Annotated in this window: 50 protein-coding genes (1 of these 50 only partly in view); 26 read left to right on the forward strand and 24 right to left on the reverse strand. The window is 66.8% G+C overall.

Going from position 1 to position 57,490, the window contains the following annotated elements; all coding sequences use genetic code 11:
• Positions 1-36 precede the first annotated feature (36 nt).
• From LH400_RS12540 to LH400_RS12565, 6 genes are all read left to right on the forward strand, one after another.
• Positions 37-1,011, forward strand: coding sequence for a PQQ-dependent catabolism-associated beta-propeller protein (locus LH400_RS12540; RefSeq protein WP_229153057.1), 975 nt, complete (start codon positions 37-39; stop codon positions 1,009-1,011).
• Between the two features lie 56 nt (positions 1,012-1,067).
• A complete protein-coding gene (locus LH400_RS12545) occupies positions 1,068-1,709 on the forward strand; it encodes a cupredoxin domain-containing protein (RefSeq protein ID WP_229153058.1) in 642 nt (213 codons plus the stop codon).
• 124 nt (positions 1,710-1,833) lie between these two features.
• Positions 1,834-2,628, forward strand: a complete 795-nt coding sequence (locus tag LH400_RS12550) for an ABC transporter ATP-binding protein (RefSeq protein ID WP_370638381.1) — start codon at positions 1,834-1,836, stop codon at positions 2,626-2,628.
• The gene (locus tag LH400_RS12555) at positions 2,625-3,473 is read left to right on the forward strand and encodes an ABC transporter permease (RefSeq protein WP_370638382.1); all 849 of its coding nucleotides are present in this window, start codon (positions 2,625-2,627) and stop codon (positions 3,471-3,473) included. The genes LH400_RS12550 and LH400_RS12555 overlap by 4 nt, the downstream gene beginning before the upstream one ends.
• A gap of 51 nt (positions 3,474-3,524) precedes the next feature.
• Positions 3,525-4,355: a hypothetical protein gene (locus LH400_RS12560; RefSeq protein WP_229153060.1), complete on the forward strand. Its 831-nt coding sequence runs from the start codon at positions 3,525-3,527 to the stop codon at positions 4,353-4,355.
• A gap of 89 nt (positions 4,356-4,444) precedes the next feature.
• On the forward strand, positions 4,445-4,705 hold the full coding sequence (locus LH400_RS12565) for a DUF2171 domain-containing protein (RefSeq protein ID WP_229153061.1): 261 nt from the start codon (positions 4,445-4,447) through the stop codon (positions 4,703-4,705).
• A 139-nt stretch (positions 4,706-4,844) separates the two neighbouring features.
• Here the strand turns inward: LH400_RS12565 and LH400_RS12570 are convergent, their stop codons facing one another.
• The 4 genes from LH400_RS12570 to LH400_RS12585 all read right to left on the reverse strand — a co-directional run bounded on the left by LH400_RS12570 (position 4,845) and on the right by LH400_RS12585 (position 9,235).
• Positions 4,845-5,384 carry a PQQ-dependent catabolism-associated CXXCW motif protein gene (locus LH400_RS12570; RefSeq protein WP_255617262.1) on the reverse strand — a complete coding sequence of 180 codons (540 nt, stop codon included), beginning with the start codon at positions 5,382-5,384 and terminating at the stop codon, positions 4,845-4,847.
• A gap of 155 nt (positions 5,385-5,539) precedes the next feature.
• Positions 5,540-6,439: a substrate-binding domain-containing protein gene (locus LH400_RS12575; protein ID WP_370638383.1), complete on the reverse strand. Its 900-nt coding sequence runs from the start codon at positions 6,437-6,439 to the stop codon at positions 5,540-5,542.
• 4 nt (positions 6,440-6,443) lie between these two features.
• Positions 6,444-7,196, reverse strand: a complete 753-nt coding sequence (locus LH400_RS12580; protein ID WP_229153063.1) for a c-type cytochrome — start codon at positions 7,194-7,196, stop codon at positions 6,444-6,446.
• 194 nt (positions 7,197-7,390) lie between these two features.
• A complete protein-coding gene (locus LH400_RS12585; protein ID WP_229153064.1) occupies positions 7,391-9,235 on the reverse strand; it encodes a methanol/ethanol family PQQ-dependent dehydrogenase in 1,845 nt (614 codons plus the stop codon).
• A gap of 659 nt (positions 9,236-9,894) precedes the next feature.
• On the opposite strand from LH400_RS12585, the gene LH400_RS12590 reads away from it, so the two are divergent.
• Both LH400_RS12590 and LH400_RS12595 read left to right on the forward strand, forming a co-directional pair.
• The gene (locus LH400_RS12590; RefSeq protein WP_229153065.1) at positions 9,895-10,854 is read left to right on the forward strand and encodes a quinoprotein relay system zinc metallohydrolase 2; all 960 of its coding nucleotides are present in this window, start codon (positions 9,895-9,897) and stop codon (positions 10,852-10,854) included.
• Positions 10,855-11,016: 162 nt separating this feature from the next.
• Positions 11,017-11,865: a quinoprotein dehydrogenase-associated SoxYZ-like carrier gene (locus LH400_RS12595; RefSeq protein ID WP_229153066.1), complete on the forward strand. Its 849-nt coding sequence runs from the start codon at positions 11,017-11,019 to the stop codon at positions 11,863-11,865.
• A 183-nt stretch (positions 11,866-12,048) separates the two neighbouring features.
• Here LH400_RS12595 and LH400_RS12600 read toward each other — a convergent pair whose 3' ends face one another.
• From LH400_RS12600 to LH400_RS12625, 6 genes are all read right to left on the reverse strand, one after another.
• A complete protein-coding gene (locus tag LH400_RS12600) occupies positions 12,049-12,474 on the reverse strand; it encodes a hypothetical protein (protein WP_229153067.1) in 426 nt (141 codons plus the stop codon).
• Between the two features lie 197 nt (positions 12,475-12,671).
• Entirely contained in the window at positions 12,672-13,628 is a 957-nt protein-coding gene (locus LH400_RS12605; RefSeq protein WP_229153179.1) for a YVTN family beta-propeller repeat protein, read from the reverse strand.
• A gap of 5 nt (positions 13,629-13,633) precedes the next feature.
• Positions 13,634-14,128, reverse strand: coding sequence for an SRPBCC family protein (locus LH400_RS12610; protein ID WP_255617267.1), 495 nt, complete (start codon positions 14,126-14,128; stop codon positions 13,634-13,636).
• Between the two features lie 229 nt (positions 14,129-14,357).
• Entirely contained in the window at positions 14,358-14,996 is a 639-nt protein-coding gene (pncA, locus tag LH400_RS12615; protein WP_229153069.1) for a bifunctional nicotinamidase/pyrazinamidase, read from the reverse strand.
• Positions 14,997-15,088: 92 nt separating this feature from the next.
• Positions 15,089-16,267: an imelysin family protein gene (locus LH400_RS12620; RefSeq protein ID WP_229153070.1), complete on the reverse strand. Its 1,179-nt coding sequence runs from the start codon at positions 16,265-16,267 to the stop codon at positions 15,089-15,091.
• A gap of 120 nt (positions 16,268-16,387) precedes the next feature.
• Positions 16,388-16,861 (reverse strand): YcgN family cysteine cluster protein, encoded by a 474-nt coding sequence (locus LH400_RS12625; protein WP_229153071.1) that lies wholly within the window; start codon positions 16,859-16,861, stop codon positions 16,388-16,390.
• Positions 16,862-17,061: 200 nt separating this feature from the next.
• Between LH400_RS12625 and LH400_RS12630 the strand changes: the two genes are divergently transcribed.
• The 6 genes from LH400_RS12630 (at position 17,062) to LH400_RS12655 (ending at position 23,414) form a co-directional block, all read left to right on the forward strand.
• Positions 17,062-19,164 (forward strand): transglycosylase domain-containing protein, encoded by a 2,103-nt coding sequence (locus tag LH400_RS12630; RefSeq protein ID WP_229153072.1) that lies wholly within the window; start codon positions 17,062-17,064, stop codon positions 19,162-19,164.
• A 33-nt stretch (positions 19,165-19,197) separates the two neighbouring features.
• Complete coding sequence (locus LH400_RS12635; protein ID WP_229153073.1) at positions 19,198-19,782, forward strand: DUF1214 domain-containing protein; 585 nt, start codon at positions 19,198-19,200, stop codon at positions 19,780-19,782.
• On the forward strand, positions 19,775-20,401 hold the full coding sequence (locus tag LH400_RS12640) for a DUF1254 domain-containing protein (protein ID WP_229153074.1): 627 nt from the start codon (positions 19,775-19,777) through the stop codon (positions 20,399-20,401). Before LH400_RS12635 ends, LH400_RS12640 begins: the two co-directional genes overlap by 8 nt.
• Positions 20,402-20,623: 222 nt before the next feature.
• Complete coding sequence (locus tag LH400_RS12645; protein ID WP_229153075.1) at positions 20,624-21,571, forward strand: hypothetical protein; 948 nt, start codon at positions 20,624-20,626, stop codon at positions 21,569-21,571.
• 79 nt (positions 21,572-21,650) lie between these two features.
• A complete protein-coding gene (locus LH400_RS12650) occupies positions 21,651-22,124 on the forward strand; it encodes a tRNA (cytidine(34)-2'-O)-methyltransferase (RefSeq protein ID WP_229153076.1) in 474 nt (157 codons plus the stop codon).
• An 81-nt stretch (positions 22,125-22,205) separates the two neighbouring features.
• A complete protein-coding gene (locus LH400_RS12655) occupies positions 22,206-23,414 on the forward strand; it encodes an MFS transporter (RefSeq protein WP_229153077.1) in 1,209 nt (402 codons plus the stop codon).
• Positions 23,415-23,543: 129 nt separating this feature from the next.
• On the opposite strand, the gene LH400_RS12660 is transcribed toward LH400_RS12655, so the two are convergent.
• Positions 23,544-23,798: a hypothetical protein gene (locus LH400_RS12660; RefSeq protein WP_229153078.1), complete on the reverse strand. Its 255-nt coding sequence runs from the start codon at positions 23,796-23,798 to the stop codon at positions 23,544-23,546.
• Between the two features lie 248 nt (positions 23,799-24,046).
• On the opposite strand from LH400_RS12660, the gene hemF reads away from it, so the two are divergent.
• Positions 24,047-24,955 (forward strand): oxygen-dependent coproporphyrinogen oxidase, encoded by a 909-nt coding sequence (gene hemF / locus LH400_RS12665; RefSeq protein ID WP_229153079.1) that lies wholly within the window; start codon positions 24,047-24,049, stop codon positions 24,953-24,955.
• A 70-nt stretch (positions 24,956-25,025) separates the two neighbouring features.
• Positions 25,026-25,235 (forward strand): DUF1059 domain-containing protein, encoded by a 210-nt coding sequence (locus LH400_RS12670; RefSeq protein ID WP_229153080.1) that lies wholly within the window; start codon positions 25,026-25,028, stop codon positions 25,233-25,235.
• A 304-nt stretch (positions 25,236-25,539) separates the two neighbouring features.
• Here LH400_RS12670 and LH400_RS12675 read toward each other — a convergent pair whose 3' ends face one another.
• Genes LH400_RS12675 through LH400_RS12685 form a run of 3 tightly spaced genes read right to left on the reverse strand, consistent with a single transcriptional unit; the run spans position 25,540 to position 28,012 of the window.
• Positions 25,540-26,790 (reverse strand): CCA tRNA nucleotidyltransferase, encoded by a 1,251-nt coding sequence (locus tag LH400_RS12675; protein ID WP_229153081.1) that lies wholly within the window; start codon positions 26,788-26,790, stop codon positions 25,540-25,542.
• Entirely contained in the window at positions 26,787-27,434 is a 648-nt protein-coding gene (locus LH400_RS12680) for a CoA pyrophosphatase (protein ID WP_229153082.1), read from the reverse strand. The genes LH400_RS12675 and LH400_RS12680 overlap by 4 nt, the downstream gene beginning before the upstream one ends.
• On the reverse strand, positions 27,431-28,012 hold the full coding sequence (locus LH400_RS12685; RefSeq protein WP_370638384.1) for a DUF1285 domain-containing protein: 582 nt from the start codon (positions 28,010-28,012) through the stop codon (positions 27,431-27,433). Before LH400_RS12685 ends, LH400_RS12680 begins: the two co-directional genes overlap by 4 nt.
• Before the next feature lie 195 nt (positions 28,013-28,207).
• On the opposite strand from LH400_RS12685, the gene LH400_RS12690 reads away from it, so the two are divergent.
• The 5 genes from LH400_RS12690 (at position 28,208) to LH400_RS12710 (ending at position 36,442) form a co-directional block, all read left to right on the forward strand.
• Positions 28,208-29,218, forward strand: a complete 1,011-nt coding sequence (locus LH400_RS12690) for an AAA family ATPase (RefSeq protein WP_229153084.1) — start codon at positions 28,208-28,210, stop codon at positions 29,216-29,218.
• Positions 29,219-29,235: 17 nt separating this feature from the next.
• Positions 29,236-30,147 (forward strand): DUF58 domain-containing protein, encoded by a 912-nt coding sequence (locus LH400_RS12695; RefSeq protein WP_229153085.1) that lies wholly within the window; start codon positions 29,236-29,238, stop codon positions 30,145-30,147.
• Positions 30,144-32,996, forward strand: coding sequence for a DUF4159 domain-containing protein (locus LH400_RS12700; RefSeq protein WP_229153086.1), 2,853 nt, complete (start codon positions 30,144-30,146; stop codon positions 32,994-32,996). The genes LH400_RS12695 and LH400_RS12700 overlap by 4 nt, the downstream gene beginning before the upstream one ends.
• Positions 32,993-35,074 carry a hypothetical protein gene (locus tag LH400_RS12705; protein ID WP_229153087.1) on the forward strand — a complete coding sequence of 694 codons (2,082 nt, stop codon included), beginning with the start codon at positions 32,993-32,995 and terminating at the stop codon, positions 35,072-35,074. Before LH400_RS12700 ends, LH400_RS12705 begins: the two co-directional genes overlap by 4 nt.
• 192 nt (positions 35,075-35,266) lie before the next feature.
• Positions 35,267-36,442: an HWE histidine kinase domain-containing protein gene (locus tag LH400_RS12710; RefSeq protein ID WP_229153088.1), complete on the forward strand. Its 1,176-nt coding sequence runs from the start codon at positions 35,267-35,269 to the stop codon at positions 36,440-36,442.
• A 12-nt stretch (positions 36,443-36,454) separates the two neighbouring features.
• Here the strand turns inward: LH400_RS12710 and LH400_RS12715 are convergent, their stop codons facing one another.
• On the reverse strand, positions 36,455-36,973 hold the full coding sequence (locus tag LH400_RS12715; protein WP_229153089.1) for a GNAT family N-acetyltransferase: 519 nt from the start codon (positions 36,971-36,973) through the stop codon (positions 36,455-36,457).
• Between the two features lie 318 nt (positions 36,974-37,291).
• On the opposite strand from LH400_RS12715, the gene LH400_RS12720 reads away from it, so the two are divergent.
• The gene (locus tag LH400_RS12720; RefSeq protein ID WP_229153090.1) at positions 37,292-38,284 is read left to right on the forward strand and encodes a glutathione S-transferase family protein; all 993 of its coding nucleotides are present in this window, start codon (positions 37,292-37,294) and stop codon (positions 38,282-38,284) included.
• Positions 38,285-38,397: 113 nt separating this feature from the next.
• Here LH400_RS12720 and LH400_RS12725 read toward each other — a convergent pair whose 3' ends face one another.
• Entirely contained in the window at positions 38,398-39,492 is a 1,095-nt protein-coding gene (locus LH400_RS12725) for a helix-turn-helix domain-containing protein (RefSeq protein ID WP_229153091.1), read from the reverse strand.
• 149 nt (positions 39,493-39,641) lie between these two features.
• On the opposite strand from LH400_RS12725, the gene LH400_RS12730 reads away from it, so the two are divergent.
• The gene (locus tag LH400_RS12730; protein ID WP_229153092.1) at positions 39,642-40,751 is read left to right on the forward strand and encodes an alpha/beta hydrolase family protein; all 1,110 of its coding nucleotides are present in this window, start codon (positions 39,642-39,644) and stop codon (positions 40,749-40,751) included.
• On the opposite strand, the gene LH400_RS12735 is transcribed toward LH400_RS12730, so the two are convergent.
• A complete protein-coding gene (locus LH400_RS12735) occupies positions 40,742-41,203 on the reverse strand; it encodes an NUDIX domain-containing protein (protein WP_229153093.1) in 462 nt (153 codons plus the stop codon). The genes LH400_RS12730 and LH400_RS12735 overlap by 10 nt on opposite strands.
• 60 nt (positions 41,204-41,263) lie before the next feature.
• Here LH400_RS12735 and LH400_RS12740 point away from each other — a divergent pair, with 60 nt between their 5' ends.
• A complete protein-coding gene (locus LH400_RS12740) occupies positions 41,264-42,226 on the forward strand; it encodes a metallophosphoesterase family protein (protein ID WP_229153094.1) in 963 nt (320 codons plus the stop codon).
• A 102-nt stretch (positions 42,227-42,328) separates the two neighbouring features.
• Here the strand turns inward: LH400_RS12740 and LH400_RS12745 are convergent, their stop codons facing one another.
• The 3 genes from LH400_RS12745 to leuA all read right to left on the reverse strand — a co-directional run bounded on the left by LH400_RS12745 (position 42,329) and on the right by leuA (position 46,425).
• Positions 42,329-42,946, reverse strand: a complete 618-nt coding sequence (locus LH400_RS12745; RefSeq protein ID WP_229153095.1) for a hypothetical protein — start codon at positions 42,944-42,946, stop codon at positions 42,329-42,331.
• Between the two features lie 150 nt (positions 42,947-43,096).
• On the reverse strand, positions 43,097-44,761 hold the full coding sequence (locus LH400_RS12750) for a thiamine pyrophosphate-binding protein (protein WP_229153096.1): 1,665 nt from the start codon (positions 44,759-44,761) through the stop codon (positions 43,097-43,099).
• A complete protein-coding gene (leuA, locus tag LH400_RS12755; RefSeq protein ID WP_229153180.1) occupies positions 44,758-46,425 on the reverse strand; it encodes a 2-isopropylmalate synthase in 1,668 nt (555 codons plus the stop codon). Before leuA ends, LH400_RS12750 begins: the two co-directional genes overlap by 4 nt.
• Before the next feature lie 537 nt (positions 46,426-46,962).
• Between leuA and LH400_RS12760 the strand changes: the two genes are divergently transcribed.
• The gene (locus LH400_RS12760; RefSeq protein ID WP_229153097.1) at positions 46,963-48,504 is read left to right on the forward strand and encodes a tyrosinase family protein; all 1,542 of its coding nucleotides are present in this window, start codon (positions 46,963-46,965) and stop codon (positions 48,502-48,504) included.
• A gap of 384 nt (positions 48,505-48,888) precedes the next feature.
• Positions 48,889-50,940: a diguanylate cyclase domain-containing protein gene (locus LH400_RS12765; protein ID WP_229153098.1), complete on the forward strand. Its 2,052-nt coding sequence runs from the start codon at positions 48,889-48,891 to the stop codon at positions 50,938-50,940.
• 17 nt (positions 50,941-50,957) lie between these two features.
• Here the strand turns inward: LH400_RS12765 and LH400_RS12770 are convergent, their stop codons facing one another.
• The 4 genes from LH400_RS12770 to LH400_RS12785 form a co-directional block, all read right to left on the reverse strand.
• Positions 50,958-51,860, reverse strand: coding sequence for a cation diffusion facilitator family transporter (locus LH400_RS12770; RefSeq protein ID WP_229153099.1), 903 nt, complete (start codon positions 51,858-51,860; stop codon positions 50,958-50,960).
• A gap of 18 nt (positions 51,861-51,878) precedes the next feature.
• A complete protein-coding gene (locus LH400_RS12775; protein WP_229153100.1) occupies positions 51,879-54,068 on the reverse strand; it encodes an anthranilate synthase in 2,190 nt (729 codons plus the stop codon).
• A 244-nt stretch (positions 54,069-54,312) separates the two neighbouring features.
• Positions 54,313-55,920 (reverse strand): EAL domain-containing protein, encoded by a 1,608-nt coding sequence (locus LH400_RS12780; RefSeq protein ID WP_229153101.1) that lies wholly within the window; start codon positions 55,918-55,920, stop codon positions 54,313-54,315.
• 365 nt (positions 55,921-56,285) lie between these two features.
• Positions 56,286-57,490, reverse strand: partial view of a M14 family metallopeptidase gene (locus LH400_RS12785; RefSeq protein WP_229153102.1) — the 3' portion only. Its footprint extends 526 nt past the window's final position; only the last 1,205 of its 1,731 coding nucleotides appear in the window; the start codon falls outside the window, past its right edge; its stop codon occupies positions 56,286-56,288.

A 57,490-nucleotide genomic window follows, 5' to 3' on the forward strand; every position in this document is an offset into this window, starting at 1 on the left:
GCATTCGCAGTCTGCTGCGGCTGATGGGAGGAATGATTGAGACGACTGCCCCTTGCGGCTCTCGCCGCGACGCTCGCGCTGTCGGCAAGCCCGGCCTACGCCTACAAGGTCTTCGTGTCGAACGAGAAGGGGAACGACGTCTCTGTTCTCGACTCCGAACAGGACTTTGCCGTTGTCGACACGTTCGCCGTCGGCCAGAGGCCGCGCGGCATCGCCGTCAGCCCGGACGGCAAGTCGCTCTACGTCTGCACGAGCGACGACGACATCATCAAAGAATTCGACACTAAGACGCATGCGTTCATCCGGACGCTGCCATCTGGCCCCGATCCTGAACTCCTGGTGGTGTCGCCCAGCGGCGACCAGCTCTATGCCGCCAATGAAGACGACAATCTCGTCACCGTCATCGACCTGAACACTGGTGCGCGCCTCGCCGAGATCCCGGTCGGCGTCGAGCCGGAGGGCATGGGTGTATCGCCAGACGGGCAGACCGTCGTCAATACGTCGGAAACGACGAACATGGCGCATTTCATCGACCGCGACAGCCAGCAGATCACCGCCAACGTTCTCGTCGATTCGCGACCCCGCTTCGCCCAGTACAAGCAGGACGGGACCGAGATCTGGGTGTCGGCGGAGATCGGCGGCACCGTATCGGTGATCGACGCCGCGACCAAGGTGGTCAAGCACAAGGTTACCTTCGATATCCCAGGCATCCGCTCCGGGGCGATCCAGCCGGTGGGCGTGCGCATCACCGACGATGGAACCAAGGCCTATATCGCGCTCGGACCGGCCAATCGTGTCGCAGTCGTCGATGCCAACACCTACGAGGTGGAGGACTATATCCTCGTCGGCCAGAGAGTTTGGCAGCTCGCCTTTTCGCCGGACCAGAAATATCTCTTCACCACCAACGGCCTATCAAACGACATCACGATCATCGACGTCGCATCCGACCGCGCCGTGAAGTCGGTTCAGGTCGGCCAGCAGCCATGGGGTCTCGCCGTCACGCCGGAATGATCGCGCGGCAACCGTCGCCCGCGCGAGATCGATGATAACCACCGGGAGAAACTGTAATGAAATCACCATGGCTCGTTCTAATGGCCGCATTGTTCGGTGTGGGCATCGCCTTCGCGCCGGCCGGCCCTGCTTTCGCCCAGCAGGCCGATGACGACGACGCGGCCAGCCCCGCGGCTTCCGCTACCGCACAGGCGGACGACGACGATGATGATGATGATGACGGCGACGCCCAGAGCGCCAGCATGGTGCCGGCCGCCGAAGGACTGAAGATCCCTCCGGGTTCGGAGATGATGCCGGCGGCCGCCCTCAACGGCGACCAGATCGGCCTGCCGAAGAACAGCCTGTCCTCGCAGATCATCACGCCGCTGGTCCTCGGCCAGGGCGGTCAGCCCTTCAAGGTCAGTCACACCGATTTCTATCTGCGCGCCGGCCAAGCCTATCGCTGGGATATCAAGTCCGAGGGCGACATCGAATACAAGTTCAACGCGCCCGACTTCTTCCGCAATGTCTGGATGAACCAGATCGTCATCGACGATCTCGAGGTTCATATGGCCGGCGCGCCGGCCTGGCTCGAATACGACGCCCACGGCACCATCACCGTGCAGTTCCAGACCGTGCGGCCCGGCCGCTACGACTGGCATGTCGGCGGCCTCGACAAAGAGCACGAGATGAAGGGCACGATCACCGTGGTGCCGTGACACCCCTAAACCACAGCGACGACGAGGCCGCGGCTCGTTCCGCGGCCTCGCGTCGTCTGGCCCCTGCCCGATCAAGCCTTTGCCGTGTAGAGAGGACGAAGGCGCCGAAGAGAGCGATGCAAGAATGCAGGACGGGACCGTGAACGATTCGGAAGCCCCCGGCGCCCCGGCCCTCAGCGTCGAGCATGTCAGCCATTCCTATGGCCAGAGGCGGGCGCTCGACGATGTCTCCTTCTGCGTGCCGCAGGGATCGTTCACCGCGCTGCTCGGGCCGAACGGCGCCGGCAAGTCGACGCTCTATTCGCTGATCACGCGTCTCTTCGACACGCGCGCCGGATCGATCCGGATTCTCGGCCATGACCTGCACCGGGAACCGGGGGAGGCGCTGCGCCGCCTCGGTATCGTCTTCCAGGCGCGCACGCTGGATCTCGACCTGTCGATCCGGCAGAATCTGATCTACCACGCCGCGCTGCACGGAATTCCCAGCAAGATGGCCAAGGCGCGGATCGGCGAAATCCTGGCCGGGTCGGACCTGATCGACCGGCTCGGCGAAAAGGCCCGCAACCTCTCCGGCGGCCAGCTGCGCCGGATCGAGATCGTGCGCGCCTTCATGCACCGGCCGCGGCTGATCCTGCTCGACGAGCCGACGGTCGGGCTCGACATCCGCTCGCGCGCCGAGATCGTCGCCGAGGTGCGGCGCCTCGTGAAGGAGGAAGGCGTCTCCGTCCTCTGGGCGACGCATCTGATCGACGAGATCGACGAGAGCGATCGGGTCGTCGTCCTTCACCATGGCAAGGTCCTGGCGGAAGGCCGGGTCCCCGACATCGTCGCGGCCGAGCGCGTCGCGTCGATCCGCGAGGCGTTTTCCGGCCTCACCGGCCTTGCCGGCCGCCAGACAGATCTGGAGATGGCGTCGTGACGATCACCTCCTCGCATCAGGACACTCTGCCGGAGCGGCGCGGCTTTCCGCTCTCCGCCTACCTCATCTGCCTGCAGGGCATCGTTCTCCGCGAATGGCTGCGCTTCCTGCATCAGCGCGAGCGCTTCGTCTCCGCACTGGTGCGCCCGCTCCTGTGGCTGTTCATCTTCGCAGCGGGCTTCCGCCAGGTGTTGGGCGTCTCGATCGTCGCGCCCTATCAGACCTACATCCTCTACGAGGTCTACATCACGCCCGGCCTTGCGGGCATGATCCTGCTCTTCAACGGCATGCAGTCGTCGCTGTCGATGGTCTACGACCGCGAGACCGGGACGATGAAGACGCTGCTCGTCTCGCCGCTGCCGCGCTGGTTCCTCCTCACCTCCAAGCTTCTCGCCGGCGTCGCAGTCGGGGTCCTCCAGGTCTATGTCTTCTTCGCCATCGCCTGGTTCTGGGACGTCAAGCCGGAGTGGACCGGCTATCTCTACGCCCTGCCGGCGATCTTCCTCACCGGGCTGATGCTCGGCTCGCTCGGCATGCTGCTGTCGTCCCTGGTCCAGCAGCTAGAGAACTTCGCGGGGGTCATGAACTTCGTGATCTTCCCGATGTATTTCGCCTCCTCCGCGCTCTATCCGCTCTGGCGCGTCCAGGAATCCTCGCCGCTGCTCTACAAGATCTGCCAGGTGAACCCGTTCACCCACGGCATCGAGCTCATACGCTTTGCGCTCTACGGCCAGTTCAACGGTCAGGCGCTGCTGATCGTGCTCGGCTGCACCATCGTCTTTCTCGGAGGCGCAATCATCGCCTATGATCCGTCGCGGGGCGTCATCAGCCGCAAGCGCCAGTAACCGGCCGGACGGAGATCTCGATGGACGTTCACAACAAGGGAGAAGACCCCCATGTCCGCCCGCAGAAGGCTTCGCTCCTCATTCGTCCCGACCCTGAGCGCCTCGGCGCTCGCGGCGTTCGTTCTGGCCGGGCCGCTTCCGGCCATTGCTCAGGACGGCGCGACGCCCCGCGCGGTCCCGAAGGATTTCGTCCTCCCCGGACCGCCGCCGAAGGGTGCGCCCGAAACGGGCGCGTCGGCGCCGCAATCGGCTGGCGAGACGGCCGAAGGGGATCAGGCCAAGACACAAGGCAGGACGGCCGGCGCAGCGGAGAAACCCATGGCCTTCGCCCATGGTGCCGAAAAAGGCTCCACCGACTGGCCCTGCGTTCAGCGCCGCATCGACACGATCACGCCGGCGACGATCTGGGCAGGGCCGGACCTTGCGCTCGCCGGCGGCGTCGAGCGAAGCCAGGAGATGCGCGCGCTCGTCGATCAGGTCGTTGTGCGTCGCCTGCCGGTCGACGAGGCTGAGGCGAAGGTGAAAGACTTCGTCGCTTCGCTCCCGCAGGAGGAGCGGGACGCCAAGGCCGCGGCCCTGTTTTCCGATATTCTGGCCCGGCTGAACAACGAGCGCAGCCAGGTGATGAGCGGCATCGAGCGCTATGGCGCGAAGCAGCGGGCAATGGCCGCGCGCCTGCGCGAGGAATCCAAGAAGATCAACGCGCTGCAGCGCTCGCCGACGAATTCGCCGACGGATCTCGACGAAGCGCATCAGCAGATCCTTTGGGACACGCGGGTCTTCGACGAGCGTCGGAAGTCGCTGAGCTATGTCTGCGAGGTGCCGACGCTGATCGAGCAGCGCGCCTTCGCGCTCGGCCGCGCGGTGCAGCAGGCGCTGTAGAGGCTGCAGAGGAAATCGACAGCTCGTGCATCCCAAAGTCGCGCGGGCGCGTTACGGGCTGGAACGTCCATCGACAGAAGGAGATCGCAATGGCCGACGCCAGCCGCATCAAGGAACATATGGAAGTCATCGGAGCCGACGGAGTGCATGTCGGCACCGTCGATCACGTCGAGGGCGACCGCATCAAGCTGACCAAGGCCGACAGCGGCGAAGGCTCGCATGAAGGCCACCACCACTTCATCCCGCTCGGCTTCGTCGCCGACGTCGAAGGCGACAAGGTGCGGCTTTCGGCGAATGGCGACGTCGCCGTCTCCTTCGAGGAAGAGGCCGATTCGTCTCCCACGGGGTGAATGCGCAGACGAGCCGAAACGTGAGGCAGGACAAACCTTGCTGGCCGGGGATCAGCGAACGCAGATCCCCGGCCATCGATGTCACCAAGTTCGGTCTGATCGGTTGGAGCTCGGACGATCCATTGAGTCGCCAGCCGCACTATTCGTCCGGACGTGCCTCAGGCTCTTTTGACTGCAGCGGGAAGCCAGCTTCTTCCCAGCCGTCCGTGCCATCCGGATACCAGCGGACGGCCGTATAGCCCGCCGCGATTGCGCGTTTGGCGGCGTTGTAGCTCATCCAGCATTCGCGCTTGCAGTAGACGACGATCGGCTGGCCGAAGTCGCCGCCCGTCGCCCGCCTTAGCCCGTCGAGAAAATAGCGCTCCATCACCGGAGCCAGCGCACCATAGCCGGTGTCGACCAGCCAGAGCGATCCGGGGATGTCCTTGTGCAGCTTCGGCCGCCAGATCGTCCCTTCCGGCAGGCCCGCCGGGCGCGGCGCGCGGGGCAGGACGTCGATGAAGGGAACGCCGGCTTCGTGGAGGTTCTTGGCAGTCGCCGTGTCGATCACCGTGCCGCCGTGAAGCGTCGACGGCGTCGGCGCACGATAGGCGTCCATGCGGTAGCCGTCCGGTTCCGCAACTGTCCCGGCCGGGGCTTCGGGTTCCCCGCTTGCGCCGTCGCCGGAATTTCCGGCCAGTGTCGCTGTGCCCGCTACGACGGCGTGGTCAGCGGGGGCGGCCGCTTGCGCCGCCCCGCCCGAAGCGGACACGACGATCCCAGCGGCCAGCAGGGCAAGAACGAGCAAAGAGCGGCGCATAGATCCGGCTTTGAACGCCATGCCGCGCCCGCGCCTCACCCCTTCGGCCCCGATGCCTCCTGCGGCGTCTTGCCGGTCTTCGACGAGATCGGATTGTCCTGTTCGTCGAGGAGCGGCACGCCATAGGACAGGAGGATCTCGTTGATCGCATCCTGATTGTCCTGGATGACGCGGTTCAGCGTCCGCTTCCATTCCTGGTCCGCCGGTCGCACGCCCATGGTGATGCGGAAGGCCGTCGCGGGACCCTTCCCCTCGTGGGTCAGCGGAACGACCGCGTAATCCTTGTCCGACTCCTTGGCATAATAGCCGGCGAGCGGCCCCCACAGCACGGCCGCGTCGATCGTCCCCTTGTCGAGGTCCTCGATCATCGACTTGGCGGAATTCTCGCGGCGCGTGTCGACCATCAGCTGATAAGGCTTGGCGTCCTTGATCAGGCCGGCCCGCGCGAGATAGGTCGCCGGCGGCGTCCCGGCGACGATGCCGATCCGCTTGCCCTTCAGCTTCGGATCTTCGATCGTCGTCACCCCGGCAAGGTCCCCGCCCTTCGGATAAACCAGCGCATAGGCCGTCCGGTAGTAGGCGTTGGTGTTCTGGACCAGCTCGTCGCCCTGCGGATAGCTCATGATGATGTCGCAGAGATTGGAGCCGAGCGTCATCCGCACGAAGCCAGTCGCCTGGGGGAAGTAGGTGTAGGACACCGACTTCCGCCCGAGCTTGTCCGCGATGAACCGCGCCACCGCCTGTTCGAAGCCCCCCTCCGCCTGGTTGGAATAGGGCATGTTGTTGGGATCGGCGCAGACCCGGAGGACGTCGGGATCGACGAGCTCGATCTCACCGCCGAACTGGCGGTCCACCTGTGCCGATGCCTGGATCGGCATCGCCAGCACCAGCGCGCCAGCGAGCCCGAGGACGAACTTCGAAAAGGCTGTTGTCATTCGATCAGAATCCCAGGCAGGAATATTCCTGGTCCTGAGCCTCCTTGTTCTTGTCGTGCGGCTTGGGCTCGCCGCGCGGGATCACCCCGTCGGCACGGCCGCGCAGATAGACGTAGATCGCATCGAGCGAGCACATGACGTTGGGGTCCTCGCCCCAGGCCGGCATCACCGAATTGCCCGACGGGCTCCACTTGTTCTTCTGGCCGCTGACCACGATGCCGGCGAAGTCGTAATAGCTGAGATTGGTCAGCTGGTCGGTCAGGTTCGGTGCGAAGGAGGAGCCGAGGCCGTCCGGCCCGTGGCACTGCATGCAGTTCGCCATGTACTTCTTGTAGCCGCGCCAAGCGTACCAGTCATAGGTGCCGTCAGCGGAGATATTGTAGACGGGGTTACCGGCCGAGTCCTTGTACTCGCCGAGATCGCCCTTCTCTCCCGAATTGCCCTCGGCAGCGGTATCCTTAGACGGATGGGCGTCCGGCTTCATCTTGTCGTTCGACGCCATCTGCTTGTCGCTGGAGGCCTGCCCGCCGGAATCGGCAGCGGCTGCGGCGTCGGGCGAACCCGCGCCGGCATCGGTCTTCGCGGCAGCCGAAGAACCGTCCGCCTGGGAAGCCGCAGCTGCGCCCGTCTCGCCGGCGCTCGTGGCCGCCCCAGCAGACTGGCCGGCCGGGACGATCGTCGTCCCGCTCTGGGCGATCGCCAGCCCCGACGTCGAGAGCAGGATGGTTGCGGCGAACGCATAGAACTTCTTGGTCATGCAAACCTCTAGGATTGAGACGGTCCTGCCTAGCCCCGCCGGGGTCTGGGGCCCGACATCGTCAGATGCGCGAGAAGGACCAGAAAGCCCTCCCCTCATGACGAGAGCCCGTCGTCCAGCATTTGCCTGACAGCGGGCTCTCGGAAACGCCGCGACCGGCCCCGGCGAAGCTGCCGGGACCGGTCGTTCAGTCCTTACTTGGACGCGGTCTGGTCCGGAACGGTGAAGACCGTGAGCTGGCCGCCGAGCGCGGTGTACTTCGACAGCGCGGCGTAGCCGCCGACGGCGCCGAGACCGGCGTTCGGGTCGGTCAGACCAGCCGCCAGACCGATGCCGGCCCAGCCGCCGACGCCGGACAGGATGCCGACATACTCCTGGCCGTCATGCTCATAGGCCATGACGTTGCCGATGATGCCGGACGGGGTCTTGAACTTGTAGAGTTCCTCGCCCGTCTTGGCGTCGACCGCCTTCAGATAGCCTTCCAGCGTGCCGTAGAACACGACGCCACCCTTGGTGGCGAGAGCGCCCGACCACACCGAGAACTGCTCGGGCAGCGACCATACGATCTCGCCCTTGCCGGCGTCCCAGGCGATGAAGTTGCCCATGCCGCCATGGCTGTTCGGCGCAGGATACATCGACAGGGTCGCACCGACGTAAGGCTGACCGGCCGTGTAGGCGACGCGGAACGGCTCGTAGTCCATGCAGACGTGGTTGGTCGGCACGTAGAACAGCTTGGTGTCCGGCGAATAGGCTGCCGGCTGCTGATCCTTGGTACCCAGCGCCGCCGGACAGATGCCGGTGGAGTTGGTGTCCTCGCCGTTCTGCTCGGTCGAGTACTGCGAGACCACCTGCGGCCGGCCGTACTGGTCCGAGCTCTTGTCCATGACGACTTCCGTCGCCCAGTTCACGGCCGGATCGTACTTCTTGGCGACGAGCAGTTCGCCGCTCTCGCGGTCGAGCGTGTAGGCGAAGCCGTTGCGGTCGAAGTGGACAAGGGCCTTGTGGTCCTGGCCGTCGACGGTGACGTCGGCGAGGATCATCTCGTTGACGCCGTCATAGTCCCACTCGTCGTGCGGGGTCATCTGGTAGACCCACTTCGCCATGCCGGTGTCGGCATCACGCGCCATGATCGTCATCGACCATTTGTTATCGCCCGGGCGCTGCGACGGGTTCCAGGTCGAGGGGTTGCCGGTCCCGTAATAGATCAGGTTGAGGTCCGGATCGTAGGAGTACCAGCCCCAGGTCGTGCCGCCGCCGATCTGCCACTGGTCGCCTTCCCAGGTCTTGAGCGAGGAGTCCTTGCCGACCGGCTTGCCGAGCGACATGGTCTTCTCGGGGTCCATCAGCATCTCGTCGTCCGGACCGGTGGAATAGGCGCGCCAGGCCTTGGAGCCGTCCTTGATGTTGTAGGCCGTAACCGAGCCACGAACGCCGAACTCGCCGCCGGAAATGCCGATCAGCACCTTGTCCTTGAAGACCATCGGCGCAGCGGTACCAGTCTCACCCTTGGACGGATCGCCGTTCTGCACCGACCAGACCTGCTCGCCGGTGTCGGCATTCAGCGCCACCACCGTGGTGTCGGCCTGATGCAGGATGATCAACGGCTGGCCGCCGTCGGCGGCCGGTGCGTAGGCGACGCCGCGGTTGACGGTGTCGCAGCACATCACCGGGATGACGTTCGGATCCTGCTTGGGCTCATACCGCCACTTGATCGAGCCGCCATCGTTGAGGTCGAGCGCGTAGACGGTGTTGGGGAACGGGGTGTGGACATACATCGTGTCCCCGATCACGAGCGGGTTGCCCTCGTGCCCCCGGAGGACGCCGGTCGAGAAGGTCCAGGCCGGGACCATGTTCTTGACGTTATCGCGATTGATCTTGTCGAGCGACGAATAGCGCTGCGACGCGTAGTCGCCCGTCGGCATGACCCACTGCGAGGCGTCCTGCGCCATCTCCTGCAGTTTTTCGTTGGCCGAAGCCGACGCGGCGAAGCCGACGATCATGGTCGTCGCGAGAGCCGCCTTGGTAATCGTTCTGAGCATCAACTGTCCTCCCAAAGAACTGTATGGCCGTGCCTGCCGATCGAAAACCGACGAACATCATGCCAGCGATAATGGGGAAGGTTTCCGGCAGCGTGTCACGACCGCCAATAGGGGTCTTGGTGGGCACCGTTGATAATCGCCCTACCGAGGCCTTCGAAAACCGGGGCGCTCCCAACACCGCCGATCTTGAAGCCGGAAACCATGAAAGGACACTAAATCGGGAAACTTTCCTGCGCAAGCTCCGATTGGCACTTTTTCTGTGTGCACTGCACAATACGACGTGTGCAAGGCAATAACGCCATAGATATCGAATCGATCTCTCACGGATCGCTCAGGAATTTCTTAACAAGATCTACTCCTCCGAAGGTCGAACTTCGGCGACGTCGACAATAGGGCGACAGGAGCGATCTCGGGGTGATTGGCCGTATGCCTTACGCCTCGAAAAGTAAGACTAAGAAACTCTACCCGCACGCGAGGGCAAGGGTACGCGCATTCCGCCCCCATCGCCGCCGTTTTATTGCGATCGACTTCCACACACCGCTTGACAAGCGTCGCATTGCATCGGAGGGCGCTGTTGTCGCAGCGCTTGACGCGTCGACCAGACGGCGGTCCTTTTCGTGAACAGTCCCACGACGAAATTCCTAACGGATCGCCATCCCATGCTCAACTTTGCGCCAGCCTTCAAAGATGCCTTCCGCGCGCTCTGCCTCGCCACGTTCTGCGCGCTCGGATTCGCGCTGCCGCCGGCAGAAGCGGCGTCCGGCGCCTTCGCCTTTTCGCAGGTGGCGCCGGGCGTCTACGTCCATCATGGCGAGGTCGCGGAGACCTCGCCCGCCAACCGCGGCGATATCGCCAATATCGGCTTCGTCGTCGGCGACGAGGCGGTCGCGATGATCGACAGCGGTGGCAGCGCGGCGGTCGGCGAAGCCGCGCTCGAAGGCCTGCGCGCCATCACGAACAAGCCGGTCCGCTATCTCGTGAACACGCACATGCATCCCGATCACATCTTCGGAAACCAGGCGTTCAAGGCCGCCGGAGCAGGCCTGATCGGCCATCGCAGGCTGCCGGCGGCGCTGACCGCGCGCGGCGAGTTCTACAAGCAGTCGATGCGCGACCAGCTGGGTGCCGAACTCGCCGACGCCGTCGTGATCACGCCGCCGGACGAGACGGTCGACAGCGAGAGGATGATCGATCTCGGCGGCCGCGAGCTGACTCTCAAGGCCTGGAGCACCGCGCACACCGACAATGATCTCACCGTCTACGACCAAAGGACGAGGACGCTCTTTGCCGGCGATCTGGTGTTCCTCGACCATCTTCCGGTCATCGACGGGTCGATCAAGGGCTGGCTCGCCCAGATGCCGGAGCTAAAGGCGATCCCGGCCGAGCGGGTCGTGCCCGGTCATGGTCCGGTCAGCACTCCCTGGCCGGAAGCGCTCGAGCCCGAAACCCGTTATCTCGAAGCGCTCGCCTCCGATATCCGCATGGCGATCGCCGACGGCGTTCCGCTTGCCGAGGCTGCCGAAACCGCGGGGCGGAGCGAGGCCGACAAATGGCAGCTCTTCGACACCTACAACGCACGCAATGCCACTGCGGCCTATGCCGAGCTGGAATGGGAGTAGGCTGCGGCGGGTCTTCCGACCGCCCGATCATCGCGGCGTAAATGTCGCAAGGCTTGTCCACCGGCAGCCCAGGCGTCACATTGGGGTAAGCGGTGGGCTTAGCTGAACGGCCATATCTGGCGCGGCGTCAGCCACCCGAACAACCATCTGGGAGGATGCTTCATGTCGGCAAACCGTTTGCGCCCCTTGGCGCGCAGCGCGATGAATTCCGTGACGGCGGCCATCGTCCTTGCGGCTCTCGCCGCAGCTCCGGCTCTCGCCGAGAACAAGACGATGACGGCGGACCAAGCGGCGGCCGCTGCCGATTCGGCGTGGCCGGGCCTCAAGAGCGATCTCTTCGGCGAGCGCCCGTTGGTCGAAGGCAGCGACGCGATCGCCCTGGATGCGCCGCATCGGGCGAGCGACCCGGCCATTGTTCCGATCAAGCTGACGCTCGATCCGAACAAGGACATCCGCAAGGTGACTCTCGTCATCGACGAGAACCCCTCCCCGGTCGCCGCAACCTTCGACATCGCCCCCGGCTCTGGGCTTTCCCAGCTTTCGACGCGCGTCCGCGTCAACGCCTATACCGACATCCACGCCATCGCCGAAGCCGCCGATGGCACGCTCTACATGACCAAGAAATTCGTGAAGGCGGCCGGCGGCTGCGCCGCCCCCGCGGCGAAGGATCCGGAACTTGCCGCCCGCGAGATGGGCCAGATGAAGCTGCGCGAGTTCGATACCGGCAAAGCGGGAAGCCACGAGGCGCAACTGATGATCCGCCATCCCAACAATTCCGGGCTGCAGAAGGACCAGGTGACGCTCCTCTACATCCCCGCGCATTTCATCACCGATCTCGAAGTCGACAAGGGCGGAAAGCTTCTGTTCTCGATGCAGGGCGGCATCTCGATCTCCGAGGATCCTAGCTTCCGCTTCCATTATCAGGGCGACGTCACCGGCCCCTTCCACGCCAAGGCGAGCGACACCGAGGGCAAGGTGTTCGAAAGGACCTTCGACGGCGGGCAGTCCTAATCCACACAGAGCGTGGCCCGCACGGCCGGCGGAGCCTCCGCCGCGACAGGTGAGCCGACATGTCGGGACAAATGCCATCGTCCCGCAGGCCAGACTCTCATGGCGTGCAGGCATGGGCAGACGGGGAGCGAAAGACCTCAGTCCAGGTCCCGGAGGCTGGTACGCGCCGGGAGCGCCTTCAGCTCATTCGAAGCAGCGAATCTCGGCTTCTGCCTGGGCCCGGCGCAGATCCCCGATCGCCGCCTTCGACTCGGCGCCCCCGCGGAACAGCGAGCCCTTCTCGCCGGACAACTGCCCCATCGACATGAAGGTCGAGGCCTCGACGTAGCGCTCGTATGGAAGGAGCGATGCGACAACGTCGAAGGAGCAGGAGCACTGTTCCAGCGCCTTGCGGGTGTTTCCGTTGGCCGCCATGCAGCCGAAGACGTAGTCGGCGGTGACGTCGGTCGGATAGTCCGACGTCACCGAGCTCGCCGTCTTGCCGGGCACGGCCGGCGCCGCCGGAGCGGCCTTGGCCGGCGCAGCAGCGCCTTGCGCATAGCTCGGCGCGGTGAATTGCGCGGCGCCGAGCAGCGCGAGGCCCGCCGCGATCCACTGGAATTTCGTCATGTCCATCCTCCCAAAATCACCCGCGTCGACCAAGCCATGGCGGCGGCAGGGTCATCCGCCCGGACAGGGGCGCGACGATGATCCCCTCCCGCCTGCGAGACAGGCCCCGCTCCGTGAGCCCACGCATCCGCCCTTCGATCCCCCATCCTGTCGCAGGTCATGGCGGAAATGCCGTCAGGCAGTTCCGCAAAACCTGGTCACTGAGCGTGCCGGATGAAGGCCCCGAAGGCTCGCGGTCCGTCGCCGACCGTGACCGTCGCGACCACCTTCAGGGTCTTCGCGTCGATCTTGGCGAGCGTGTTCTCGAACCAGTTCGCCACATAGACATAGCGACCGCCGCTCCCGACGGCGATCCCCTCGGGATAGTCGCCGGTCTCCAGATCGGCGAGATGGGCGTGGGTCTTTTCGTCGAAGACCGAGATTGTACTGTCGTACTGGTCGGTGACGAACACCCTGCCGCGCGTTTCCGCGACGTCGTAGGGGTGCGAGCCGACGGGAACCTCGCCGATCACCTTGTGGGACTTCGCATCGACGATCGAAACGCTGTCCGAGCCCACATTCGTGGCGTAGACGCGCGAGCCGTCCGGGGAGAACGCGACGCCGAACGGACGTTCGCCGACCTTGACCCGCGCGATCGCCTTGCCGGTCGCCGCGTCGATGAAGGACAGCTGGTTGGAATCGCGGTCGGCGGTCACGACCACCTTGCCGTCGTCCGAGACCGTCACGCCGGAGGGGGACTGCCCGGTCTCGAAGCTGCCGACGACCTGCCGCTTCTCGGGATCGACGAGCAGCAGCATATGCGTGTACCAGTCCGCGACATAGACGGGCGAGCCAGACGGATGCACCGCAATGCCGAGCGGCCCGCCACCGGTCTCGACCTCGCCGATGACCTTGCCGCTCGCCGTGTCGACGATGCTGACCGCCTTCGCCTCCGGCCGGGTGACATAGGCGCGGCTCCCGTCACGGCTGACCGCGATCCCGGCCGGCTTGCCGGGAATCTTGATGGTCTTTTCGACGGTCATCGTGTCGAGATCGACGACGGAGAGTTCCTCGCTCTCCTGGTTCGTCACATAGGCAGTGTCGCCCGCCGCCGCGCCGCGGGCGAGCCCCGCGACGAAGAGGCCGAGGAGGACGCCGCGCAGGATCGATCGCACGGGCTTCACGAACCGGATTCGGCGATCTTCTTGAGGTTGTCGAGCCCCTCGCGGATGTAGGCCTTGACGCCCGCCACCGAGGCTTCGTCGTTGAGATTGGCCGGGGGATCGTTGTTCGGATAGCCGCGGTAGAAGGCGGCCCGCCAGGTGACCTGCGACTTCGAGCCGTCGCCCGCCGGCTTCACCGTGATCGTCGAGGAGTAGTTCGTAGCCGGGATGATGTCGATGTTCACATGACCGATGAAGGTCGAGTAGCTCATCTTGTCGGCATCATATTTGGAGAGTTCCTCCTCCATCATGCCGCCCTTCTTGTAGCCCAGCTCTCGGACCGCCCCCTTCTCATTGCCCTTGGACGCGTCGGTCATGGCGACCGCCGGGTGCCAGGACATGTCGCCGAAGTTCTTGATGATGCCCCACACCTTTTCCGGCGCGGCGTTGATCTCGACCGATTCGCTCGCCTTCTGGCGCGTCGGACCATGCGCGAAGGCGAGCCCCGGCATGACGAGGAGCGCGAAGACCAAACCGAGAATGCGTGCTGCCACGATGAAATTCCTCCCTGCTGGCGGCGCCGGGGGCTCAACGGCCAGGCCGGCAAAATGCGTCGCGGACCCTATTGCCATCGGGCGGCGAGGAAAAGCGATTTCGCGGCGAGGTCGACCTTTTGGCAAACCGTTGATGGCTATGAGCTATCGCTGACCCTACGGAAGCTGCGGCGGCCGGCTCTTCGCCTCAGGCTCCGCCAATCGCGGCCGTCTGCGCCCGTTTAACGCCCGCGGCCGCGAGATTCTTCCAGGCCGCTTCCAGCGATCCCTCGAGGTCGATCGCCCGGCAGGCGTCCTCGATGATCGTCACTTCGAAGCCCGCCTTCGCCGCGTCGAGCGCGGTCCATGCGACGCAGAAGTCGGTCGCGAGCCCGGCAACGAAGAGCCGCGTCACGCCGCGTTCGCGCAGGTAGCCGGCGAGCCCCGTCGGCGTCGCGTGATCGGCCTCGACGAACGCGGAATAGCTGTCGATACTGGGATGGAAGCCCTTGCGGACAATCAACTGGGCGTTCGGGACGTCGAGCGCCGGGTGAAACGCCGCACCGTCCGTTCCCATCACGCAATGGTCGGGCCAGAGCACCTGGCACCCATAGGCGAGGTCGATCGTCTCGAAGGGCGAACGGCCATGGGTCGAGGCGAATGACGCATGGCCGGGCGTATGCCAGTCCTGGGTCAGCACGACGATCGGAAAGCGGCGGGCGAGAGCGTTCGCCAACGGCACGACCGCATCGCCGTCAGGCACGGCGAGCGCGCCGCCGGCACAGAAGTCGTTCTGGACATCGACGATGAGGAGGGCGTCGTCGGCGCCCATGGCTGGATCGGTCATCGCAGCACAATGCCATCCTTGCGGCGCGGCCGAAAGCCGTTGCAGTGCAGGAGGCGGGCAAGCCCTCTTGGTTCGCCGGCGCGGCGCAACCGTCAGTCGTCGAGCGCCGACTCCAGCTTGTCGAGGACGCCGGCAAGCGCGTTGAACCCGGCGGACAGCTCGCCGCGATCTTCAAACTCGACCGTGTCGTAGGAGATGAACCGCCCGTTGGCGGCAAGCTTCGCCATCGCCGCCTGCATCTTCGCCGTCTCGGCGTCGACCGCGGCAAGGCGATCCGGCGCGGCCGCCTGAAGACCGGGCCGCAAGGCATCGACGATGGCGGCGATACCATCGAGATTGCCAGAGATATCGGCGATGTCTGTCTTGGCGTAGTGGTTCTGCCCGAGCACGATCTCGCCGGACGCCAGCCGGTCGCACAGGATCGCCGCCGACGCCGTCAGCATCTTCGGATCAAGCGGCAGGCTGGCCATCCGGGTCCGCAGCTCCGCGACGGCGGCCGCAAGGTCCTCCACAACCGGCTCCAGCCCGCTGGTGCTGGCTTTCGAGAACAGCCCGTATTCGAGGCGGTGGAACCCCTTGAAGGCGGGATCGCCTTCCCGCCCCGGAAACGCCTCGGCCAGGGGCTCGATCCGCTCGACGAGTTCGGGGAACCGCAGGGCCACCGCCTCCAGGCGATCGAAGGGCAGGCCTGCGGCCAGAAACAGCGTGCGCGCCTCGCCCAGGTCGCCTGCGGCGATGGCCGCGCGCAGCTTGTCGACTTCAGCGGCGAGCGACTGGCCGTCGCGTTCGAGGATCTGCCGATAGGCCGCGACGGGCGCGGCGAAGAGGCGCCAGACGGCGCTGCGGGTCGCTTCGCGCGGATCCGCCTCTCCGGCCTCCACCGCCATCACCCGAAGCGTGCCGACAAGCGCCGAGCCGCGGCCGCAACGATATGTGTACTCGCCCGGCCAGAGCCTCGCCGAGACGACCCGTGAGGCGCCCGCGGGAACTGCCTCGATTTCGGTAACCGCTATGCCGCCGGCCAAAAGCTGCCAGCCGCTCGCGGACGCGCCGCGATTCGCGATGACCAAGCTCTGGCTCCCGGCAGCGACGGTATGGTCCGCCGGCCGGCAGGCATCGCCGGTCATGACCACCGGGATAGCGTCGGCCGGCACCGCCGGCTCCGATCCAGACCACGGGACGGTAGCGAGCAGCGCCACCAATCCAACGCCGGCGAGGAGAAGGAGGGCCGCCAGCATCGGTCGGCCGCCCACGAGCCGTTTGTCGCTCATCGCATCCGGTCGCCTGTCGGGCGAGGCCAAACCTTGCCCGGTCGGCAGGAGACTCGCCGCATCGTCCCTGGCGCCCGGCCGCGGCGGCCGGGAAGGAGAAGAAGGCACTCCCACCACCGGTCAGCTACGACCGGCCGGGTCGATGCCCGGCCAGGCGACGATATGGTCCTCGAATTCCTCCAGCTCCATTCCGACCTCACTGACCGTGCGACCCCGTACCGAGATCCCCGCCTGGTGCACCGTCTCCCTGTCGCCGGAAACGAGATAATGCCACCAGTAGAGATCGTGACCGTCGGCGACCAGCCGGTAGGCGCAGGTCGGCGGCAGCCAGGTGAGGCTTCGCACGGTTGCGGGATCGAGCGCCACGCAGTCGGGCACGGTCTCCTGCCGGTTGTCGTAGTCCCGGCAACTGCACTTATGGCCGTCGAGGAGCTGGCAGCCGACATTCGTCCAGGCGATTTCGCCAGTGTCCCAGTCCTCGAGCTTGTTGAGGCAGCATCGGCCGCACCCGTCGCAGAGCTGTTCCCACTCCTCGCGGCTCATTGCCTCCAGCGGCTTTTCTCGCCAGAACGCCTGCGCATCTCGATTACCCATGTCGGAAATTTCTGCTCTTTTTCAGGACTTTTCCATGTTGTCGACGTATAGCCGAGGCAGCTACTCTCGTGGAGGGCATTGACGGCCGGAATGCGACGTTCGACGCCGCGTCGCGCCCACCGGCCAACAATGACAGGTTTGACGTGCAGAACGAGAACGGTCCGAAAGACACAAGCAAGCGCAGGCAGCCATCGTGGCTGATGGACGTCGACGCCTGGATCGACACCAGCCTGTGGCGTTTCTTCCACGCCTTCGCGGCGTGGTGGGAGGGCGTCACCATCGCGTCGCGCAAGTTCCGCGCCCGCGGCTTCAACCGCGTCCTCGTCGAGCTAACCTGTGAAGGGCTGACGCTCGGCCTCGCCGGCTTCATCCTGCTGTTCGCCCTGGCGCAGCCGTCGATCAAGGCGACGGCGCACGGCCTGCCGCAGGAGACGGACTATTCGGTGCTGTTCCTCGACCGGCATGGCGAAGAGATCGGCCGCCGCGGCGTGCTGCGCTCGGCCGCGGTTCCGATCGACGAGATTCCGGACCAGTTCATCAAGGCGCTGCTGGCGACCGAGGACCGGCGCTTCTTCGACCATTTCGGCATCGACTTCTTCGGCCTCGTTCGCGCCCTGTCTGAAAACGCGCGGGCCGGCGGCGTCGTCCAGGGCGGCTCGACGCTGACCCAGCAGCTCGCCAAGAACCTGTTCCTGTCCAACGAACGCACGCTCGACCGCAAGATCAAGGAAGCCTTCCTGGCGCTCTGGCTGGAGACCCATCTGTCGAAGCGCGAGATCCTGTCGATGTATCTCGACCGCGCCTATATGGGCGGCGGCACCTTCGGCGCGGCGGCGGCGGCCGAGTTCTACTTCGGCAAGAACATCCGCGACGTCTCCCTCGCCGAGGCGGCGATGCTGGCGGGCCTGTTCAAGGCGCCGACCAAGTACGCCCCGCACATCAACCTGCCGGCGGCACGGGCCCGGGCGAACGAAGTCCTGACCAACATGGTCCAGGCGAACTTCCTGACCGAAGGCCAGGTGATCGAGGCGCGCCGCCATCCTGCGACGGCGATCGACCGCAAGACGATCCAGTCGCCGGACTACTTCCTCGACTACGCCTTCGACGAGGTCCAGAAGATCGCCAAGGATGCGGGGATCAAGCCGCGCAACCTCGTCGCGCGCACGACCCTCGACATGGACCTGCAGAAACTCGCCGACGAATCGATCGAGTATCACCTGCGCCAGTTCGGCTCGAGCTACCACGTCGGCCAGGCGGCGATGGTGTCGATCGCCGACGACGGCAGCGTCCGGGCCATGGTCGGCGGCAGGGACTACGGCGAGTCGCAGTTCAATCGCGCGGCCAGGGCGCTGCGCCAGCCCGGCTCGTCCTTCAAGGTCTATGTCTACGCGACCGCGATGAAGCAGGGCATGAAGCCGTCGGACACGATCGTCGACAGCCCGATCACCATCGGCAAATGGTCGCCGCAGAATTACGAGCACTCCTTCGCCGGCCGGATCAGCCTCTCCTACGCGCTCGCGCATTCGCTGAACGTGCCGGCGGTCAAGCTCTACCAGAAGGTCGGCTTCCAGAACACGGTCGAGACGGCCAAGGACATGGGCGTCGAATCGAAGCTGCGCGGGGACAAGACCATGGCCCTCGGCACCAGCGAGGTGACGGTGCTCGACCAGGCCACGGCCTACACCGTCTTTGCCAATGGCGGCATGGATCCGCACCGCCATTCGATCTCGCAGATCACCGATTCCAGCGGCAAGGTCCTGTGGGACGCGCGCCGCGACATGCCGCCGCGCCGCCGGGTGCTCAGCGAGGAGGCGACGAAGTCGATGAACGAGATGCTGGTCGCGGTCGCCGAGGGCGGCACGGGGCGCCGCTCGCAGCTGTCGATGGTGCGGAACGGCGGCAAGACCGGAACCACCCAGGACTACCGCGACGGCTGGTTCTGCGGCTTCACCGGCAATTTCTCCACCGCCGTCTGGTACGGCAATGACAGCTTCAAGCCGACCAACCGCCTGACCGGAGGGACGCTGCCGGCCATGACCTGGCAGCGCTACATGGAGGCCGCGGAAAAGACGGTCTCGCTGAAGCCGATTCCCTATATCGACAATCCGTTCAAGACGGATGCCGGAGCCGCGGCGTCGGCCGATGGTGCGCCGGATCAGCCTCGCGTTCCCGACACGCTGACGCGGCCGGCCCAGGACGTCCTCGCCGAGATCGCGACACAACTGGAAAATCTGCCGCCCATGGAGCTTGAGCATCTGGCTTCCGCCCGCAATGCGGGCGATGGATCCTCGCCGCAGCCGTAAGGGCGCGGCGCGGCATCCTGCGGACGAAGTCTCATGCGATTCTCGATCCTCGTCGTCCTCGCCATTGCGATCGCGCTCGGCCTCGGCGGCTGGTCCGCCAAATGGGCGGTGGAACAGTCCGCCGACGTCGGCACCGTGACGGTCGGCCCCTGGGTGGCCAATCCCTTCGCCGGCGCTCCGGACGCCGATCCCTATTCGCGCGCCCGGCTCGCGAAGATCGGCAATCTGACGCTCGGTATCGGCGAAGGCATACTGTTCCGCGCCGAGACCGACGTGCGTGGCCGCCCGCTGCGGCGCGAATGCGCCTACCGCATTGCGGGCACGACACCGCCGGCGCGGATCTTTTCCCTCGTCCCCTATACGCCCGATGGGCGGCTGATCGAGCCGGCGGTCGGTCGGCCCGGCTGGCTGACCTCCAACAATCTGATGCGGGAGGAAGACAACAGCTTCGCCATCGCTGTCGGCCCGACGCCGCGGGCCGGCAACTGGCTGGCGACATCAGGACAGGGCCCGCTGGTTCTCGCCCTCGGGCTCTACGACACGCCGGCGGCGGCGGCCAGCGGCGTGGCCAGCCTCGTCCTGCCCGACGTCCAGCTGGAGGGCTGCCCCAATGGGTAAGTTTCTGCTGGCGGTGCTGATCGGCCTGGTCGGGGCGGTGCTCGTCCACATCGCCGTGATCGGGGCGATGCCGGAGGTCGCGAGCAACAATGCCTGGGGCCGCCTGACTGAACTCGGCAAGATGTACGACGTCGTCCGCGTCGAGCCGCTGGAGACCGAGGGGCGGCTGGCGGCGGCGGCTGGCACGCCGCTGCAGCACGGCACCTTCGCCTTCGCGGATCCCGCCTTCGTGACGGCGAGCTGCCGCTTCTCGCTCGCCAAGGGGCCCGTGCGGCTGTCCGCCGACAGCGACAGCACGACCTTCTGGTCCGCCTCGATCTACAACAGCCAAGGCGACAACCTCTACAGCATCAACGACCGGGCTGCGGTCGGGGATACGTTCGATCTCCTCGTCGGCACGCGCGACCAGATCATCGACGTCCAGGCCGATACCGATCCCCAGGACGACGAGGACACGACGATCCCGGTCGAGGTCGAGATGGGCGAAGGCTATATGACCATTCGCGCCCTCGTCGACGAGGAGAGCAAGCGGCCGGCGGTCAACCAGTTCATTCAGTCGCTGCAATGCGCCCCCGCCTCGGCCGAGACCGCGCAGGGGATGCATCTCCGCCAGGGCTGAACCGGCGGAACAGTCCACTGCCGCGACACGATCCGCGCCCCAGCGAAGCGCCTTGTCGGGTCTTTCGGAGACCGGGCGCTGCCCGCTGAGACGCGGAGCTTTGCAGAAGTGCCACAGCCCGAGACCGTCCCGCCACACCCGGGCGAGGGTTAATCCTCTGCTAAGGACTCGCGCGGCATTCTCCGGGTCCTGACAACGGATGCTTAACCCTTTCGGAGCGCCATGACGGACCCGCAGCCGCGCATTTTCCGCAGGCTCGAGAAGGAGACGGGCCGGGACGGTTTCGACACGATCGTCGCGGCCGCCGTCACCGCCTTCGCGGCGCTGCGCCACCCCGGCCGCAAGCATGCGAGCGACTTCGCACGCCTGGTCGTTCCCCTCTGGGACAAGATCGGCCCGGAGACCAAGCGCGCCGCCGCCGGCGCGCTTGCCGTCCTGCCACAGGTTCCGCCGGAACTGTCCCTCAAGATCCTCGCCGAGCCGGCGGAGATCGCCGACGCGTTCCGCAATCCTGTCGCCGCGGCGCCCTCGCCCGCACCTCAACCCGAGCGCCGCGATTCCCGTGCTCAGGCGATACGCCCGCATGGCGAGACGACGGCGACGCCGGCTCCGCAAGCCGGTCTGCCGGCGACGGCCGAGGACGCGAGGATCATGCTGCGCCGTCTGGTCCAGGCTGGCCCGTCGCCCGCCGCACCGGCGCCCGCCTCCGCCGCCGCGCGAACCACGCACGTCACCGGCATCCTTTCAGCCGCGCGCAGCGGCGAGGCCGGCGCCGCCTATGCCGAGATCGCCACCCTCCTTGGCCGCGGCCCCGACTTTTCGACCGAGCTTGCCGCGGACCGCACGGGCGACGTGCTGGCCTCCGCGCTCAAGGCGATCGGGGTCGAGGATGCGGACGCGATGACGGCGGTGATCCTTCTGAAGCCGCGCATCGGCCTGAACATCGAAGCGTTCGAACGGATGAAGGACTTCTACCGGAGCCTTTCGGCCGACGCCTGTCACGCGCGGCTCGGCCTGCCGCCTGTCCGCACCAGCCGTCCCGCCGCGCCTGCGCTCAAGCCCCAGGCGCTCGACATCGACCGGCCGCTGCGCAGCGGAACGGCGCGCGCCCCCTTCGGCCGCCGTCAGGTGCTGCCGTCGCGCGGCCTTGCCGTTGGCGGCGAACGCTGACCGGCCGCTTCTCCGAATAACCGGAACGGCGCGTCTCGCCATCTCGTCAGCGGGCCTTGCGGCGGCTATGGGATCGGGCATGCCGCTCTCGATCGCCCTCTACCAGCCCGACATTGCCGGCAATACCGGCACGATCCTGCGTCTCGGCGCCTGTCTCGGCGTCACCGTCGAGGTGATCGAACCGGCGGGCTTCGACCTCTCCGACCGGGCGCTGAAGCGCGCCGGAATGGACTATCTCGACCGGGCCCGGATCGTGCGCCACGTCGATTTTTCCGCCTTCGAGGCAGCAAGGCGCAAGGCGGAGCGCCGGCTGATCCTGTTCACCACCAAGGCCGAGACGCCCTATACCGCAGTTACCTTTCGGCCGGACGACGTCCTCCTCTTCGGACGCGAGAGCGCCGGCGTGCCGGACGACGTCCATGCTATCGCCGACCTGCGCGTCACCATTCCGATGGCTCCCGGCGCCCGCTCGATCAACCTCGCGGTTTCCGCGGCGATGGCGGCGGGCGAGGCGATGCGGCAGGTGGGCTGGGACTTCAGCGAACGCGGCTGACGGAGGGGCGCCCCCTTTGTGTTGGCGGCAAACGGTGTCGGACTGGAACCTGCCGTGCCATCCGGGCCTTGCGGGGAAAAAGTGCGAGGTGTCGCCATCACCTATTTCAAGAGTCTCTCGGCGGCCGGTTTTGCTGCGACCGCCATCAGCTACGGCCCCGGCCGCATGGGATTCGGCCTGTTCGTGCCCGAATTCCGGTCCGCCTTCTCGATGTCCAGTTCGACGGTCGGATTGGTCTCGAGCCTCGGCTTCTTCGGGTTCTTCGTCGGCCTTCTCATCGCGCAGGCGATGCTGACGAGACGGGGGCCGGAGGTCCCGGTCCTGGCGGGCCTTGTCGCGGCGACCGTCGGCATGGCGACCGTGGCCGCCTCGCCGAACCTCACCGTTCTCGCCATCGGCGTGTTACTTACGGCCTCGAGCGCCGGTTTTGCCTGGACCCCGTTCAACGATGCGGTGCACCGCAAGGTGCGGGACATCGACCGGCCTTCGGCGCTGTCGGAGATCAGCACCGGCACGAGCGTCGGGATCGCGGCCGCAGGCGCTGCCGCGCTGGTCATGGTGCTGACGGGAGTGTCCTGGCGATATTGCTGGGCCCTCTTCGCGCTCGCCGGGGCACTGGCGCTCGCCGGCAACTGGGCGGCGCTGCGCAAAGTGGAACGGAGTCCCGAAGCCACGCCGAAGGATGGATGGCGCGACCTCCTGCATCTCGCGGTGCTGCCCCTTTACGCCATTGCCTTCGTCTACGGGACGACCTCGGCGATCTACATCTCCTTCGCGGCCGATCGCGTGCGCGAGGCGGGCGGAGTTCCAGGTGTCCCCGTGGCGATGGCGCCGAGCCTCATCTTCATCTTCTACGGCGTCTTCGGGCTCGCCGGCCTGATGACCAAGCGCGTGAAATCGGCCATCGGACTGCCGTGGCTCCTGCGCGCCCTGATGGCGGCCGGCGCGCTCTCGGTCGTCCTCATGGCGATCCTGCCGTCGCGCTGGGTCGGACTGGTTCCGTCGGCCGGTTTGCAGGGCATCTATGTCATGATGACCAGCGCCGTTCTGGCGTTCTGGTCGGAGCGGCGTTTTCCAGCCCTGCCTTCGCTCAGTTTCACCGCAGCGCTCCTCGCAATGGCCGCGGGCAGCGTGATCGGGCCGGCCATTGCCGGCCTTGCGGCGGATGCCTTCGGGACCGCGGCGATGCTCCTCGCAGCGGCGGCACTGCCCGCTGCGACCGCGCTCCTCCTGCGGGACCAACACGCGCAGGAGCGTCCGGTGGCGGAAGCGCAAGGAACGCGGGGATAAGGGAGGCCTCGGCTCGCCAAGAGGGGTGAGGAGACGCGTCTTGGACGCGGATTTCTCGGCGGCCCGCCAGGAACCGGAAGAAGCGCCACAACCCGACGCATTCTTCGCAGGAGGCTCATCACTTCCCGCTCAGTCCGCCGTCGGCAGCCGGCGCATGGTGAACTCGATCTCGCCCTCCGGCAACATCCGCCAGCTCTCGACCTGCGTCCAATAGGCGGCCTTGGGATAGCGCTCGAACCATTCGCGCGCCTTCAGCCGCGCCGCCTCGCGCGGCAGCGTGAAGGTCTCGCGCACGAAGCTGTCCCCGCCGCCCTCCCTGGCGCGCCGGCTGCGTTCCAACTGGCTCCTCAGCCCCGCGAGCGGCGGGCGCGTGATCGGGGACATGAGGCTCTCCGGAACTCCTGACAGGGCGGCGACGGCTCGGCGTCCGGAAGATAGCGTGCGGCCGGAAGGATTGCGAATCGTCGGTTGCAGCAGTGCGGCGAACGGCCGGCGGCGGCCACCGGAAATCCGCTGCGACGGTTGGCTTTGCGCCCAGCCATCCCAGATGCCATGAACGTTACTGCAGCCAAAGACGGCCGCCGGCGCGGCCCGTCGCCGGACAGCCGGCGCCAGAAAGAGCGATAGCGAGAATGCAAAAGCCGAACCTTCCAGAAGGCCTGCCCGAGGACATCGAGACCAAGAAGGCCACCGCGCGGGCCTGGTTCGAGGCGCTGCGCGACCGCCTCTGCGCCGCCTTCGAGGCGCTGGAGGACGAGTTCGGCGACGAGGCCGGACTGGAGCCCGGTCGCTTCGAGCAGACGCCGTGGTCGCGCGAGAACGAGGGTGGCGGCGGCGTCATGTCGATGATGCACGGCCGCGTTTTTGAAAAGGTCGGCGTCCACACCTCGACGGTCCATGGCGAGTTCTCGCCAGAGTTTCGCCAGCAGATCCCGGGTGCGGAAGAGGATCCGACCTTCTGGGCCTCGGGCATCTCGCTGATCGCGCATATGCGCAATCCGAACGTACCGGCCGTGCACATGAACACGCGCATGGTGGTCACGACGCGGCAATGGTTCGGCGGCGGCGCCGATCTCACGCCGACGCTCGACCGGCGGCGGACTGACGAAGATCCGGACACGCAGGCCTTCCACAAGGCGCTGAAATTCGTCTGCGACCGCCATCAGGGCGTCGCCGACTACGACAAGCTGAAGGCCTGGTGCGACGAGTACTTCTATCTGCCGCATCGCGGCGAGGCCCGCGGCGTCGGCGGCATCTTCTACGACTGGCTGCATTCGCCGGAGGAGGCGGGCGGCTGGAACGCGGATTTCGCCTTCACCCGCGACGTCGGCAAGGCCTTTCTCGTCGTCTACCCGCACATCGTGAAGCAGAATGTCGTGCTGCCCTATACCAGCGAGGATCGCGACGAGCAGCTCGTGCGCCGCGGCCGCTATGTCGAGTACAATCTCCTCTACGACCGCGGCACGCTGTTCGGCTTGAAGACCGGCGGCAACGTCGCCTCGATCCTGTCCTCCATGCCACCGATCGTGAAGTGGCCCTGACGGTCAGGATTTCTTCCCTGTTCGCTTCGGAATATGAACTATTATAAGGCCGAAGCTTCGTGTTCCTCCTATGATGAAGAAAAACATCAGGGAGGCATATCCGATGTATGAACTTGATTGCGCAGGCATTATTCCCGGTTGCGAGAGAATCATTCTGGCCGAGAGCCGCGCGGAAGTCGTCCGCCGTGCCGTCGTTCAGGCAAAGCAGCTCGGGGTCGAGCGGATCTCGCCGACCATGCTCGACGCATTCCGGCAGAAGACGCGCGAACTCGTAAACTGACGGGGTGATCGGTCGCGCCGATCGGACACCGTGTCGGCGCCCGCGCGCCGTGTGGACGTCTTGAGGCTTGGCGTTCCGAAGGAACCAGCCGGATTTCGCGTGACGTATCATCCGCTGCCGCCGCAGCGAAATGGGAAGGAGCAGGGCCGGACGGTCCTGCTCCTTCGTCGTTTCAGGCTTCTCGCGGAGGGACGCAATTTGTGCAGCGAAGCCTGACAAGGCTATGACCGACGTCCTTGATGACGAAAGCCGGCGGTTCAGCCGCCCCAGAGGCAAGACCGCGCCCTCAGTGCGTGCCTCACCCTCACTCCTTTTTCGTGGCCACCTCGGCAAGCAGCGCCTCGGGACCGAGGACGAAGCCGCTTTCCACCCAATCGCGCTTCAGCTTGTCGAGCATGCGGCCCATCTGCGGTCCCGGCGTGACACCGGCCTTGCGCAGATCCTCGCCGGACAGCGGGAAGGCAGGGGCCTTGAATCCCTCGGCCATCGACAGGCGATGGGTCAGTGCCGCAAGTTCCTCAAGCGCGCCGCCGCCCGCCTCCGCCTTCGCCCGTCCTGCGGCGACCGCGAGGCGCAGACGATCGACTATGGCCTGGCGGTCGCCGAAATACAGCCGCGCCGTGAGAGATGCTTCCGTAACGCCGGCATCGACCGGTTCGGCATGCGCATAGGCAAGAAGGCGGTCGCGGTCGGCATTGGAGAAGCGCAGGCGGTTGGCGAGTTCGGCCAGCCGCGCCGCGTCCGGCGGAACGATCGCTGCCAGCCTGAGGAGCGGATCGGCCGGCCAGCCGAAGGCGGCCTCGGCAGCGACCAGCGGATGGATCGTGTCGATGCCCCAGCGTTCGCTTTCGGGCAGAACCTGCGTCAACACGCCCGCCTGGCGCATCCATAAGAGCGCGCGCGAGGGATCGGGCGCGGCGAGAAGCTTCTTCAGTTCGGCCCAGACACGCTCGGCGGAAAGGCCTTGCATCCCGTCCTTCAGCCGCGCCGACGCCCGGATCCCTAGAGCGTCCGGGCGCCCCGCGCCGTACCAGGCGAAAAATCGGAAGAAGCGCAGGATCCGCAGATAGTCCTCGCGGATCCGGGTCTCGGCGTCGCCGATGAAGCGCAGCGTCCGGCTCTCGATGTCTGCTGTGCCGCCGACGAGATCGACCACCTCGCCCGCGGCGGTCGCATAGAGCGCGTTGATGGTGAAGTCGCGCCGCTCCGCATCCGCCTGCCAGTCGCGCCCGAAATGCACGACGGCCCGGCGTCCGTCCGTCTCGATGTCCTTGCGCAGCGTCGTAACCTCATAGGGCCGCTCGGGCGTGACCACGGTGACGGTGCCGTGCTCGAAGCCGGTCGGCACCGCCTTGAAGCCTGCCGCCTCGACGCGGCGCGTCGTCTCCTCGGGCAGCGTCGTTGTCGCGATGTCGATGTCGGTGACGGGATGGCCGAGGATGGTGTTGCGCACGGCGCCGCCGACGACGCGAGCCTCCTCCCCATCGCTCGACAAGGCGGCAAGAAGGCTCTGGAGCGACGGAGCCTCGAGCCAGTCGGCGTCGATCTTCGTCATCGGTAATACCTTTCGTAGAGAGTGCGAATGATGCCGGCGGTGACGCCCCAGATGAAGCGCTCGCCGAAGGGCATCACATAGTAATGCCGCAGCTTGCCCTGCCACTCCCGGCTTTCCTGGCGGTGATTGGCCTCCCGCATCAGGAAGCCGAGCGGCACCTCGAAGACGTCGTCGACCTCGGCCGGATTGGCGGCCAGCATGAAGCCCGGGCGGACGATCGCAACCACGGGGGTGATGCGGAAGCCGGTCGCCGTCATGTAGCGCGGCAGCCGCCCGATCGGCTCGACGAAACCCGGCTCGAGCGCGACCTCTTCGTGCGCCTCGCGCATGGCAGCCGCTTCGGGCGAGGCATCCTCTGGATCGATCGAGCCGCCGGGAAAGGCGATTTGGCCGGAATGCTTGCGCATCTGCGCGGCGCGCGTCGTCAGGATCACCGAGCCGCCGTCATCGCGATCGACGACCGGTATCAGAACCGCCGCGTCGCGCGCCTCGCTGCGCTCCATCAGCTGGACGAAGTCTGGATTGAGGAGATGGTCGCCATATTCGCGCGTCTCGCTCTCGCCGTCCCCCTCTCGCCGGATCCGTCGACGCAGATCCTCGGCCGTGAAGCGATCGAAGTCTTCGGGATCGATGGAGCGGGTCACGCGTCGCTCTCGTCCGGGATCACGAAGCTTCCACCACCGGAGCGCAGGACGTGCCGCGCGCCGTCTTCCTCCACGAAGTCCGCGAGATCGAAGGCGAGCGCGCGCGTCAGCCGCGCCTCCAACCGGCCGCGCACGGTCACATAGGGGCGGAAGGCGCCGTCCGGCTCCGCGGCAAAGCGCAGGGGGTGCTCCGGCCCGGCCTCGACGACGTCGCCGACATCGGTGCGGAAGATCAGGACGGGCTCGCCGTCCCTTAAGTCACGGCTCATCTCGACCGCCTGGAAATGCGCGTCTTCCACCGTGATGCCGAGCTTCTCGACGGGCGTCACCAGATAGGTTCGCCCGTCCTCGTCCTTGCGCAGGACGGTCGAGAACAGCCGCTTCAGAGCCGACCGGCCGATCGGCGTGCCCTGATAGGTCCAGGTGCCGTCGGCACGAATCACCATGTCGATATTGCCGCAGAAGGGTGGGTCCCAGCGCTCGACAGGGGGCGCGCTCCGGCCGGCGCGCTCGGCGCGGGAGACCAGCGCAGCCAGATCCGGATTCACCGTAGGGTGTTGATTCTGCATGAGCTCCATTCGAACATCGCGATGGCGGCCGGCCCTGCGCCAAGACCGTCCGGTCTTATTTTGGCCCGGCTTCGCGGTCACGAAATAGTGGTATGGCGGGAGCCGGCCAGCCGTGTCACCGTGGTTTTAACCAATTGACAAGACCACGTCCCCGCGCGCTCCCCTTGCAGTGCGGGATGCCCTTCTTTCTACGGAGACTTCTGGATGACGATGCTCATGCCTCAGGAGGCGGCGCTCAGCGACGAAGCGATCGTGAAGATGGCGGAGACGGCTCTGGCCGACATCGCCGAGGTCAAGCGCTCCGTCGGCACCGTGATCTTCGGGCAGGAGAGCGTCGTCGAGCAGTCGATGATCGCCATCCTCGCCGGTGGCCACGCGCTTCTCGTCGGCGTTCCCGGCCTTGCCAAGACCAAGCTCGTCGAGACGCTCGGCGTGGCGCTGGGGCTCGACACCCGCCGCATCCAGTTCACGCCGGACCTGATGCCGTCGGACATCATCGGCACCGAGGTGATGGACCAGGACGAGACCGGTCGCCGCTCGTTCCGCTATGTGATGGGCCCGGTCTTCGCCCAGCTCCTGATGGCGGACGAAATCAACCGTGCCTCGCCGCGCACCCAGTCGGCGCTTCTGCAGTCGATGCAGGAATATCACGTCACCGTCGCCGGCCAGCGTCATGACCTGCCGGCCCCGTTCCACGTGCTGGCGACCCAGAACCCCCTGGAGCAGGAGGGCACCTATCCCCTCCCCGAGGCGCAACTCGACCGTTTCCTGATGCAGGTCGACGTTCTCTACCCGGACATCGAAGCCGAGCGGCGGATCCTGCTGGAGACCACCGGCGGGTCGGAGCAGAAGGCGGAAATGGTGATGAGCGCGGAGCGGCTGCGCGAGATCCAGGCGCTCGTCCGCCGCATGCCGGTGTCCTCCAGCGTCGTCGAGGCGATCCTCAATCTGGTGCGCTCGGCCCGACCGGGCAGCGGCCACAAGGAGGCGGATACGCATATCGCCTGGGGCCCCGGCCCCCGCGCCAGCCAGGCGCTGATGACCTGCGTGAGGGCCAGGGCGCTCTATGAGGGCCGTCTCGCCCCTTCGATCGACGACGTCATGGCGCTTGCCGAGCCGATCCTGCAGCATCGCATGGCGCTGAACTTTTCCGCCCGCGCCGAGGGTATGAGCGTGCGCGACGTGATCGCCGCGCTGAAGCGCGACGTGGCCTGAACACCCGGGTATTGTCGATGCCGATCGGTTCGACCGTCGAACTCACCAGTGCGCCTGAGGCCCTTGTCAGGGCCCGGCAGCGCGCCGCCCTCATGCCCGACCTTCTGGTCGAGGCGCGGCGCGTCGTCGCGACCGTCATCGCCGGCTGGCATGGCAGGCGGCGCCGCGGCGTCGGCGAGAATTTCTGGCAGTTCCGTCCGTTCGTGCAGGGCGAACAGGTCTCGCGCATCGACTGGCGCCGCTCGGCCCGGGACGACCATCTCTATCTCAGGGATCGGGAGTGGGAGGCCGCACATACGGTCTGGCTGTGGGCCGATCCCTCGCCCTCCATGCGCTTCCAGTCGAAGGCCGCGCAGGTCTCCAAGGAGTCGCGCGCGCTCGTCCTGATCCTGGCGCTTGCCGAGATCCTCGCGCGTTCGGGCGAGCGCATCGGCTATCCCGGTGTCCTCGACCCAATCTCCTCGCGCGCCGCGGCGGAGCGGATCGCGGCGGCCCTGCTCGGCAGCCGGCCGGCGCAGACATTTCCGCCGGACGACCGGCTGAAGCGGTTTTCCGAACTCGTCGTAGTCAGCGACTTCCTCGATCCGGTCGAGGAGATCGTCGAGAAGATCGACCGGATCGGCCGGCGCGGCATCCGCGGCCATCTGATCATGATCGCCGATCCCGCCGAGGAGGCCTTCCCCTACGCTGGGCGGACGGAGTTCCGCGATCCGGAGACCGGCGCGAAGCTCACCGCTGGCCGGGCCGAGACATTGCGCGAGGAATACCAGACGCTCTACGGCGCCCGCCGCGATTTCATCGCGGAGCACTGCCGCCGGCTCGGCTGGAGCTTCATTCCGCACCGGACCGACCATCTCGCCTCGGAGGCGCTGGTCGCGATCCATGGCCGCCTGTCGGGCGCGCCGCAGATGGCGGGAGCCCGGGCATGATCGGCGGTCTCGCGCTTTCCTTCGGGGCGCCCTTCGTTCTCGTTGGTCTTCTGGCCCTGCCGGTGATCTGGTGGCTGTTGAAGCTGACGCCGCCGCGCCCGCAGACCGAGACCTTTCCGCCGCTGCGGATCCTGCAGCGGGTGTTGAAGAGCGAGGAGACGCCGTCGAAGAGCCCATGGTGGCTGACGCTCCTGCGCCTCCTCCTCGCCGCGCTGGTGATCTTCGCGCTGGCCGCGCCGACGCTCAATCCCCGCGAGTCCATGCTGTCCGGCTCCGGGCCCCTGGCGCTCGTCGTCGACAATGGGTGGGCGAGCGGCGGCGACTGGGACGCGCGGCGCCAGGCAGCGGAGGATCTCATCCGCCAGGCGGGCGAGGCCGGCCGGCCGGTCGCCCTCGCATTCACCGCCGACGGCGCGGCGAACGACGCAGCGCCCGCGGAATCAACCACGGCGCTGGAACGGCTCGCGGCGGCCGAACCGCGGCCGATTCCGACCGACCGCGCCGCAGCCGTTGAGCGCCTCGCCAACGGCCTCGGCGGACAAACGCCCGGCTCCCTCGTCTTCCTCTCCGACGGGCTCGACAGTCCCGACGCCAGGGCCGCGGCTGACGGCCTCGCCGCCCTCGCCCCTGCCCAGGCGATCCTCTATACCCCGGATATCGCCGGTCTCGTCGGGCTGACAGGCGCCGACAACTCGACCGACGCGCTCGTGGTTCAGGGCATGCGCCCCACTGTCGCCGGGACGCCGGGATCGGTGGCGCTGAAGGCTGTCGATTCGCAGGGACGCGAAGTCGGCCGCGCGCCGCTCGCCTTTTCCGGTGCCGACGGCACGGGCGAGGCGCGTTTCGCGATCCCCGTCGAGCTGCGCAACGACATCGCCCGGATCGAGGTCGACGACGCCCGGAACGCCGGCGCCGTCCGCCTGCTCGACGATTCCTTCCGCCGTCGCCGCGTCGCGCTGATTTCGGGCGAATCCTCCGATCTCGCGCAGCCGCTCCTCTCCCCGCTCTACTACATCAGCCGGGCGCTGCAGCCCTTCGCCGATCTCGTGCGGCCGGACAGCGCTGACCTCGCCGAGGCGATCCCGAACCTTCTGACGCGCAAGCCCTCGGTGATGATCCTGGCCGATATCGGCGTCGTACCGGACAAGGCGCGCGCGGCGCTGGAGAAGTTCGTCGAGGATGGCGGCTATCTCGTTCGCTTCGCCGGACCGCGCCTTGCCGCAACGACGAGCGAGGATCCGCTGGTGCCGGTGCGCCTGCGCCAGGGCGAGCGGCAGCTCGGCGGCGCGATGTCCTGGTCGGAGCCGCAGAAGATCGCGCCCATGGCGGCGGACAGCCCGTTTGCCGGCATCAAGGTCCCGGACGATGTCACGGTGACGCGCCAGATCCTCGCCGAGCCGTCCGCGGACCTCTCCGACAGGACCTGGGCGAGCCTTGCCGATGGAACGCCGCTCGTCACCGCCGAAAAGCGCGGCGCCGGCACCATTGTCCTGTTCCACGTCACCGCCGAGGCGACCTGGTCGAACCTGCCGATCTCCGGCTCCTTCGTGGAGATGCTGCGCCGGATCGTGACCCTGTCGCGGGCCAGCGCCGGCGCGCCGGACGGTCGCACGGCCGCGGCGAGCCTGCCGCCCTATCGCGTCCTCGACGGATCGGGCCGGCTCACCAGCCCCGGCGCAGAGGTCCGACCGCTCGACGTCTCGGCGAGCGAGCCGCGGCCGGTCACCTTCGCCAATCCACCGGGCCTCTACGGCACCGAGGAAGGCTATGTCGCACACAACCTCCTCGCCGCCGGCTCGGTGCTGCAGCCACTGCCCGACCTTGCGCTCGGCGCGCCGGTTGAGACGAGACCCTATGCCAACAAGGACAGCATCGATTTGAGGCCCTGGCTGTTCGCCGCCGCGCTTGTCCTCTTTGCGCTCGACGCCCTCGCGCTCCTGTGGCTCGGCGGGACGATCGGCCGACTCGGCGCCTCGCTGCGCCGCGGCGGATCGGCCGCGATCCCGGCGGTCGCGCTTCTGGCGGTCGGCCTTTCCCTCACAACGCCACATCCGGCCCATGCCCAGGCCGAAGCGCCGGAAAGCGGTGCCGCGTCGATCGACCTGGAGAAGGCGATGCGGGCGACGAGCGCCACCCACCTCGCCTATGTCGAGACCGGCGACCAGGCGGTGGACGACCTGTCGCGGGCCGGACTTTCGGGCCTGTCGCAATACATCGCCTCGAAGACCGCGCTCGAGCCGGGCGAGCCGATGGGCGTCGACATCGCCACGGACGAGCTCTCCTTCTACCCGATGATCTACTGGCCGATCCACGCCGACGATCCGATGCCGAGCGATGCCGCGATCAGCCGCATCGACGCGTATATGAAGGAGGGCGGCACGGTGCTGTTCGACGTCGCCGACGATACGCTCTCCTCGCTCTCCGGCAATATCTCGCCGGGCCAGCGGCGGCTGCGCGACATCCTTGCCGATCTCGACATTCCGCCGCTCGAACCGGTGCCGCACGACCATGTGCTGACCAAGGCCTTCTACCTGATGAACGACTTTCCGGGCCGCCACACCGGCTCGGAACTTTGGGTCGAGGCGCTCGTGCCGGACGCATCGGGCACGCCGCGCCCGGCAAGGGGCGGCGACGGCGTCTCCTCGATCATGATCACCTCGAACGACTTCGCCGGCGCATGGGCGGTCGATGACCAGGGCCTGTTCCTCTATCCGACCGACTCCTCCGATCCCGCCCAGCGCGAGTACGCCTACCGGGCCGGCGTCAATCTCGTGATGTACGTCCTCACCGGGAACTACAAGGCCGACCAGGTGCATGTGCCCGCCCTGCTCGAAAGGCTCGGACAATGACCTGGTCCATCGCCTTCCAGCCGTTCTTCTCCTGGCCGGTTATCGCGGCACTCGCCGTCCCGGCGGTCCTCCTCGCCCTGGCGCTGCTCCTTGCCCGCACCCATGGCGCGCTGGTGCGCATCGTCGCGATCTCGGCGCTGCTTCTCGCCCTGGTCAATCCGGTCGTGCTGCGCGAGGAGCGCGACCCCCTGAAGAGCGTCGTCGCCCTCGTCGTCGACCGCAGCCAGAGCCAGACCATCGGCGATCGCACGAAGCAGACCGATGCCACCGAGGCCGCGCTGAAGCAGAGCCTCGCCCGCTTCCCCGAATTCGAGGTGCGCACGGTGGAGGCCAAGACCTCCGGATCGCCGCAGGACGACGCCACGACGGCGCTGTTTTCCGCGCTCTCGGGCGCGCTGAAGGACGTCTCGCCCGCCCGCGTCGCCGGCGCGATCATGGTCACCGACGGGCAGATCCACGACATTCCGGCCAAGGCCGAGGCGCTCGGCTTCGACGCGCCCGTGCACGGGCTGATCACGGGCGCACCGGACGAGTTCGACCGGCGCATCGAGATCACCACCTCCCCGCGCTTCGGGCTCGTCGACGAGGACCAGACGATCAACTATCGGGTGGTCGAGGAGGGCAAGGGCGCCTCCACCGATCCGGTCGAGGTCCAGGTCTTCCTCAATGGCGATCTCATCACCCGCCAGATGGCGCGGCCCGGCAGCGACACCTCGGTGACGTTCCAGCTTCCCCGCGCCGGCAAGAACATCGTCGAACTGTCGGCGGCGCGCGAATCCCGCGAGATCACGCCGGTCAACAACCGCGCCATCGCGATCGTCGACGGCATCCGCGAGAATCTGCGCGTCCTCCTCGTCTCGGGCGAGCCGCATGCGGGCGAGCGCACCTGGCGCAACCTCCTGAAGTCCGACGCTGCGGTCGACCTCGTCCACTTCACCATCCTGCGTCCGCCGGAAAAGCAGGACGGCACGCCGATCGACGAACTCTCGCTGATCGCCTTCCCGACGCGGGAGCTCTTCGTCGAGAAGATCGACGATTTCGACCTGATCATCTTCGATCGCTATCAGGAGCGCGGTGTCCTGCCCTCGCTCTATTTCGACTACATCGCCCAATACGTGCAGAAGGGGGGTGCGATGCTGATCGCGGCGGGCCCCGAATATGCCGGCAATGAGAGCGTTGCGCTCACCCCGCTGCAACAGGTCCTTCCCGCCCTGCCGACGGGCCAGGTCGACGAGAAGCCGTTCTATCCGCAGGTCTCGAAGCTCGGCGCCAAGCACCCGGTGACCCGCGACCTGCCGGGCTCGAACAGCGAGCCGCCGGACTGGAGCCAGTGGTTCCGGACGATCGATGTCGGCAGCACCGAGGGCGAGACCGTGATGACCGGCGCGGACGACAAGCCGCTGCTCGTCCTCAACCGGGTCGGGGAAGGCCGCATCGCCCTCCTCCTCTCCGACCAGGAATGGCTGTGGTCGCGCGGGTTTGAGGGCGGCGGCCCGCATGTCGCCCTGTTCCGGCGCCTCGCACACTGGCTGATGAAGGAACCGGAGCTCGAGGAAGAGGCGCTCGACGCCGATGCCCGCGGCTCCGACCTCGTCGTCACCCGCCAGACGATCGGCGACGATCCCGGGCCGGCGACAGTGCTGACGCCCTCGGGCAAGGCCGTCCAGCTGCCGCTGAAGGAGGTGGAGGCCGGCCGCTGGGAGGGAACGCTGAAGACCGACGAGCTCGGGCTGTTCCAGGCGGCGAACGGCGAACTCAGGGCGCTCGCCAATGTCGGGCCGGTCAATCCCCGCGAATATCGCGAGGCGATCTCGACGCCGGACAAGCTCGCCCCGATCGCGGATGCGACGAGAGGCAGCGTGCGGCGCGTGGCGGATGCCGCGGGTGAGGTGACGGTGCCGCGGATCGTGCCGGTGAGCGGGCGGGCGAATGCCGACGGGCGCGACTGGATCGGCCTGAAGACCACCGACGAGACGGTGCTGCGGGGCGTCGACCGCACGCCGCTCTTCGCCGGCTTCCTCGGTCTCGCCGTTCTCCTTCTGGCGCTGTCGGCGACCTGGTATCGCGAGGGGCGCTAGCGCAACGAACGCCGTCCACCGAGGATGGAGAAGTAACTGCATTACAATCTGGCGGCGCCATGCCAACCGTTTGTAAGGCGATGTCGAACAGGCCGGAGAGTGCGGACGCACGCCCGGGCGTTCGCCATCTGTCCAATGCTTCGCGAATTCGGTAGAAGGACAGGACACCCGCCCTGTCGGAACGAGCTTTCCTTGAACCACCTCCCCCCATCATCGGACCCCGCGCGGTCCTGGACCGAGAGCGAGCGGTCGGCACGGCTCGTCGAGTACGGCATTCTCGACACGCCGCGCGAATCCGATTTTGACGATCTCGCGGAGATCGCCGCCGAGGTGTGCGACACCCCGATCGCGGTCGTGAACTTCGTCGATTCGGCGCGGCAGTTCTTCAAGGCGGAAGTCGGCCTCGGCGTGCGCGAGACGCCTCTCGCGACCTCTTTCTGCGGCCACGCGATCCTCGCCGACGACATGATGATCGTGCCAGACGCCACCAAGGACAAGCGCTTCGAGGGCAATCCGCTTGTGGCCGAGGGGCCGAAGCTTCGCTTCTATGCCGGGGCGATCCTGAAGACGCGGGACGGCGTTCCGCTCGGCACGATGTGCGTCCTCGACTACCGGCCGCGCACGCTCTCCGAGCACCAGATCCGGACGCTGAAGCTCCTCGCCCGCGAGGCGATGACGCAGCTCGAACTGCGGCGCACGCTTGCCGAGAAGGATCGTGCGCTGGCGCAGGCGCAGGCCCTGGCCGCAGATCTGCACGAGACGCAGCAGCGCCAGCTCGACATCACCCACGAGCTCTCGCACCGGATGAAGAACTCTCTCGCAATGGTTCAGGCGATCGTCTCGCAGAGCCTGCGGCGCGTCACATCGATCGGGGATGCCCGCCGGACGATCTCCGAGCGGCTCGCGGCCCTCGGCCGGGCTCAGGACATTCTGGTCCGGCCGGGTTCGTCGACGATCGGGATCGGTGAGGTCGTCGAGATCGCGCTCGGTCCGCATCGCTCCGGCGAGGGCCGATTTCGGATCGAAGGCGACGATCGGATCGAGCTCACGGCGCAACAGGCGCTCGGCCTCTCCCTCGGGCTCCACGAACTCGCGACCAACGCCATGAAATATGGCGCCCTGTCTTCGGAATGCGGCCGCGTGGACATTCACTGGTCGAACGGGAAAGACCAGTTTCGCTTCGAATGGGCCGAGAGTGGCGGCCCGCCGGTGACGCAACCGCCGCAGCTGGGCTTCGGTTCGCAGCTGATGGAACGGATCGTCGCACCGTATTTCGACGGCGTGTCGCAGCTCAGCTTCGATCCCGCCGGGCTGCGCTTCACCCTCGAGGGCGGGGCCATCGGAGAGGCCTCCGTGGAGGGCGGCTGACCCCCTTCCAGCCTATCGCCCGGCCGAGATCCGCCGCGGCCAGACCGCGCCCGAAACGTTCGCCAGCGCTCCGTCGACGAGTTCCAGGCCCAGCACCCGCCGCGGATCGACCGGGCCGGGCAGGAACACCGACCCCGGCGGCAACGGACGATAGCCAAGCGGCGCGTAATAGGGCGGATCGCCGACGAGGACGATCGAGGCTTCGCCGGCGTCCTTTGCCGCCGTGGCGGCCATCCGCATCAGCGCCCGTCCCGCCCCCTTGTTCTTGTAGGCCGGACGGACCGCGAGCGGGCCGAGCAGCAGCGACGGCGTCTCCCCGATCCGGATCGGAGTGAGTCGCACCGAGCCGATGATCTTCCCGCCAAGCTCCGCGACGAAGGAGAGCGACCGCTCGTGCGCGGCCATCTCGCGCACGCGCTCGGCCGCCCGCGAAAAGCGGCCGGGGCCGAAGGCCTCGTCGGCGATCGCCTCGATGGCGGCGTCATGAGAGGAAAGCTCCGGCAGGAACCGGACATCGGACAGGGAGAACATCGGGCAATCCAGGAGATCTCGGCCGAAAAGCCGCTCTTGCGGCCAGGCGGCCGGCCATGGCGGGCGACAAGGATCAGCGCCGTTCGGCGCGGCTCTCCATTCGTCGTCGGCACTGGATCATTTCGGAGGCTCCCGGAGGGTCGGCGTGCGTTACCATCTCGTCCTTCCGCGGTAAAGCAGGGTAATGGCCGGCACTCGCATTCCGCCCTCCACGGGCTTCATTGACGCTCTGTCGCGATCACGCTGGGGAACGCCCGTCACCATCTCCTGTTAGCCTTGCGAGACAAGCCGCCGCGAACCCGAACAGGAGGTGAGACGATGGGACTGCTGGTCGACGGAAAATGGCAGGACAAATGGTACGACACGAAGTCGACGGGCGGGAAATTCCAGCGCTCGACGACCACCTTCCGGAACTGGATCACCCCGGACGGCGAGCCGGGACCCGACGGGCAGTCAGCCTTCCCGGCCGAGTTCGGCCGCTATCATCTCTACGTATCGCTCGCCTGTCCCTGGGCGCATCGCACGCTGATCACGCGCAAGCTGAAGAAGCTCGAGGACGTCATCTCGCTGTCGGTCGTCGACTACCATATGGGCGAGGAAGGCTGGGTCTTTTCCGATCGGCCGGGCGCGATTCCCGACAGCGTCCTCGGCAAGCAAAGGCTCTACGAGGTCTATCTCGAAGCCGATCCCGACTATACCGGCCGCGTGACCGTCCCCGTCCTGTGGGACAAGAAGACCGGAACGATCGTCAACAACGAGTCGGCCGAGATCATCCGCATTCTCAACACCGGCTTCGACGCCTTCGGCGACCCCACCGTCGACATCACGCCCGAGGACCTTTTGGGCGAGATCGACGAGATCAACGCGCTCGTCTACGACACCGTCAACAACGGAGTTTACAAGGCTGGCTTCGCGACCACGCAGGAAGCTTATGAAGAGCCGTGCCGCACGCTCTTCCAGACGCTCGACCGGCTGGAGGAGCTGTTGTCCCGCCAGCGCTACCTCGTTCCCTCGGAGGCCCCGACCGAGGCGGATTGGCGGCTGTTCACGACGCTGATCCGCTTCGACGCCGTCTATCACGGCCATTTCAAATGCAATCTCAGGCAGATCGCCGACTATCCGAACCTCTTCGGATACATGCTCGAACTCTACCAGACGCCCGGTGTCGCCGAGACAGTGAACTTCGAGCACATCAAGGGCCACTATTATACGAGCCACAAGACGATCAACCCGACCGGCATCGTCCCGCTCGGCCCCGACCAGGACCTCGACCGGCCGCACAATCGCGAGCGCCTCAAGGCTGCCGCCTGACCCCGGCTCTCATACGAAATCTGGCTGGTTCCTTCGGAACGCCGGATTTCAAGGACGCTCATTCGCCGCGCGAGCTTTGATCCGAGGTCCGGCTTGAACAATCGCACCTCGGATCACTCGCCCGAGGCCGTTGCGGAAAGCTGCCGCGGCGGTCCGCCCGCATCGCCTACGGAAACGGCGCGGGCCGACATCCATTCGGTGGGCGCGTGCCCGGTCACGCGGCGGAATTCGCGGTTGAAGTTCGACTTCGTGGCAAAGCCGCTGTCGAGCATGGCGTCGGTGACCGAGCGGCCTGCCGCGATGAGCGCGCAGGCTTCCCGCACGCGGTATCCGTTGACATAGCGCGAGACGTTTTCGCCCGTCTGGCGGTTGATCGCCTCCGACACCCGCTTTGCCGGCAGGCCGAGCCGGCGGGCGAGACGCGAGAGCGTCAGCTGGCTGTCGCGGTGGAGCTTCTGTTCGCCGAGCAATGCGGAAAGCTCCGCCATGATCGCGGCGTCGCGCTGGCGCTCGGCCGCATCGTCACGTACCTCTTCGCCGAGGTCGGCATCCACCTCCATCGCCGGACCGGCGACATCCGCCCCGGCGCCTTGCCGCCGCAGGCTGTTGGAGGCGGCGAGAATGCCGATGAGGAGCAGCGTCGCGCTCGTTCCCAGGCTGACGATCCAGCTCTTCAGCCAGCCCGCGCCGAGCCCCACGGCGAGGCTGATCGCCATGTCGCTGAGCGCCGATGCGATCAGCATCGCGCCGATCGCCCGCCAGACGAGCGGCGGCCAGTCACCGGCGTCGAGCCGCGCCTCCGGCAGAGCATCGGCCCCGGCGCGGAGCGCGAGGAGCATCGCCGCCCCATAGCCGGCGAAGATCGTCACCACAGCCGCGTCGACGGCTGCCCGCGCGGTCCAGACGCAGAAGCCGACGAAGGCCGGGGCAAGGAGATGCAGCAGCGCCTCCGCTCCCGGCCGCCCATGCCCCTGCGCATGTCTCAGCGCGAGCCAGGCGAGCGGCGGGATCATCATGGCCGTCACAGGCTGGACGAGGCGGAATGCGGCCACCCCGTAATGCTGCGCCAGCGCATTGACGACGCCCTGGACGATGCAGGCGAAGAGCAGCAGCGCCAGCGGGGCGGCGATCCGGCGGCCGGCAAGAAGGCGCGTCAGGAGGTAGGCAAGGACGAGCGAGACGACGATCGAGATCGGCAGGGCAAGCATCGGAGGCTCCGGTGATGTCGCGGCGATCGATACGCCTTGAACGCGATCGGCGCGACCTCGAACCGGATCAAGGACGCCGGATTTCGGCGTCCGCCGCAGGAATGCCGGCGGCCCTGGAGCCTTCGACCATTGTTCAAGGAACACCCGTCATGACCATACGCCGCCCTCTCCTCGCGGGAATCGCAGCCCTCCTTCTCGCCAGCGCCGCGCATGCCGCATCACCGGCGGGCGTCTCGCCGCATGCCGGCTCGGTGGCCACAGAGACCGCCTTGCAGCTTCCCGGCTACGACCGCTTCGACATCAGGGCGAAGCACCGCTCCGTCCTCGTCGCGGGCTCCATCTGGTATCCGGCCGCAGCCCGCACCTATGCCGTCCCGATCGGCGCCAATCCCGTCTTCGAAGGCACCGAGGCGCTGGTGGGCGCTGCGGCGCAGACGGGCCGGCATCCGCTGATCCTCCTGTCGCACGGCTCCGGCGGCAACATGGACGGGCTCGGCTGGCTGTCGTCGGAACTCGCCCTGCGCGGCGCCCTCGTCGTCGCCGTCAACCATCCCGGCACGACATCGGGCGATTCCTCGCCGCGCCGCACGCCTCGCATCGACGAACGGGCGAAGGACCTCAGCGCCGCGCTCGACACCATTCTCGCCGATCCGACCTTCGGCCCGCTGGTCGACCAGCGCCGCATCAGCGCCCTCGGCTTCTCGCTGGGCGGAACCGCCGTCCTCGACCTTGTCGGCGGCCATTTCGAGCGGGCAAAGTTCCGCGACTACTGCAAGGCGTTCAGCGAACAGGGCGACTGCGTCTTCTTCACGAAGGGCGGGGTCGATTTCGACCGTCTGCCGCAGGAGATGGAGGCGGACGTCCGCGACCCCCGCATCGCGTCCGTCGTCGCCGTCGAGCCCGGCCTGACCGATGCGCTGTCGGAGGCCAGCGCGAAGGCCATGACGCTGCCGATGCTCCTCGTCGGCTTCGGGGCTCCCGATCCATCGCGGGCGGTGGACGTCACGGCCTCCGGCAGCAACCTTCTCGACCGTCTCTCGAACGCAACCTACGAGATGATCCGGCCGGCGGTCCATTTCAGCTTTCTCGGCCTGTGCAAGCCGGACGCTGCGAAGCTTCTGCGGGAGGCACAGGACGACCCCGTCTGCACCGACCCGGACGGCGCCGACCGGCGGAAGATCCATGCCGAGGTGATCGATTCCGTGGCGCGGTTCCTCGGCCTTGCCGAGCCGGTCCGGGCTGGCGAAGCTCACCAGTAGGGCACGACCTCACGCTCGCCGGTGAGCTCTGCGAGCCGCCGGCGGGTCGCGTCCGTCGTTGCCTCCGGCAAGGCGTCCGGCGGAAAGAATCCGGCCTCGGCGATCTCCCGGTCCGGCCGCTTCGGCGCGGTCTGGCGAAGCGCGCGGCATTGATAGAAGAGGACGTGGTCCCGGTTCGAGGCGTTACGGTTGAAATGGACCGAAACCAGATCGGGCCCGCCTTCGAGTTCGATATTTCCTTCCTCCATCAATTCCCGGCGCATCGCCTCTTCCGCCGTCTCGCCCGGGTCGACGCCGCCGCCCGGCATGTACCAGCCGGAGACGTAGGTGTGGCGCACGAGGAAGACTTGACCCCTCTCGTCGAAGACCGCCGCCCGCACGCCGAGCGTCACCGGTCTCGCCACGAGATGAACGCCGTGCATCGCGCGGATCAGCACTTTCTCCAGGAACATCGGTTTCTCTCGCGCTTGTCAGGCCTAGAATACAACGGGTTATCTAGCAGGAACCGGATCATGTTTCGCCTCGCCCATCTCTCGGACGTCCATCTCGGCCCGCTGCCGCAGCTTTCGCTTCGAGAACTCGCGTCGAAGCGCGTGACCGGCTGGTACAACTGGCAGCGCAACCGGCGCCGAATGATGTTCGGCGACACGCTGAGCGATCTCGTTCAGGACCTCAAGGAAGAGGATCCCGATCACATCGCGGTCACCGGCGATCTCGTGAACCTCGCCACCAAGAAGGAGACGGTCGCCTCCGGGATCTGGCTGCGCGACCTCGGTCCGCCGCGCGACGTCTCGCTGATCCCCGGCAATCACGACGCCTATGTGCCGGGCGCGCTGAAACGCTCCTATCGCGAGTGGTACCCCTATATGATCGGGGACGATCCGCTCCAGGCGACCGATTCGTCCTTTCCCTACATGCGGATCCGCGAGAACGTCGCGATCCTCGGAGTCTCGACGGCCGAGGCGACGGCGCCCTTCTTCGCCACCGGCACGTTCAAGCGCGGCCAGGCGCTGCGGCTTGCAAAGCTTCTGGAGACGGCCCACGCGCTCGGCCTCTTCCGCGTGGTGATGATCCATCATCCGCCGATCTCGGGCTCGACCTCCTGGCACAAACGGCTGATCGGCAAGCAGTTCTTTTCGAAGGTCATGCGCGAGATCGGCGCCGAACTCGTGCTGCACGGCCACACGCATCTCGACACGCTCCATTGGCTGCACGGGCCGGACCGGCAGATCCCGGTGGTGGGCGTGCCTTCGGCCAGCCAGGCGCCCGGCGGCGAAAACCCGGCATCGCGCTACAATCTGTTCGAGATCTCGGGCGGCCCTGCGACCTGGACGCTGATCCAGCGAGAGCGCGGCGCGCGCGAGGACGGGAACGGAATTGGGTGGATCAGGGAGCGGGAACTCCTCACCGACGGCCGGGTGATCGACGCGCGCCCGCGCGAGGACGCCAGGCCCGCGGCCGAGCCGGCAGGCTGAGGCGCAGGCGCCGGAAATTTGAGGCTGCGTCGAGAAAGCGGCGAAGGTCGGCCTTCCCGCCGCGCAAGCCGGCATCGATCGCCCGGCATCCCATGCGCGGGATCAGCGGATGGCGACGCCCTGATAGGAGGCGATCGCCAGCAGAAGGCCGGCGCCGAGGACTGCGCCAATCATCAGCCAGACCAGGGCGATGACGAAGTCGGTCGCCTTCGAGCGCTTCTCCGGCTGGCGTAGCGGCTCCTCGTCATCCTTCGATGTCCTTGCGCGCGAAGGGTTGGCGGGACGCTCGCCGACGAGCTCGTCCGCCGCGAAGGCCCGATCCCGCTCGACGATCCGCTCGGCGACATAGTCCGTCACATGGTCGGCGATGACCCGCGCCTCGGTGGATTCGGCCAGCGTCAACCGGCCGAGCCGCGTCTCGCGGACGAACCGATAAGTGCGCCGGTCGCGCGCCATCACGACATTGGCCGTGCCGTCGACCCACAGGCGCGGATGGATGCCGCCGGAGACCGTGAAGTCGAAGGAATCGTCACCGTCCGGAAGTTCGTCGATGACCGGCTGCAGTTCCTCCGCGAGGATTTCCAGCCGGGCCCTGTCGGCTTCCCTGATGTCGACGATGACGTCCGAGCGCTGCGCAGCCGCGATCTTGGCCTGCCTGACGGCATCGGCCAGACGCTTCGTCCCCATCAAGGATGCGACATTGTCCTTGCCTTCGCCCATCGATTCGCTGCCTCGCATCGTGAAGTGTTGATTTTACCATAACGGGCCGGTGGCCGGAATAAACCGATCGCGGCGTGATCGGCCAGCCCGCGCCAAGTTTCAACAGCTTTGAGACCGATCGGCCACGCTTCGTCCCGCGAGACCCGGGACTTAGGCGGCGGGGCGCGGCGAAAGCGGCAGACGGGCGGTCGTCGAAATCCGGTCCGGATCGATCTTCAAATGGAGGAGCGCCGGACGACCGGATGCGAGCGCCTCCTTCAGCGCCGGCGCCAAGGCTTCGGTGCTTTCGACCCGTCGCCCAAAGCCGCCGAGGCTTTCCGCCAGCGCCGCAAAGTCCGGGTTCGTCAGCGCGGTCGCCCATCGCCGCCCGGGATATTTGCGTTCCTGATGCATGCGGATCGTGCCGTATTGGGCGTTGTCGAAAACGAGGACGAGGACCGGCGCCCTGGCCTGTACGGCCGAGGCGAACTCCTGGCCGGTCATCTGGAAGCAGCCGTCCCCGGCGAAGCAGACGACGGTGCGATCGGGATATCTCAGCTTGGCCGCGATCGCCGCCGGCAGGCCGTAGCCCATCGATCCGGAGGTCGGGGCAAGCTGCGTCGTGCGGCCATGGAAACGGTGATAGCGATGCAGCCAGCCGGCATAATTGCCGGCGCCATTGGTCATGATCGCATCCTGCGGCAGGGCGTCGCCGAGGATCGCCATGACGGCGAAGGGGTCGACGCAGCCTTCCGGAAGCCGCCCCTCCCGCTCGGGCGTCGACCAGGCGCGGTAGTCCGCATGGACTTCTTCGGCCGCGCCGGCCCAGGCGACCGTCGCCGGAGCCTGGAGCTGCATCGCCTTCCGGGCGAATGACGCAGGCCCTGCATGGATCGCGAGCGTCGGCCGGTAGACGCGGCCGAGCTCGGAGGAATCCGCGAGGACATGGACGAGACGCTGGCGCGGTTCCGGCACGGCAAAGAGCGTGTAGCCCTGGCTCGGCATTTCGCCGAGCCGCGCCCCGACCGCAATCACGAGATCGGCGTTCGCGATGCGCTCCTTCAGCTTCGGGTTCGGCCCGATCCCGAGATCGCCGGCGTAGTTCGGGTGGTCGTTCGGGAACAGCCCCTGGCGGCGGAACGAACAGGCGACCGGCAGGTGCCAGCCCTCCGCGAAGAGCTGAAGATCGCGGATCGCGCCGTCGGTCCAGCGCGGACCGCCGAGGAGGACGATCGGCCGCGACGCCTCCGCGAGCAACGACCACAATTCCTCCATCGCCTCCGGATCGGCGCGGATCGGACGGGGCTCGACCCGCGGCGCGATCTCGGCCTCGCCGAGAGAGGACAGCGTATCCTCCGGCAGGGCGACGACGACCGGCCCCGGCGCCGCGTCCATCGCGATGCGATAGGCCTTCTCGACCAGACCGGGAAGCTCGTCCGCCGTCCGCGCCTCGAACACCGCCTTCGCCATGCCGCCGAAGAACCGGTCGTAATCGACCTCCTGGAACGCGCCGCGCCCACGGAACCCGGTCGGCACCTGGCCCACGAAGAGGATCATCGGCGTCTGGTCGTGGGCCGCGACATGAATGCCGGAGGCGGCGTTGGTCGCCCCCGGCCCACGGGTGACGAAGCACAGGCCCGGCCGGCCGGTCAACTTGCCGTCGGCCTCGGCCATCATCGCCGCCCCGCCCTCCTGCCGACAGACCACGGTTTCGATCGGACTGTCGTGAAGGGCGTCGAGAACCGGGAGATAGCTCTCCCCCGGCACGCAGAAGACGCGGGTCCCGCCCTGGGCTTCCAGGGCGGCGACGAGAAGCGCTCCGCCCGGCGCCCTCACTTTGCGACGATCCGGTTCACGGCCGAGACGATCGCCTCGAGCGATGCGGCCGAGATGTTCTTGTTGATGCCAGCGCCGAAGAGCCGGCCGCCCGGATGCTCGATCTCCATGTAGCAGATGGCGCGCGCATCGGAGCCGGCGCCGAGCGAATGCTCCGAATAGTCGAAGACGGAGAACTCGGTGCCCGTATGGCGGCGCAGCGCATCGATGAAGCCGTCGATCGGGCCGGTGCCGAGGCCCTGGATCGTGACCTCCTCCCCATTGTCCACGATCGTCGCCTCGACGATGCGCTCGCCCTTCACATTGGGGTTCGGCCGCGTGGTGTGCTCGACATATTTGAACCGGCCGTCCGGCTGCTCGACATAGCGCTCGATGAAACGCTCGTAGATGCGCTTGACCGGAAGCTCCACGCCCTCTTCGTCGGTGATGCGCTGGATGTCCTCGCGAAACTCGATCTGCAGGTTGCGCGGCAGGTTGAGCCCGTAATCGGCCTGCAGGACATAGGCGATGCCGCCCTTGCCGGACTGCGAGTTGATGCGGATGATCGCCTCGTAGCTGCGCCCGACATCCTTCGGGTCGATTGGCAGATACGGGACTTCCCACAGCTCCTTGTTGGCGGCGCGGACGGCCTTCATGCCCTTGTTGATCGCGTCCTGGTGCGAACCGGAAAAGGCCGTGTAGACGAGTTCGCCGACATAAGGGTGGCGTTCGGGGATCGTCAGCTTGTTGCAGTACTCGTAGACGTCCTTGATCTTGTTGATGTCGGTGATGTCGAGGCCGGGATCGATCCCTTGCGTGAACATGTTCAGCGCCAGCGTGACGAGATCGACATTGCCGGTGCGCTCGCCATTGCCGAAGAGCGTGCCCTCGACACGGTCGGCGCCGGCCATCAGGCCGAGTTCGGTCGCCGCCACGGCGGTGCCCCGATCGTTGTGCGGATGCAGCGAGACGATCAGGTTCTCACGGTTGTCGAGATTGCGGCACATCCATTCGATCTGATCGGCATGGACGTTCGGCGTCGACATCTCGACCGTGGCCGGCAGGTTGAAGATCAGCTTGTTGTCCGGCGTCGGCTTCACGATCTCGGCGACGGCGTTGCAGATCTCGACAGCGAATTCGAGCTCGGTGCCGGTGAAGCTTTCCGGCGAATATTCGAAGCGGTAGCCGCCCCCGGCCTTGGCCGCCATGTCGGTGATCATCTTGGCCGCATCGACGGCGATCTGCTTGATCCCCGCCCTGTCCTTCTGGAAGACGACACGGCGCTGCAATTCACTGGTGGAATTGTAGAAGTGGACGATCGGCCGGACCGAGCCCTCGAGCGACTGGAAGGTCTTCTCGATCAATTCGGGGCGGCACTGGACCAAGACCTGGAGCGAGACGTCCTCGGGCGCGCCGCCCTTCTCGATGCACCAGCGAGCGAAATCGAAATCGGTCTGCGAGGCCGACGGGAAGCCGATCTCGATCTCCTTGAAATTCATCGCCAGGAGCAGCGCGAAGAAGCGGGCCTTGCGGTCGTGGCCCATCGGATCGACCAGCGCCTGATTGCCGTCGCGAAGATCGACCGAGCACCAGATCGGCGGCTCGGTGATCGTCTTTGCGGGCCAGGTCCGGTCGGAGAGGTCGATCTGACCGTAGGGCTGATACTTGCGGGAGGCGAGCGGCATGGTGCGGGCGGCCGCAGGCTTCTTCACCTCTTCCGGCGCGACGGCATACGGGGTGGCGGGACTGACTGACATCGGCTTCAAACCTTGATCGCTCGGAACGGTCCTGCGAGGGGCTGCGTCGCCGCCTTCATGCGCGAACGCGTCCGAAATTGCACGGAGATTGTGAGGTCAAAGGGGCGGTGCGTGCGTATCCGTAAGGCGGATCGCGCCGGCTCGACCGCCGGACGCCCCTTCGATCACCGGGTCCGACGGTCGCCGCTAAGCAGGCCAAGAAGCGGGAGTAGGACGAGCAGAAGGGCGGCGCCGATTGCGCGCAGGCCGAAGGTTCGGGACGAGGCTGCCGTGCTCATGACCTGAAAGTTAGCCGATCGGGGGAGGAATGCAAGATGCTCGCATGGGCCCTTCCTCCCCCTGCAGATGCGGCCGCCCGTCACCAAGAAAAATTTCTACTGACGCTTGGTCAGCTTGATGCCTAGACTGGAAATCTACCGTATAAGTCGCCCGGGGCCTGACTTCTGTTTGTCCGAGGATGATCCGATGGATATGTCGCGCCGTACGGTTTTGAAGGCAGTCGCGTCCCTGACCCTGGTGACCGTGCTGCCGGCGAGCTTCGAGGAATTGGCGAACGCCCAGCCGCTGCGGGTGCGTCACGACGCCCGCTCGCCCGAGGGCAAGCGCATGCTCGCGACCTATGCGAAAGCCGTGAAGACCATGAAGGAGAGCGGCACCGGAACGCCCGCGTCCTGGACGTTCCAGTGGTACACCCATGCCGTCAGCGGCTCATCGAGCAAGCTCGCCGAACTCAACCGGATCTACGGCTCCAGGCCAAGCCCCGACCGGGACCTCGCCAATCTCACCTGGAGCACCTGCCAGGCGCATGGCGGCAACACCTGGGAGCCGAACTTCCTGCCCTGGCACCGGGCCTACATCCTGTTCTTCGAGGACACGATCCGGAAGGTGACCCGGGACGAATCCTTCACCCTGCCCTACTGGAACTACACCGAGGACGCCTCGATCCCCGAGGAGTTCCGCCGCAAGAACGATCCTGTCTACGGCGCCCTATACCAGGCCAACCGCAATCCCGGCATCAATGACGGGCTGCCGCTGACGCGCGTCAAGGGCGGCCTGCCGGCGAACCTCCTGTCGCTCGACGTGATGGACGCGGGCTCCTACTATTCGGGTCCGCAGGGCGTACCGCTCGGCTTCAACGAGCGGATCGATTCCAGCCTGCACGGCTTCATCCACGTCAACACCGGCGGCACGCAGAACATGGGCTCGGTGCCTTTCGCGGCGCAGGATCCGATCTTCTATATCCACCACTGCAATATCGACCGGATCTGGGCCGGCTGGAACGCCAATGGCGGCCACAATCCGACGGCGGCCCAATGGGCGAGCCGGCAGGTGCACGTCTTCGCGGACGCCGCCGGCCGGCGCGTCGAGGTGACCAACGGCCAGGTGACGGCGATCGCGCCGCTCGGCTACACCTATGACGCGCTGCCGCGGCCGCAGGTAGCCGTGGCCTCGAGAGAGGTCGCGTCGACATCGACGGAAAGCCTTTCGGGAGCCTCGGCCGTGAACAGCATGATCGACGGCGGCGGCGGCGGGACGCAAGTTGCCCAGGCAGCGGAGATCCAGGCCGACATGATGGCGACGACGCAGCAGCCCCTGGTGCTCGAATCCTCGCCGACGGCGGTCACCCTCACCCCCGCCAAGACCGGAGCCTCGCTCGAGAGCTTCTCCACGGAGCTGAAGAATTCGCCCAAGCGCCAGTATCTCGTGCTCAGCGGGATCAAGACGGACGTCCAGCCGGGCACCATCTACAACGTCTTCGCCGGAGAGCCGGGCGCCCAGCCGGCCGCGACCGACAGCCCCGCCTATGTGGGTTCGCTGCAGTTCTTCGACGCCCAGCCGCTGAGCGACGGCGGCAGCACCAAGCAGATCCGCTTCGTCTTCGACATCACCAGCCAGATCCAGTCCGGCGTCATCACCAACCCGCTCAGCTACTACATCGTGCCGGCCGATCATCCCGAACAGGGAGCCCGGCCCGTGGTGGGAACCATCGAACTCGTCAACCAGTGACCTCAGACCGGCTGAGGCCTTCGCCCGGGAGGCAGGACGCCGTCCCTGAGACACCCTCCGGCAGGCGGCTGTGCGGAGGAAACGCCGGCCCGGCCGCTGCCGGCGTAAATTGAATCGTTGCACAGTCACCGAAGAGCAACGCGCAGGTACCAAGTGGAGCGAGTGGCGAAATTACCGTCGGATGCAGGATTTTCCCAGTCTGTCAGCGGCTTGGCCTGCTGCCCGGCAGATGGGAGACCCTTATGCATCTTCCAATTGTATCAGGAATAAGCTCCTGAAACCTCTTAAGTTTACCTCTGTTTTACGACACCCCGCGATGATCGTCACCCAAGGGAAGATTTTAGATCGGGGTCGAACATGAAAGAGGCCGGGAACCAAGGGAGGATGCCGAAAGACCGGCATCGCCTGTTCCGGCTTTTGGCCCTCAATCTGGCGATCGGCCTGATCTACATTCTCGGCATGCGGGCAACGTTCGGCTTCTCCGAACTGATGCCGGCAGCGTCCCACTGGGCGACATGGATCCCGATCTGGTTGCCGGCGGGCGTCCTTCTGGCATTCGTGCTGCGCTACGGGGCGTGGGTGGCTCCCGGTGCCTGGCTCGGCTCGATGGCGGCGGATGCCCTGGCGGGTTCGCTCGGCCAGGCGAGCTTCTTCTTTTCGACGATCCATGTCCTGCAGCCGCTGCTGATAAGGGCCCTGCTGATCCGCTGGCGCACGCCGCTCGACACGATCTTTCTGCAGACGCCGAGCGCGTTCCGGTTCATCGTCATCACCGCCGGCGCCATCTTCTTCTTCGGCGCCATCCTGGGCGGGCTGATGCTCTCCATGCCCTTCGATCAGACCACGCTGCCTCGACTGCTGGAGAATTGGTGCCGCTGGGGCCTTGCCGATCTCGCGGCGACCCTGGTGATCACGCCGCCTGTCCACCTCGCCTTGAACAACCGGAGCGACCTTCGCCAGGCCCTTTCGGCTTCGGCCCTTCTGGCGATCTCGTTCGGCCTGCTCCTGACGGTTCTCGTCTTCGTCAATCCCATGCGGGAGAGCGGCTTTTCGGTCCTGCCGGCAAGCTTCGTCCTGTTTCCGCTGGTCGTCTGGTCCGGCCTGAGGCAGCGGCCGCTCGACACGGCCCTGCTCGTTACCACGCTGGTCATGGCGGTCTGTACCGCGACGGCCACCGGCGAGGGTCCCTTCGCCGCTGCGGCCGATCCGAGCCGGAGCCTCTTCCTGCTGCAGGGCTTCATCGTCGCGATCAGCGTGACCGGCCTCCTGCTCTCGGCGACCAATACCGAACTCCTGACTGCCCAGCGGCAACTGCGTGCGATAGTCGACGGGCTGGATCTGCTGGTCGACGAACGCACCGCCGAACTCAATCAGGCCAATCGCCGGCTGCAGGCCGAGATCGCCTCCGGCCAGCGCACCGGAACGATCATTCGCGGCCACAGCGTGATCATGGAAATGCTGGCGACGGGGCGCGGGATTCCCGATATCGCCGCCTGCCTGGTGAAAGAGCTGAGGCGGGTCGAACCGAGCTGGCGTGCCGCGATCCTGATCCCCGACGATACCGGCAAGTGGCGCATTCTGGGCGCAGGCTCCGACGAAGCGTCGTTCGCTCGGACGGCGGCCATGCTGCGCCGTGACCCGTCTGCCCTCTTGCCGAACACCGCGGTGGCGACGATGCAGAAACGCGCCGCCCACGCCTTCCAGATCCGGGGCGCCGAACCGGCGGATCCCGGGCCACCGATGCACTTCGAGCCGATCCCGCTCGGCGGCGAGGAATTGGTGGCGGTCCTGGCGATCAGACCGAGCACCGGATCCTTCGCCGAGCCCTTCGACATCGAACTCGTCCAGGACACGGCGCGGCTCGCCGGGATCGTCCTCGACAACCGACGCTCGCAGGAACGGCTGCGCCATGCAGCGACTCACGATACGCTGACGGGCGCGCTCAACCGTCACGGCTTCTTCGACGCCATAACCGGACGATTTTCCGCATCGCAGGCCGAGGGCAAGCGGCTCGCAATCTTCTACATCGACCTCGACGGCTTCAAGGTGGTCAACGATGCCTGTGGGCACGAGGTCGGCGACAGGCTTCTCGTCGAGATCTCCGGCCGGTTCGCCAGCCTGCTCGGTCCGAAGGACCTTCTCTGCCGCCTCGGCGGCGACGAATTCGTCGTCGCGCATGCCGGCATCACGGATCCGGCCGCCGCCGATGCGCTGGCCGACAGGATGATCGCAGCCTGCCGTTCCCCAAGGAGCCTGAAGGATACCGCGCTCGCGGTCACGCCGAGCATCGGCATCTGCCTTTACGACGATCCCGCTGCTCCGATCGGCGCCATCCTCGATCAAGCGGACGCCGCCATGTATTCGGCGAAGCGGAACGGCGGCGGCCGCGCCGCCTGGCACGAGCAGCAGCAGTCAGAGCTCGCCCGCAGCGCCTGAGGGGCGCCGCCCCGCCGTTAAAGCACCGGAACGCCGGTCTGCTTGGCCTCGCCCTCCGGCTCGACATGGATCGAGACACGCACACCGGAAAAGGCGTCCTGCAGTGCGTCCTCGATGCGGTCGCAGATGTCGTGCGCATCGCCCACCGTCATCGCCTCCGGGACGACGAGGTGGAACTCGATGAACATGGCGCGGCCGGCCAGCCGGGTCTTGAGGTCGTGGACCTCGATCGCGCCCTGGGCATTGCCGGAGATCAGGTCGCGCACAGTCGCTTCCTCGCTCGGGTCGATCGCCTGGTCCATCAGCCCGGAGAGCGAGGAGGTGACGACCATGTAGCCCTCCCGCAGAATGTTGAGGGCGACGAGTGCCGCCATGGCCGGGTCGAGCACATGCCAGCCGGTCAAGGTAGCGACGACGAGGCCAGCGAGGACGCCGACCGAGGTGACAACGTCGGCCATGATGTGGCGACCGTCGGCGGCGAGCGCCGGCGAGCGGTGGCGCCGCCCGCTCCGGATCAGGAACAGCGCCCAGCCGAGATTGATCACCGTCGCCGCGCCGTTGATCAGAATGCCTTCCAGCGGCGCCTCCAGCGCGCGCGGGGCGAGGAAGGCCTCCCAGGCCTGGCGCAGGATGACGAGGGCCGCGACCACGATCAGGACGCCCTCCACCACCGCGGAGAAATACTCCGCCTTGGTGTGGCCGAAGGGGTGGTCGCTGTCCGCCGGCTTGTAGCTGAGCGTCACCGCCCAGAGCGCGACGGCCCCGGCGACGACGTTGACGATCGATTCCATCGCGTCGGAAAACAACGCGACCGACCCCGTGACGTGGTAGGCCACGTATTTGATGACGAGGACCGCCAACGCGACGCCAACCGACGTCGCCGCAATGCGCTTGGCGAGGTTCGCTCCATGCTCCGGCATTATCGAACCCGCCGTCGCTCAGGCAGCTTTTTCGCGGGCCCGCCGCGGCAGATGCGCGACGATGTTCTCGATCATCCGCATCCCGGCTTCCCCGCCGAGGCTCATGATGCTTTCGGGGTGGAACTGCACGGCGGCCACCGGCTCGGTGCGGTGTTCGAAGGCCATCACGATCCCGTCGTCGGTCTCGGCCGTCACCTCGAATTCCCGCGGCAGCCGCACCGGATCGGCGAAGATCGAGTGATAGCGGCCGACGGTCACCTCGCTCGGCAGGCCGGAAAAGATGATGCCAGGATTGGCGATGCGGATGCGCGACGGCTTGCCGTGCACCGGCACATGCAGGGTCCGCAGCGTCCCCCCATAGGCCTCGGCCAGCGCCTGCAAGCCGAGGCAGACCCCGAATATGGCACTGCCATGGGCCCTGGCCGCCGCGATCGTGCCCTTGCAGTCGAAGTCGGACGGGTTGCCCGGCCCCGGCGAAAGCACCACGAGATCCGGATCGATCCGCGCGAAGATCTCCGCCGGCACCGGCGTGCGCACGGTGGAGACGGTCGCGCCGGTCTGGCGGAAATAGTTCGCCAGCGTATGGACGAAGGAGTCCTCGTGGTCGACGAGCAGCACGCGCAGCCCCTCTCCGACGCGCGCGGCATCCCGCCTGCCGGCAGAGGCGTTGGAGACCCCGGCCTCGCGGATCGCTCCCAGAAGCGCGGAGGCCTTCAGTTCGGTCTCGGCCTCCTCCTCTTCCGGATTGGAATCGTAAAGCAGCGTCGCCCCGGCCCGGACTTCGGCGATGCCGTCCTTCAGGCGGATGGTCCTCAGCGTCAGCCCGGTATTGAGGTCGCCGTTGAAATGCACCATGCCGACCGCGCCGCCATACCAGGCGCGCGGGCTCTTCTCATTCTTCTCGATGAAGCGCATCGCCCAGAGCTTGGGCGCCCCGGTGACGGTGACCGCCCAGGCATGGCTGAGAAACGCGTCGAAGGCGTCCATGCCGTCGCGCAGGCGTCCCTCGATGTGGTCGACCGTGTGGATAAGCCGCGAATACATCTCGATCTGGCGCCGACCGATGACCTTGACCGAGCCCGGCTCGCAGACTCGGCTCTTGTCGTTCCGGTCGACATCCGAGCACATGGTGAGTTCGGACTCGTCCTTCTTGGAATTCAGGAGCTTCAGAATCTGCTCGGAGTCGGAGATCGCGTCGTCGCCGCGCTTGATCGTGCCGGAGATCGGACAGGTCTCGACGCGGCGCCCGTTCACCCTGACGAACATCTCCGGGCTCGCGCCGATCAGGAACTCGTTCTCTCCCAGATTGATGAAGAACGAATAGGGCGAGGGATTCACCGCCTTCAGGCGCCGCGAGATCTCCGACGGCCGATGCTCGGCGCGCTCGTAGAAGACCTGGCCGGGAACAACCTCGAACAGGTCGCCGCGCACGAACTTCTCCTTGGCGGCCCGCACGAGGGAGGCGTACTCGCCGGGCTGGTGGTCGCCCCGCGGCGGGATGCGGTCGGAGGCCGCGAACGGCGCCGGCAGGCCGCCGCCGTCGAGCCCTGCCGTCGAGCGGCCGTCCTTCTCGAAGGCGTAGCGGGTGAGGTAGGCGGCGGCGGAATAGTGGTCGACCTCAAGGAGCTCGTCCGGCAGGTAGAGGACGAGGTCGCGGCGCTCGGGATCGCGCGACTGGACTTCCTCCACCGGGTCGAACTGGAAGGCGAGATCGTAGCCGAAGGCGCCATAGAGGCCGAGTTCGCGATCCTCTTCCGAGCGGAAGAGGGAGACGATCGCCCGGAGGACGGAGAACACCGTCGGCACGCGCGAGCGCTCCTCTTCGGTGACGGCCCCTTCCGGCTCGTTGACGACGAGATCGATCCGCGCCGCGCCCTGCGTCAGCTCGGCGATGTCGGCATGGCCGGCCAGCGCCTCGCCGATCAGGGCGAGAAGAACGGAACCGCGCGCATTCAGCGCCTCGATCCACATCTGCCGCCCGCGCGAGGCGACGACGACCGGCGGATCGACGAAGGCCACGTCCTGGCGGGTATAGCGGCCCGGATATTCGTAGTTCGAGAACAGGATCGCGCCGCGGCGCTCGTCGAGCTGGTCGAAATAAGGCTCGATCGCGCCCTCGTAGGCAACGGCGGTGCGCGTGCGGATCACGACGACGCCGCCAGCGGTGACATAGCGCTCGCGCCCGTCGCCCGAATGCTCGCTTGCCATGGTTCTCTCCGGTTCAGAGCCCTGAATTCCCGGCGCTCGATGCAAAAAGGCCGCCCGGGAATTCAAGGCGGCCTTCGTTCGTAATCACAGACGTGATGGTTCGGCCGCTGTCAGAGCGTCCACCACCAGTTCTCGGCTGCGACCGTCGAGTTCGTCATGATCGAAGCGATAGCCGACACCGTTCCAAAGGGCAATGAAAAATGGCCGCCCGCTCCCGCTTGCCGGACGGACCAGCCATCGGGCTTCACGCCGCGATCGACAGCCGAGCGGGATCGGCGGGATGTTTGAGGAGGAATTCGCGGAAGGCCGGCGGCGTAAGCGGACGGGAGATGAAGTAGCCCTGAACATAGTCGATCGGCGGCTCGACCGAGCGCAGCTGATCGAGCCGTTCGCGGGTCTCGACGCCTTCGACGACGATCGAGCGCGCCGAGGCGTGGATCATCTCGATCGCATGACCGAGCATGCGGGCCATCAGGCTGTCCGCCGGCGCCATGGCGAAGGAGCGGTCGAGCTTCACGCCGTCTACCGAGAGCGCGGCAAGGTTGTGGATGCTGGAATAGCCGGCTCCGAAATCATCGATGAACGTCTGAATTCCGGCCTGGCGCAGAAGCTCGATCTCGCGCTGCGCCCATTCCACCACGACGGCGTCGCTCTCGACGAGTTCGACCACGACGGTGAAGCGATCGGGTTCCGACAGGAACGGCCTGAAGACGTCGCACAGCACCTTGCTGTCGAGGTCGCGCGGAAAGATGTTGAAGGTGACCAGCAGCTTATGGCCATCCGGGACCTTGGCGGAGAGATCGGCGTAGGCGCGCTCGACCACCATGCGCGTGAAGCTCATCGTGAGCCCGTAACGCTCGACCAGCGGGATGAACCGGTCGGGGTAGACGATCTGATCGTCGACGTCCCGCCAGCGGGCAAGAACCTCGCAGGCGGAGATCCGTCCCGTGCGCAGTTCCATGATCGGCTGATACATGCATATGACGGATTCCGGGCCGAGGTGCCGGCGGAACCGCTTCTCGAACGACCAGTGGCGCACGATCATGGCGCGGCCGCGATCCGCCAGGGCAATCGCCAGGACGGCGGCGACCAGCAGCGCAACGACCGCGCCGACTTTCTGATCCTTCAGATAGCCGAGGAACGAGGCTTCGGTGGTGACGCAGAACCGCCCGTTCGCCGTGCAGCGGCTTTCGCTGAGGCGAGGCAAAAGGCCCGACAGCCCTCCGCCGGCCGCTTCCACGAACTGCGAGTGGACGCCCTCGCGGCCGCCGCGGTGCCGCCAGACGCCGGACTGCGACACCGCCACGAGTTCCACCGCAAGCCAGCTGGTGCCGAGATAGCTCAGCTGTGCCTTCGGAACGACCAGCGCGAACGGGCCCCGGGAGACGAGGGAGCCCACGAGGCCGTCCAGGCCGAGAAAGGCGAGATCGCGGTCAAAGCGGTTGGCCGGCGCTTCCGCCGTCTCCACCGTGTCGGGAGGGCCGAGATCCAGCGCCTGCGAAGACCATCCCTTGCTCAGCGAGCACTTCACCCTGCCGTCCGGTGCATAGAGAAATTCGCTGATGCCGTCGGGAAGATAGGCGACGCGCCGCATCTGATCGAGGAACGGCTGGGAACAGGGGGCAGCGGTGACGCCCTTTTCCAGAGCGCTGAAGGCCTCGTCGATCTTGACGCCCACGTCGATGACCGGCTGCAGCGCCTCCTGCGCTTCGGACCTCATGGTATGGTGGATCTGCTGGACCGCGAACAGCGCGGCAAATCCAACGAAACCAGCAAACAACAGGCAGCCGAGCAGCAACGAAATGATCGTCTGCTGCCTGGAGGAAATGAAGAGGCTGACCAGTTTTGCCATGCTTTCCCCACCTTGGGATTTAGTCAAAGTGAGCCTGAAACCCATCAAGAAGGGTTTAACAGAGCCGACCAAAATTTCCCGGAAGACGGGAAATTTCCCACCGTTCCAACAATCGCTTGCATAGATGGGGTGGCGGTCGCCGGTCCCGCGGGGCGGCAAGGGGATGGACTTCGGCGCGCTTTCGGCGCCCCCTTTCATCGACGGTCCTCTTTTTGCAGCGGGCAGCCGCGACGCTCCGTCACATCCGATCGCCCAAAACGTCAGAAGTCCCCGAGCGGTCGCTGCCGTCGAGACGCGGGCCTATCCGGCCAGGGCCGCGTCTGCATGACGGCGCGACAGGCTGCTCGCCGGCAGCACCAAATCGGTTAAGAGGATGCGGCGGCGAGACCCTGATAGATCGACACGCAGTGAAGCACGGCCTGCATCTGGGCCGTATGCTGGAGGACGAAGCCGTCGCCGTAGATCGTCTCGTCCGGTGCCTCGGTGATCAGGCTGAGCGGCGTTCTGGACTGCGGGCTTTCCGAAAGGAAGATCGCGAACCCGTTCAACACTTCGAACGGCATCGCGGTGGAGTGGCCGCGCAGGGCCTCGAGTTGACGAGCGTTCAGCGCGACCAGGTCGCGGTTCTCCGCCAGCCGTTCCGTCAGGCGCCGGACCAGCGTCCGCCCCGCATCGCCCCAGCCGGCATGGTAGTTGCAGATGAGGAAGAAGCCCTTCGGGATCGTCCACTTCTCGAAGCCCTTCGGCAGATAGCCCGAGAGCGGCCGCGTCCATTCGTGGGAGGGGTAGCCGTGGAGGTTGATGTGCAGCTTCGCGCCGGTCATCTCCAGGCCCTTGAGATGGGCGCGACGCTCGTCGTCCGGCGCCTCCATGGCCTGGGAGATGTCGTTGCCGCAGGCGGCGTGGCGGGCGGCATGATGCATGTGCCGCGGATTGTGCGCGATTAGCCGTTGGTGCAGTTCGTAGCCGTCGACATTCTCGACAGGAACGAGCGCGAAATGCGCCGCCGGGTCGTCGGCAAGCCGCCTTGCGGCCCGCAGCGCTCCAACGACGCCGCTCGTCTCGTTTGCATGCTGGGCCGCGGTGATCAGCACCGGGGACCCCGTCCCCGGCTTGTAGAATCCATGCGACACGCGGCCCTGGCGCGATCCGGCCGTAAATCGCGTCCCGCCCGGAAGGCGGCCGAGTTCGGCGCGGATCTGCGCGATCGTCAGCGGGCGCGTGGCGGTTTCGAGCGGCATCGCGGCGCCCGCCGTCTCCGCGCCGTCGCTCTCGTGAGTGTCGGTGGTGATCACAAGGCGCGCCGGGCCGTCGCCGCGCCGGACATCCGGAACGATCTGGCCGGGACATCCGGCAGGCGGGGCGCCGGCCGCCGCTGGCGGAGCGTCGAGCAGTTCGCGCAGGGCGAAGTAGAGTTCCTCGTGCATCGCCTCGCGCAGGCTGAGGACCTCTTCGCCCCAGCCGAGCGGTTCATCGTCTGCCGCAAGGTCGACGCGCAATATCAGCCGCTCGAAACGGCCGCGCTCCTGTTCGCTGCGAGCGGTCCGCACAGCCGCGACGGCGGACAGGA

It is taken from the genome of Jiella soli, from assembly GCF_020615385.1.
Classification (GTDB): domain Bacteria; phylum Pseudomonadota; class Alphaproteobacteria; order Rhizobiales; family Rhizobiaceae; genus VKMB-3413.

Coding starts and splice junctions, on each gene's coding strand:
- LH400_RS12705 (WP_229153087.1), top strand. CDS start 32,993: ATGACCTGGTCCATCGCCTTCCAGCCGTTCTTCTCCTGGCCGGTTATC.
- LH400_RS12590 (WP_229153065.1), top strand. CDS start 9,895: ATGCTCAACTTTGCGCCAGCCTTCAAAGATGCCTTCCGCGCGCTCTGC.
- LH400_RS12635 (WP_229153073.1), top strand. CDS start 19,198: ATGCGATTCTCGATCCTCGTCGTCCTCGCCATTGCGATCGCGCTCGGC.
- LH400_RS12675 (WP_229153081.1), bottom strand. CDS start 26,790: ATGACGAAGATCGACGCCGACTGGCTCGAGGCTCCGTCGCTCCAGAGC.
- LH400_RS12670 (WP_229153080.1), top strand. CDS start 25,026: ATGATGAAGAAAAACATCAGGGAGGCATATCCGATGTATGAACTTGAT.
- LH400_RS12725 (WP_229153091.1), bottom strand. CDS start 39,492: ATGCTTGCCCTGCCGATCTCGATCGTCGTCTCGCTCGTCCTTGCCTAC.
- LH400_RS12745 (WP_229153095.1), bottom strand. CDS start 42,946: ATGGGCGAAGGCAAGGACAATGTCGCATCCTTGATGGGGACGAAGCGT.
- LH400_RS12690 (WP_229153084.1), top strand. CDS start 28,208: ATGACGATGCTCATGCCTCAGGAGGCGGCGCTCAGCGACGAAGCGATC.
- LH400_RS12775 (WP_229153100.1), bottom strand. CDS start 54,068: ATGGCAAGCGAGCATTCGGGCGACGGGCGCGAGCGCTATGTCACCGCT.
- LH400_RS12600 (WP_229153067.1), bottom strand. CDS start 12,474: ATGACGAAATTCCAGTGGATCGCGGCGGGCCTCGCGCTGCTCGGCGCC.
- LH400_RS12620 (WP_229153070.1), bottom strand. CDS start 16,267: ATGAGCGACAAACGGCTCGTGGGCGGCCGACCGATGCTGGCGGCCCTC.
- LH400_RS12765 (WP_229153098.1), top strand. CDS start 48,889: ATGCCGAAAGACCGGCATCGCCTGTTCCGGCTTTTGGCCCTCAATCTG.
- leuA (WP_229153180.1), bottom strand. CDS start 46,425: ATGCCGCTCGCCTCCCGCAAGTATCAGCCCTACGGTCAGATCGACCTC.
- LH400_RS12595 (WP_229153066.1), top strand. CDS start 11,017: ATGTCGGCAAACCGTTTGCGCCCCTTGGCGCGCAGCGCGATGAATTCC.
- LH400_RS12660 (WP_229153078.1), bottom strand. CDS start 23,798: ATGTCCCCGATCACGCGCCCGCCGCTCGCGGGGCTGAGGAGCCAGTTG.
- LH400_RS12560 (WP_229153060.1), top strand. CDS start 3,525: ATGTCCGCCCGCAGAAGGCTTCGCTCCTCATTCGTCCCGACCCTGAGC.
- LH400_RS12580 (WP_229153063.1), bottom strand. CDS start 7,196: ATGACCAAGAAGTTCTATGCGTTCGCCGCAACCATCCTGCTCTCGACG.
- LH400_RS12645 (WP_229153075.1), top strand. CDS start 20,624: ATGACGGACCCGCAGCCGCGCATTTTCCGCAGGCTCGAGAAGGAGACG.
- LH400_RS12770 (WP_229153099.1), bottom strand. CDS start 51,860: ATGCCGGAGCATGGAGCGAACCTCGCCAAGCGCATTGCGGCGACGTCG.
- LH400_RS12780 (WP_229153101.1), bottom strand. CDS start 55,920: ATGGCAAAACTGGTCAGCCTCTTCATTTCCTCCAGGCAGCAGACGATC.
- LH400_RS12585 (WP_229153064.1), bottom strand. CDS start 9,235: ATGCTCAGAACGATTACCAAGGCGGCTCTCGCGACGACCATGATCGTC.
- LH400_RS12685 (WP_370638384.1), bottom strand. CDS start 28,012: ATGGAGCTCATGCAGAATCAACACCCTACGGTGAATCCGGATCTGGCT.
- LH400_RS12650 (WP_229153076.1), top strand. CDS start 21,651: ATGCCGCTCTCGATCGCCCTCTACCAGCCCGACATTGCCGGCAATACC.
- LH400_RS12720 (WP_229153090.1), top strand. CDS start 37,292: ATGGGACTGCTGGTCGACGGAAAATGGCAGGACAAATGGTACGACACG.
- LH400_RS12695 (WP_229153085.1), top strand. CDS start 29,236: ATGCCGATCGGTTCGACCGTCGAACTCACCAGTGCGCCTGAGGCCCTT.
- LH400_RS12545 (WP_229153058.1), top strand. CDS start 1,068: ATGAAATCACCATGGCTCGTTCTAATGGCCGCATTGTTCGGTGTGGGC.
- hemF (WP_229153079.1), top strand. CDS start 24,047: ATGCAAAAGCCGAACCTTCCAGAAGGCCTGCCCGAGGACATCGAGACC.
- LH400_RS12550 (WP_370638381.1), top strand. CDS start 1,834: ATGCAGGACGGGACCGTGAACGATTCGGAAGCCCCCGGCGCCCCGGCC.
- LH400_RS12625 (WP_229153071.1), bottom strand. CDS start 16,861: ATGGGTAATCGAGATGCGCAGGCGTTCTGGCGAGAAAAGCCGCTGGAG.
- LH400_RS12715 (WP_229153089.1), bottom strand. CDS start 36,973: ATGTTCTCCCTGTCCGATGTCCGGTTCCTGCCGGAGCTTTCCTCTCAT.
- LH400_RS12735 (WP_229153093.1), bottom strand. CDS start 41,203: ATGTTCCTGGAGAAAGTGCTGATCCGCGCGATGCACGGCGTTCATCTC.
- LH400_RS12730 (WP_229153092.1), top strand. CDS start 39,642: ATGACCATACGCCGCCCTCTCCTCGCGGGAATCGCAGCCCTCCTTCTC.
- LH400_RS12640 (WP_229153074.1), top strand. CDS start 19,775: ATGGGTAAGTTTCTGCTGGCGGTGCTGATCGGCCTGGTCGGGGCGGTG.
- LH400_RS12630 (WP_229153072.1), top strand. CDS start 17,062: ATGGACGTCGACGCCTGGATCGACACCAGCCTGTGGCGTTTCTTCCAC.
- LH400_RS12565 (WP_229153061.1), top strand. CDS start 4,445: ATGGCCGACGCCAGCCGCATCAAGGAACATATGGAAGTCATCGGAGCC.
- LH400_RS12740 (WP_229153094.1), top strand. CDS start 41,264: ATGTTTCGCCTCGCCCATCTCTCGGACGTCCATCTCGGCCCGCTGCCG.
- LH400_RS12760 (WP_229153097.1), top strand. CDS start 46,963: ATGGATATGTCGCGCCGTACGGTTTTGAAGGCAGTCGCGTCCCTGACC.
- LH400_RS12610 (WP_255617267.1), bottom strand. CDS start 14,128: ATGCCGGGGCTCGCCTTCGCGCATGGTCCGACGCGCCAGAAGGCGAGC.
- LH400_RS12575 (WP_370638383.1), bottom strand. CDS start 6,439: ATGACAACAGCCTTTTCGAAGTTCGTCCTCGGGCTCGCTGGCGCGCTG.
- pncA (WP_229153069.1), bottom strand. CDS start 14,996: ATGACCGATCCAGCCATGGGCGCCGACGACGCCCTCCTCATCGTCGAT.
- LH400_RS12700 (WP_229153086.1), top strand. CDS start 30,144: ATGATCGGCGGTCTCGCGCTTTCCTTCGGGGCGCCCTTCGTTCTCGTT.